37 protein-coding genes and 1 pseudogene (2 of these 38 running past the window's edge) are annotated in these 57,671 nt (G+C 32.5%); all 38 read left to right on the top strand.

The genetic code is table 11. The annotated features are described in order from the left end of the window. Positions 1 to 1,696 carry the 3' portion of a VirD4-like conjugal transfer protein, CD1115 family gene (locus ACU68U_RS01610; protein WP_340412727.1) on the top strand. The gene continues 92 nt to the left of window position 1, outside the view, so only the last 1,696 of its 1,788 coding nucleotides appear in the window; its start codon lies off the left edge, out of view; its stop codon occupies positions 1,694 to 1,696. Positions 1,697 to 2,044: 348 nt separating this feature from the next. Then, positions 2,045 to 2,392, top strand: a complete 348-nt coding sequence (locus tag ACU68U_RS01615) for a type II toxin-antitoxin system RnlB family antitoxin (protein WP_019035353.1) — start codon at positions 2,045 to 2,047, stop codon at positions 2,390 to 2,392. A 193-nt stretch (positions 2,393 to 2,585) separates the two neighbouring features. After that, positions 2,586 to 2,906 (top strand): hypothetical protein, encoded by a 321-nt coding sequence (locus ACU68U_RS01620; RefSeq protein ID WP_026302338.1) that lies wholly within the window; start codon positions 2,586 to 2,588, stop codon positions 2,904 to 2,906. Position 2,907: 1 nt separating this feature from the next. Continuing rightward, positions 2,908 to 3,123 (top strand): Maff2 family mobile element protein, encoded by a 216-nt coding sequence (locus ACU68U_RS01625; protein WP_002838961.1) that lies wholly within the window; start codon positions 2,908 to 2,910, stop codon positions 3,121 to 3,123. A gap of 1 nt (position 3,124) precedes the next feature. Beyond that, complete coding sequence (locus tag ACU68U_RS01630; RefSeq protein WP_101540990.1) at positions 3,125 to 3,991, top strand: VirB6/TrbL-like conjugal transfer protein, CD1112 family; 867 nt, start codon at positions 3,125 to 3,127, stop codon at positions 3,989 to 3,991. 32 nt (positions 3,992 to 4,023) lie between these two features. Beyond that, positions 4,024 to 4,293: a hypothetical protein gene (locus ACU68U_RS01635; RefSeq protein ID WP_446762583.1), complete on the top strand. Its 270-nt coding sequence runs from the start codon at positions 4,024 to 4,026 to the stop codon at positions 4,291 to 4,293. Continuing rightward, complete coding sequence (locus ACU68U_RS01640; RefSeq protein ID WP_101540992.1) at positions 4,293 to 4,667, top strand: PrgI family protein; 375 nt, start codon at positions 4,293 to 4,295, stop codon at positions 4,665 to 4,667. Before ACU68U_RS01635 ends, ACU68U_RS01640 begins: the two co-directional genes overlap by 1 nt. Continuing rightward, a complete protein-coding gene (locus tag ACU68U_RS01645) occupies positions 4,621 to 7,110 on the top strand; it encodes a VirB4-like conjugal transfer ATPase, CD1110 family (protein WP_446762584.1) in 2,490 nt (829 codons plus the stop codon). Before ACU68U_RS01640 ends, ACU68U_RS01645 begins: the two co-directional genes overlap by 47 nt. Before the next feature lie 30 nt (positions 7,111 to 7,140). Continuing rightward, positions 7,141 to 8,037: a DNA-methyltransferase gene (locus ACU68U_RS01650; protein ID WP_446762585.1), complete on the top strand. Its 897-nt coding sequence runs from the start codon at positions 7,141 to 7,143 to the stop codon at positions 8,035 to 8,037. A 6-nt stretch (positions 8,038 to 8,043) separates the two neighbouring features. Continuing rightward, on the top strand, positions 8,044 to 11,163 hold the full coding sequence (locus tag ACU68U_RS01655; protein WP_446762586.1) for a CD1108 family mobile element protein: 3,120 nt from the start codon (positions 8,044 to 8,046) through the stop codon (positions 11,161 to 11,163). Positions 11,164 to 11,177: 14 nt separating this feature from the next. Then, on the top strand, positions 11,178 to 11,465 hold the full coding sequence (locus ACU68U_RS01660) for a hypothetical protein (protein ID WP_446762587.1): 288 nt from the start codon (positions 11,178 to 11,180) through the stop codon (positions 11,463 to 11,465). Then, positions 11,462 to 13,807, top strand: a complete 2,346-nt coding sequence (locus ACU68U_RS01665) for a leucine-rich repeat protein (protein ID WP_446762588.1) — start codon at positions 11,462 to 11,464, stop codon at positions 13,805 to 13,807. The genes ACU68U_RS01660 and ACU68U_RS01665 overlap by 4 nt, the downstream gene beginning before the upstream one ends. Positions 13,808 to 13,817: 10 nt before the next feature. Further along, on the top strand, positions 13,818 to 14,735 hold the full coding sequence (locus tag ACU68U_RS01670) for a CD1107 family mobile element protein (RefSeq protein WP_446762589.1): 918 nt from the start codon (positions 13,818 to 13,820) through the stop codon (positions 14,733 to 14,735). Positions 14,736 to 14,818: 83 nt separating this feature from the next. Further along, positions 14,819 to 15,418: a type IV toxin-antitoxin system AbiEi family antitoxin domain-containing protein gene (locus tag ACU68U_RS01675; RefSeq protein WP_446762590.1), complete on the top strand. Its 600-nt coding sequence runs from the start codon at positions 14,819 to 14,821 to the stop codon at positions 15,416 to 15,418. Then, entirely contained in the window at positions 15,415 to 16,257 is an 843-nt protein-coding gene (locus ACU68U_RS01680; protein WP_446762591.1) for a nucleotidyl transferase AbiEii/AbiGii toxin family protein, read from the top strand. The genes ACU68U_RS01675 and ACU68U_RS01680 overlap by 4 nt, the downstream gene beginning before the upstream one ends. 200 nt (positions 16,258 to 16,457) lie before the next feature. Next, a pseudogene (locus ACU68U_RS01685) lies at positions 16,458 to 16,631 on the top strand (DeoR family transcriptional regulator); the annotation flags it as partial. 162 nt (positions 16,632 to 16,793) lie between these two features. Beyond that, positions 16,794 to 18,512 carry a DNA topoisomerase 3 gene (locus ACU68U_RS01690; RefSeq protein WP_446762592.1) on the top strand — a complete coding sequence of 573 codons (1,719 nt, stop codon included), beginning with the start codon at positions 16,794 to 16,796 and terminating at the stop codon, positions 18,510 to 18,512. Between the two features lie 1,027 nt (positions 18,513 to 19,539). Beyond that, complete coding sequence (locus ACU68U_RS01695; protein WP_350338366.1) at positions 19,540 to 19,842, top strand: TnpV protein; 303 nt, start codon at positions 19,540 to 19,542, stop codon at positions 19,840 to 19,842. A 1,214-nt stretch (positions 19,843 to 21,056) separates the two neighbouring features. Then, on the top strand, positions 21,057 to 28,136 hold the full coding sequence (locus tag ACU68U_RS01700) for a helicase-related protein (protein ID WP_446762598.1): 7,080 nt from the start codon (positions 21,057 to 21,059) through the stop codon (positions 28,134 to 28,136). Then, positions 28,123 to 28,380, top strand: coding sequence for a hypothetical protein (locus ACU68U_RS01705; RefSeq protein WP_282924724.1), 258 nt, complete (start codon positions 28,123 to 28,125; stop codon positions 28,378 to 28,380). The genes ACU68U_RS01700 and ACU68U_RS01705 overlap by 14 nt, the downstream gene beginning before the upstream one ends. 23 nt (positions 28,381 to 28,403) lie before the next feature. Next, the gene (locus tag ACU68U_RS01710) at positions 28,404 to 29,321 is read left to right on the top strand and encodes a single-stranded DNA-binding protein (protein WP_446762593.1); all 918 of its coding nucleotides are present in this window, start codon (positions 28,404 to 28,406) and stop codon (positions 29,319 to 29,321) included. Between the two features lie 94 nt (positions 29,322 to 29,415). Next, complete coding sequence (locus tag ACU68U_RS01715; RefSeq protein ID WP_282924736.1) at positions 29,416 to 29,787, top strand: metal-dependent transcriptional regulator; 372 nt, start codon at positions 29,416 to 29,418, stop codon at positions 29,785 to 29,787. A gap of 409 nt (positions 29,788 to 30,196) precedes the next feature. After that, positions 30,197 to 30,952 carry a thioesterase II family protein gene (locus ACU68U_RS01720; RefSeq protein ID WP_282924722.1) on the top strand — a complete coding sequence of 252 codons (756 nt, stop codon included), beginning with the start codon at positions 30,197 to 30,199 and terminating at the stop codon, positions 30,950 to 30,952. After that, positions 30,939 to 31,634, top strand: coding sequence for a 4'-phosphopantetheinyl transferase family protein (locus ACU68U_RS01725; RefSeq protein ID WP_282924721.1), 696 nt, complete (start codon positions 30,939 to 30,941; stop codon positions 31,632 to 31,634). The genes ACU68U_RS01720 and ACU68U_RS01725 overlap by 14 nt, the downstream gene beginning before the upstream one ends. Next, on the top strand, positions 31,631 to 33,226 hold the full coding sequence (locus ACU68U_RS01730) for an AMP-binding protein (protein WP_282924720.1): 1,596 nt from the start codon (positions 31,631 to 31,633) through the stop codon (positions 33,224 to 33,226). The genes ACU68U_RS01725 and ACU68U_RS01730 overlap by 4 nt, the downstream gene beginning before the upstream one ends. A gap of 16 nt (positions 33,227 to 33,242) precedes the next feature. Beyond that, positions 33,243 to 39,398, top strand: coding sequence for an amino acid adenylation domain-containing protein (locus tag ACU68U_RS01735; protein WP_446762594.1), 6,156 nt, complete (start codon positions 33,243 to 33,245; stop codon positions 39,396 to 39,398). After that, positions 39,398 to 40,465: a Gfo/Idh/MocA family oxidoreductase gene (locus ACU68U_RS01740; protein ID WP_282924718.1), complete on the top strand. Its 1,068-nt coding sequence runs from the start codon at positions 39,398 to 39,400 to the stop codon at positions 40,463 to 40,465. Before ACU68U_RS01735 ends, ACU68U_RS01740 begins: the two co-directional genes overlap by 1 nt. 3 nt (positions 40,466 to 40,468) lie before the next feature. Further along, positions 40,469 to 41,917: a condensation domain-containing protein gene (locus ACU68U_RS01745; protein WP_282924717.1), complete on the top strand. Its 1,449-nt coding sequence runs from the start codon at positions 40,469 to 40,471 to the stop codon at positions 41,915 to 41,917. A gap of 13 nt (positions 41,918 to 41,930) precedes the next feature. Then, positions 41,931 to 43,361: an acyl carrier protein gene (locus tag ACU68U_RS01750; RefSeq protein ID WP_446762595.1), complete on the top strand. Its 1,431-nt coding sequence runs from the start codon at positions 41,931 to 41,933 to the stop codon at positions 43,359 to 43,361. After that, a complete protein-coding gene (locus ACU68U_RS01755; RefSeq protein WP_282924715.1) occupies positions 43,358 to 44,428 on the top strand; it encodes a hypothetical protein in 1,071 nt (356 codons plus the stop codon). Before ACU68U_RS01750 ends, ACU68U_RS01755 begins: the two co-directional genes overlap by 4 nt. Beyond that, positions 44,429 to 45,496, top strand: a complete 1,068-nt coding sequence (locus ACU68U_RS01760) for a Gfo/Idh/MocA family oxidoreductase (RefSeq protein WP_282924714.1) — start codon at positions 44,429 to 44,431, stop codon at positions 45,494 to 45,496. A 6-nt stretch (positions 45,497 to 45,502) separates the two neighbouring features. Beyond that, positions 45,503 to 50,821, top strand: a complete 5,319-nt coding sequence (locus ACU68U_RS01765) for a condensation domain-containing protein (RefSeq protein ID WP_446762596.1) — start codon at positions 45,503 to 45,505, stop codon at positions 50,819 to 50,821. Positions 50,822 to 51,227: 406 nt separating this feature from the next. Further along, positions 51,228 to 51,827, top strand: a complete 600-nt coding sequence (locus ACU68U_RS01770; RefSeq protein WP_282924712.1) for a TetR/AcrR family transcriptional regulator — start codon at positions 51,228 to 51,230, stop codon at positions 51,825 to 51,827. A gap of 4 nt (positions 51,828 to 51,831) precedes the next feature. Then, positions 51,832 to 53,550: an ABC transporter ATP-binding protein gene (locus tag ACU68U_RS01775; protein ID WP_282924735.1), complete on the top strand. Its 1,719-nt coding sequence runs from the start codon at positions 51,832 to 51,834 to the stop codon at positions 53,548 to 53,550. Beyond that, positions 53,551 to 55,335 (top strand): ABC transporter ATP-binding protein, encoded by a 1,785-nt coding sequence (locus ACU68U_RS01780; protein WP_446762597.1) that lies wholly within the window; start codon positions 53,551 to 53,553, stop codon positions 55,333 to 55,335. Further along, positions 55,301 to 55,882, top strand: a complete 582-nt coding sequence (locus ACU68U_RS01785) for an MptD family putative ECF transporter S component (RefSeq protein ID WP_058989966.1) — start codon at positions 55,301 to 55,303, stop codon at positions 55,880 to 55,882. The genes ACU68U_RS01780 and ACU68U_RS01785 overlap by 35 nt, the downstream gene beginning before the upstream one ends. Next, entirely contained in the window at positions 55,882 to 56,607 is a 726-nt protein-coding gene (locus tag ACU68U_RS01790; protein ID WP_282924710.1) for an energy-coupling factor transporter transmembrane component T, read from the top strand. The genes ACU68U_RS01785 and ACU68U_RS01790 overlap by 1 nt, the downstream gene beginning before the upstream one ends. A gap of 11 nt (positions 56,608 to 56,618) precedes the next feature. Next, on the top strand, positions 56,619 to 57,671 hold the 5' portion of the coding sequence (locus ACU68U_RS01795) for an ABC transporter ATP-binding protein (protein ID WP_282924709.1). It continues 402 nt past the right edge of the window; only the first 1,053 of its 1,455 coding nucleotides appear in the window; its start codon is at positions 56,619 to 56,621; the stop codon falls past the right edge of the window.

Below are 57,671 nucleotides of genomic sequence, written 5' to 3' on the forward strand. Positions count from 1 at the left end.
CTTCTATTTTGGCAATATTTTTTCACATCATATTAACTCCTACATTGGAGGAGACGTTCTAGATAGAATAATGATGGCTATTTCTGAAATAGATACGATAAGCTTATTGCCTTCACTTAAATTAAGGGACTTAACAGTCGGTTTAGGGTTAAGTTTGACTATTAAGCTTATCCTATGGCAAAAGAAAAAGAATGTCAAAAAGTTTAGAGAAGGAAAAGAATATGGATCTGCAAGATGGGGAACGGCAAAGGACATAGAACCCTATATAGATAAAGACTTTAAAAATAATATAATATTGACACAGACAGAAACTTTGACTATGAATAGCAGACCAAAAAATCCAAAATATGCTAGAAATAAAAACGTCCTTGTTATAGGAGGGTCAGGTTCTGGTAAGACGAGGTTTTTTATCAAACCAAACTTAATGCAGATGCATAGTAGCTATGTTGTTACTGATCCAAAGGGAACCTTAATCATAGAATGTGGTAAGATGCTAGAGCGAAATAACTATTCAATAAAAGTTCTTAACACCATAAACTTCAAAAAGTCCATGAAATATAATCCCTTTGCCTATCTAAGGTCTGAAAAAGATATATTAAAATTAGTTCAGACAATCATTGCAAATACTAAGGGAGAAGGGGAAAAGTCTACTGAGGATTTTTGGGTGAAAGCCGAGAAACTCTATTATACAGCCCTTATTGGCTATATTTATTACGAAGCGCCTAAGGAAGAACAAAACTTTACTACCCTTCTTGCCATGATTGATGCCAGTGAAGTTAGGGAAGAGGATGAAAATTTTAAAAATGCTGTAGACTATATGTTTGAAGCCTTGGAAAAAGAGAAGCCCAACCACTTTGCAGTTAAGCAATATAAGAAATATAAGCTAGCAGCTGGAAAAACTGCAAAATCCATCCTTATTAGCTGTGGTGCAAGACTTGCTCCCTTTGATATAGAGGAATTAAGAAACCTAATGAGTGAAGATGAATTAGAGTTAGATATGCTAGGAGATCGAAAAACAGCACTCTTTGTTATCATATCCGACACCGATGACACTTTTAACTTTGTCGTAGCCATGATGTATTCTCAGTTATTTAACCTTCTATGCGATAGAGCAGATGATGTATATGGTGGCAGACTACCCATTCATGTCAGGTGCCTGTTGGACGAATTTTCCAATATAGGTCAAATACCAAAATTTGAAAAGCTCATAGCCACCATCAGAAGTAGGGAAATCTCAGCTTGTATTGTACTTCAAGCCCAATCTCAGCTTAAAGCGAATTATAGAGACCATGCGGATACCATATCAGGCAATTGTGATTCCACCTTATTTCTTGGAGGAAAAGAAAAGACTACCTTAAAGGAACTCTCTGAAACCCTAGGAAAAGAGACCATAGACTTATACAACACATCAGAAACAAGATCTAACCAAAACTCCTATGGATTAAACTATCAGAAGACAGGCAAAGATTTAATGAGTCAAGATGAAATAACAGTAATGGATGGTGGAAAATGTATATTACAATTAAGAGGAGTAAGGCCTTTTCTTTCAGACAAGTTTGATATTACAAAACATAAAAACTATAAGTTGTTAGAAGACCATGACAAAAGAAATGCATTTGACGTAGAAAAATATCTTAAGAGAAAAGACGAGGTAAGACTTAGAAGCGATATGGTTGTTGAACTTTTAGAGGCTTAAACTATAATAGTATCAGAACTAATAAAATAACAAAAAACTAAAGGATAAGCCTTGACAAAAAATGCTCTATCCTGTCGATAATATCGACAGCACCCGACACGCCTCTTAACAATGCGGACCAAGTCGGGTCATTTGATTTTTAGTAGTAAAAGTGAAAAAATTATAAAGAATCAAGAAGTGTGTAAGAAATATTTAAAATTTAAATTTAAAATACATGTTGCTAAATAAAAAAATAGGATAGTTAATCTAAAATAAGGCATGATAAATGTATGTTTTAGATTAACTTTACATCCTAATAGAGAATGAATAATGGATTGAAACTACAAATAATTTGGAGAGGAGGTTTTTATGGAAAAATATTTAATAAATGACTTAAATATTTCAGGCTATAAAAAAATCATAACTTTATTAGATTATAGAGAAAAAATTTCTGCCTGCTTAAAAGAAATAAAACTTCTTTCTACATTTAGAGGCAAAATTTTAGTTGACACTGCCTTAGTTTCAGGAATAAATAGCTACAGATTTATAGAGATAGAGGTTAATAAAGATGGAAGCTTAAATTTAAATAATTATTCCTACTCTGAGGTTAATAAAGATATATTAAAAATTGCAAACTCTATAATAAAAAAAGAACCAGTATGGTTAAAAAATTCAATTTTGGCAAACTCTCAAAAAGAATTATTAGCAACATATTAAATAACAAGAAGTACACCTAAAGAAAATAAAAATTTTAGGTGAATTTTTTTGCCCAAAATAGGAGGATCGTATGAAAATATACCACGAACGAGACTCTCCTTAAAAAAGTAAATAGTTATAGTATCAGGACATCTAATAAATAGGTGTCCTTTTTTCATTGTCAAAAGAAGAAAAAATAGAAAAAGGAGAAGTTATGGAAAAAGAAATGCTCAATATTAATGGAAATGTAGTTGGAGAAATTAAATTTGGTGTCATTGAAAGCAAAGAAGGAGAAGTTCCCTTTGCCAATTTCACCATTGTACGTAAGAACAAAGATAAGAAAAAGGAATATATTTATTGCAATTTATATGGAGATAAGACAGATCTTGTTAGAGATTTTGAAAGCGGAGAGTATATTCATGTCTTTGGCTATTTTAAAGAAGTGAAAAAAGAAGAAAAGATTTTCAAAAACTTTATTGTAAAGCATGTTAACAAAATTGAAAAAGAAAAAATAGAAGATAATCAGGAGGAATAATATGGAATTTTTTACACAGGCAGTTAATGTTTTAAAAATATTAGTTACCGCCATCGGTGCGGGATTAGGAGCTTGGGGCGTTATCAACTTGATGGAGGGGTATGGTAATGACAACCCTGGTGCAAAATCTCAAGGTATCAAACAACTTATGGCAGGCGGAGGGATTGTGCTAATTGGTCTTAAACTCATTCCACTGTTAGCTAACGTCTTGAAATAAAATGTTTAATATCTTTGATAAAATCAAAGAGTTTTTCTCCGAAATGCTCATTGATGTGATAAAAGAAAATTTAAGTGGAATGCTTTTAGACATCAATGATAAAGTAGCAACCATTGGAGCTGAAGTAGGTAAAACTCCGAGTGCTTGGAACTCGGAAGTTTTTACCTTTATAAAGTCCATTTCAGAAAATGTCATACTTCCCATAGCCGCCCTTATTATAACGGCGGTTTTATGCATAGAACTGATTCAAACGGTAATGAACAAGAACAACTTGCATGAAGTAGATACCTTTGATTTTTTTAAGTATGTAATTAAGATGTGGATTGCAGTTTGGTTAGTATCTCATGCTTTTGATTTTTCTATGGCTGTTTTTGATGTGGCCCAGAGCTTAATAGGAAAAGCGGCAGGAGTAGTCAATATAACAGCTAAAGTATCACCAGGAGATATAAATAAAATGGTGGAAGTTTTAAAGGAAAGTCAGAACATAGGACAATTGCTAGTGATTGCCATTGAAACTGCTATTGTTAAATTAGTCATCCAAGCCATATCTATTTTAATTACCGTTATACTTTACGGCAGAATGATAGAAATCTATATCTACTCCTCCGTATGCGCTATTCCCTTTGCAACTATGGGAAACAAGGAATGGGGTAGTATTGGGACTAATTATATAAAGGGACTTTTTGCCTTAGGACTCCAAGGCCTATTTCTTTTAATATGTGTAGGCATATATGCGGTTTTAGTAAAAACTCTTAATATAACAGATATTCACAAAAGTATTTTTGAACTCTTAGGCTATACCCTCATTTTAGGTATCACTATGATGAAGTCAGGCTCTATGGCTAAGAGTATTTTAAACGCCCATTAAAAAGCGTACCAACAAATAAGAAAGGAAAATTTATGATTAAGTTAAAAAACAAAAGAAAGAAGTACCCATGTAAACAAAACAATATTTCAAAAGTTATTGCTTGCCTTAGCTTACCCTTAGCCTACGCAGGCTATCTTTATACTGAAAGAAAGAAACACAAGGAATTGAAAAGACTAGCAGATAGCAAAGAAAAGGAAGTCTCCTACTTAAAACCCTTATTTGAAGATTTGGAAGACTCTACAGCTGAAGAGCTGGCTTTTGCTGTATGTTTTAATTTGGAAGAGGAAGAAGGAGAGATCTAATGGCTTATGTATCCGTTCCTAAAGATCTAACAAAGGTAAAAACTAAGATTGCCCTAAACCTGACAAAAAGACAGCTTATCGGCTTTGCCTTAGCGGGAGCTATAGGGTTTCCTGTGTATTTACTGTCGAGAAAATTCCTTCCTAATGATTTTTCTATGTTACTCATGATAACAGTAGCTTTTCCTATCATCTTTTCCACTCTTTATGAAAAAGATGGACTCTATTTAGAAAAGTACATTAAATATTATTTAGAGAAAAAAAGACATGCCAGTATCCGCATCTATCAGACAGACTGCATCTATGACCTTAGAACGAAAGGAGGAAAAATTGAACAAAAACGAAAAAAAGCAAAGGAAAAAACTCTTACAAAATAAAGAGTCTTTAAAAAAACAAAAAGAAGATTTAAGAAATATACGCAAGACACAAAACAAAATCAATAGAGAAAAATCAAAAACCAAGTTAAAACATGGAGCAAGGGAAAAGGGAGACGAAAAAAAGAAGTTCTCCCTTTTTTCGTACAGGAAAAAAAGAAAAAAGACAGTACAGGAATCATTACCCTACCTGAGAATGTTAAAAGATGGAATCTGTCAAATTGATGTCAACAAATTTAATAAGACCATTCGTTTCTATGATATTAACTACCAGCTTTCAACGGAAGAGGATAAGGAAGCCATCTTCAACCAATTCTCAGACTTTTTAAACTATTTTGATCCCAATGTGGACATTCAGTTTTCCTATATTAATCACATAGGAAAAAATGAAGAGGTAGAAAAGAATATTTTTATTCCTCAAAGAAAAGATGGCTTTAATGAAATCAGACAGGAATATAGCCAAATGCTTAGACAACAAAGTCAGAAGGGCAATCGTGGACTTAGTAAGAATATGTATCTTACCTTTACGCTAGAAGCTGGAGATTTAAGAGAGGGAAAATTAAGACTTGAAAGAATGGAAATAGACCTTCTAAATAATTTCAAAAAGTTTGGGGTCAAGGCCTATGTATTAAACGGTTATGAAAGATTAAAGCTTATACACGACCTTTTAAATAGTGAGGAAAAATTTGTTTTTAGCTTTGATGACTTAAAACATTCCGGTCTTTCTACCAAGGACTATATAGCCCCTTCTTCCTTCAATTTTTCTAAGATCAACGAATTTAACATTGGCCCTTATACGGGAGAAGTTAATTTTCTTCAAATCTTAGCCCCTGAATTATCCGACCGAATGCTGGCGGAGTTTTTAAGCGTTGAAGAAAACATGGTCGTTAGTTTTCACATTAACTCCATTGACCAAACGGAAGCCATTAAGATGATTAAAAGAAAAATTACAGACTTAGACAAAATGAAAATAGAAGAAAACAAGAAGGCGATCCGTGCAGGATATGATATGGATATATTACCATCAGACCTTGTAACTTACGGGAACGATGCAAAAAAGCTCTTGGTGGAACTGCAAAACCATAATGAAAGGATGTTTGTGGTCAGTATATTATTTTTGAATATGGAAAAGAGTAAAAAGAAATTGAAAAATATTCTTTTTCAACTGAATTCCGTAGCAGGAAGACACAATTGCGTTCTTAAGAATCTAAATTATAGGCAAGAGCAGGGACTAATGAGTAGTTTGCCTTTGGGGCATAATTTGATTGAGATAAATAGAGGTCTGACAACTAGCTCTACCGCTGTTTTTATTCCCTTTACCACAGAAGAGCTCTGTTTAGGTGGGGAAAGCCTATATTATGGCTTAAATGCCTTAAGTAGAAATATTATTATGGCGGACAGGAAGCTGTTAAAAAACCCCAATGGCCTTATCCTGGGAACGCCGGGTTCAGGAAAGTCTTTTTCTGCCAAGCGAGAAATAACCAATGCATTTCTCATTACAGGAGATGACATTATTATCTGTGATCCGGAGTCAGAGTATGGAAATTTAACCAAGGCATTAGGGGGAGAAGTAATAAAGATATCTCCTACCAGTAAAGACTATATTAATCCCCTAGATATTAACGCAGACTATGCCGATGAAGATAATCCCTTATCCCTAAAGTCGGACTTTATACTATCTCTTTTTGAGTTGGTTGTTGGAAAAGAGGGCTTAAGTGCAGAGGAAACATCGGTTATAGATAGGTGTCTACCCATTCTCTATGAGAAATACTTTAAAGACCCTGTTCCCGAAAACATGCCAATTTTAGAAGACCTTTACAATCTATTAAAAGAGCAAAAGGAAAAGGTAGGGGCAAAGTTAGCGGTAGAAATGGAAATCTATGTAAAAGGAAGTTTAAATGTTTTTAACCATAGAACCAATGTAGACACCTCAAACCGTATCCTTTGTTATGACATTAAGGAATTAGGAAAGCAACTTAGAAAAATAGGGATGCTGATAGTTCAGGACCAAGTTTGGAACAGGGTGACTATCAATAGAAATAAGAAGGAAACCAGGTACTACTGCGATGAATTCCATTTGCTTTTACGTGAAGAACAAACAGCCAGCTACTCTGTTGAAATTTGGAAGCGATTCCGTAAATGGGGAGGAATGCCAACAGGCTTAACTCAAAACGTTAAGGATCTTCTGGCTAGTGCGGAAATTGAAAATATATTTGACAATACAGACTTTATTTTAATGCTAAATCAGGCAGGAGGGGATAGGGAAATACTAGCAGACAAGTTAAATATCTCCCTTCATCAACTATCCTATGTGACCAACTCTAATGAAGGGGAAGGCTTACTTTTCTATGGTAATACCATTGTTCCCTTTGTAGACAGGTTTCCAAAAGATACAAAACTTTACCGCTTAATGACCACAAAGCCAGAAGAACTAAAAGAAGATTAGGAAGGAGGAAATTTTTATAAAAGAAAAACTATGAATCAATCAATAAAAACCAATTATATTATTAACCTAGATGCAATATCAGCCTTAAAAGAGTTTCCTGAAAACCTCTTTGATAGCTGTATTACTTCACCTCCCTATTATGGCTTAAGAGATTATCACCATGAAAGCCAAATAGGAAGAGAAGACAGTCCTGAAGCATATCTAAACAATTTGGTAGAGGTTTTTAGACAGGTTAGACGAGTTTTGAAAGAAGATGGGAGTCTATGGCTTGTCATCGGTGATTTATATGCAAGTACAAAAAGTAAAGAAGAAAGGCCAGCCTATAAGCCTAAAGATTTAATGGGACTACCCTGGCAATTAGCCTTGAAACTTAGGGAAGATGGTTGGTATTTACGAAGCGATATTATATGGCATAAGGAAAATGCCATGCCTGAATCCTGTAGAGATAGACCGACTAGGTCTTATGAGCATATCTTTCTTCTGACCAAGGCAAAGACATATTATTATAATTATGATGCCCTAGCTAAACCCTTAGCGGAGTCCAGTAAGCGAAGATATTTATCAGCGGTAGGAAAAGATAATAAGTATATGAATCAAAAAAGCGGTATGAAAAGGCAGAGTTTAAATGAACCAAGGAATAGAAATGACTATACAGAATATACTATTCCTAAAAAGAGAAATGCCAGAGATATTTGGACCATAAACACCTCTGCTTTTCGAGGAAAACACTATGCCTGCTTTCCACCAAAGCTAGTAAAAACCTGTATATTAGCAGGCTGTCCTGAGAACGGACTTATTCTTGATCCCTTTATGGGAAGCGGAACGGTAGGCATGGTAGCTAAGAAAATGAATAGGCAATATATAGGGATTGAAATTAACAGGGACTATTGCCAACTTGCTAAAAAAAGAATCGAGGAAGGAAGGTAAGGACCAATGAAAAAAAGAAATTCTATAAACCCAAGGGATATGCCGGCAAAGGTAAGGGGCAAAAATAGCAAATTAAAGAATGAGAATAGAGTTAAAGTTACTGGAGAATTACTAAAAGCAACAAGGTTTAAAGATAATAGCCAAGCCTTAGATAATCAAGGAGTAAAAGAAGATAATCTACAAAAAGATTCTTTTAAAGATCCCTTAAAAAAGGAAAACTATAGAAAGATTAAGGAAGAAAACAAGACATCAGACCCTTTTAATATTAAAGAGAAGACTCCAAAAGAAAAAAGACAGAAGAAGATGGCGGAGAGGATCTTTGAAGAGAACCGAATTAATGAAAATCAAAATATTGAAAGCAATGAAGAAAAGACTTATGTGGAAGAAGAAGACCCTCTTTCCAATAAGGAAGATTTGGTTGAAGAATATATAGAAAGTTCCACTCAAGCCTATATACCACAAGTTCAGCAGGAAGACAGTCTTCCTGTTTTTTCTTTGCCAAAATTAGGGCTTGGTATGAGACCGAGTAAAAAGAAAAAAGAAGATCAAAGGATAGAAGGCAAAAATACTTTTAAAAGGGGTACAAATCAACAAACTCAGGAGCCTAGCATAAGGGATAAAAAGAATTTTCTTCATATTGAAAAGATGAGCAAGAGCCAAAGGCAGAAAAAGCAAGCAGAAAGAACTTTTAGGAGCTATGAAGAAGAAAACAAAGAAGCCATTCAAGAAAAAAATTATCCCATCAAACCGGTAAACAACTTTGATGGAGCGAAAAGCTTTCAAGGGAAAAATTTTAAACAGCCAAATGAAAGTAAAGAGAATAAAGAGGTTTTAGAAGATGGCTCAATAGGAAGTAGCTATGGAAACTTTAGAGAGAAATCTTCAAGGCAAAGAGTAGGTAATGTAAAAGAGAATACTCTAAAGACGGACTCGATAAAAAAGAAAAGAACAACAAAGTTTCAAAAGGAAGTAAGGAGCCCACAAGAGGGCAACAGCCAAAGCTCTAGCGAGATATATGATCCTTTAGGAAAGGATATGGACAACGATGGTGTTATAGACCGCTATGATGTGGATTTTAGAGATAGTGATGTATCTTATAGACATAAAGAAAGAGTAGATGTTAAAGAAAATCAAGCGATCAATCTCCAGTCTATAAAAGAAAAAAGGAATTATAGAAATAAACCCCTTGGAAAAGAAAACATCTTAGCTAATGAGAAAATAAAGAACAAAAAATTAAAAAAGACTTTAGTGGAGAAGCAAAGCCCAAAGCTTAGAAAAACTAAAGGAAAAGAAGTTTTTTTAAAAGGGGAAAGTCAAAACTTTTATAGGAAAGAAAACCAAGACAAACTAAAAAATAAAATGGACTTTATTAGGAAACTGCCTATAGGAAAAGAGAAAAAAGAGGACATAGAGAAAACAAGGTCAAACTTTATAGGTGAGGAAGAACTCACCCGTAAGAAAAAGACAAGTGTGAAAGAAATAGAAACTTCAAAGGAGAGCAAAAAATCTAAAGTAGAAGAAAAAGGTCAAAAGGACATAAATAAGGATTTAGCAAAAAATAAAAAGTCTAAAAAGTTCCAACTTGAAAAAGAAGTGAGAGAGTCTAAATTTCACAATAAAGAAAAGAAAATTTCCAAACTATATAAGAAAAAAGAAAAAGCAGAAAAGAAGCTGTTAAAAGACGAGAAAAAGGCAGATTCTAAACTGGATAGCCCAGCTATTTTAGCCACAAGTTTAACAGCAAATTATCTTTATAGTGGAAAAGAGGATAATGCAGGGATAAATGCTGCCTATAAACTAACCCGAGGAAGTGAATTAAGTCTTAGAAAAATGAGAAGGGATAGGAGAAAAAAGCCTTTCAAAACAAGAAAAATACTTGGAAAGCTGGATAAAAAAATCCACAAAAGAGAAGAGAAACTTCTTTTTCAAAAAAACTTTGAAGATTTAAAAAAGACAAGCGCCTATCAAAAGACCAATTCTTTAAACCGCTTTTTTATGAAGAAAAGATTTCAAAGAAGCTTTAGGAACAAAACAAAGGAAAGTTTGTCCAAGAGAATAAAGAAGTCTTTCTCTAGTGGAGCAAAAAAAGTAACGGATTTTATAAAAAACGGAGGGTATAAAAAAGTCTTTCTGGCTCTAGGGATAATAGGCCTATTCTTTGTCCTCTTTCAAATGGGAAGCAACATGGCAACAATGACAGCAGGTTTTGCTAGCAATATCACCACGACGACTTACTTGTCTGATGAGGGTGTTCTAAGCGATGTGAATAATGAATTTTTAAGCTATGAAAATGCCCTCCAAGATGAAATAGATAGTCTATCTTCTTATCACCCAGGCTATGACGAATATAGGGTAAAAGGAGATACCGTAGGTCATGATGTCCACGAGTTATTTTCCTATTTAACAGCTAGATTTGGAGAAATAAAATCGGTAGATAAGATTAAGGGAGAACTTAAAACGCTCTTTAATCAGATGTATAAAAGAGATTATTCCGTAAAGACTATAACTAAATATGATAGTGAGGGAAAGCCCTATAGTTATAGGATCTTTACCTTAACTCTTTCTAAAAAGACGATTGATGAAGTGGCAAGGGAAGCTTTTAAGGATTACGAAACCAATCTTGCCCATTACGAAGCCTTGTTATCTGCTCAAGGAAATATGACTGCAATATTTGGGTCTGGTAATGGGGACCTATCAGAAATACTGGACAATCCAAACTTTGGAAATCCAGGCATTGCCTTTGATGATGCAAGCGTAAAAGCCTTATTTAATGAAGCAGAGAAACATATAGGAAAAAAATATGTTTTTGGGGCAAGTGGACCAAAGAACTTTGATTGCTCAGGGTTTGTTTGCTGGTCTTTTAGTAAATCTGGCGTAAAGAATATGCCAAGAACCACAGCCTGGTTAATCTATAAAAATTATTGCAATCCCATAAGTCCATCTGAAGCAAAGGCAGGAGATATTATTTTCTTCCAAGGAACTTATAAAAGCGGGACCCCTATATCCCATGTCGGCATTTATGCGGGAAACGGCATGATGATTCACGCAGGAGACCCGATTCAATACACAAGTATAAATAGCAAGTATTGGAAAAACCATTTTTATGCTTTTGGTAGACCACGTTAAGGAGGGATAAGAATTTGAATAGAAAATTAGTAAGAAATATAGAAAAACAAAATAAACTTAGAGCTAAAAAAGAAGAGATAGAAATAGAATTGCAAGTTCTTGAAGAAGAACAAATAGAAATGGAAAACATGGAGGTCATCAAAGAATTTAGGTCTAGGGAAATCTCCTTAGATGAATTTTTAGATATTGTGAGAAAAAACAAGGAGGAAGAAAAAAGAGAAAAAGAAGAGATAAAGAACTTAAAAGAAGGAAGGACTTTAGTAGAAAATATAGAAAATAGCGAAGGAGAGATTATAGAATGAAAAAGTTAATAAGTATGTCATTGGCGCTTCTCATATTATTTGGAAGCGTCTTTAGCTTTGTAGGGACAAATATTGTTTATGCACAAGAGGAAGCCTGGACAGAGGAAGATTTTTTATATAGTTCACCAGGGAACATCATTGCCTATAGTGATCAAGGGATGGCCAAGCAAAAGAAAACCAAGACCTTAGTGTTTCCTGAAGGAACAAAATCAGTAAGAGGAAATTATTCCTTAGACCACATGGGAGACAAGGATAGATTTAATCGAGAATTTGGACGAGGAAAGGTTTATGATCTGGTTGTTTTTCCAGACTCCGTTACTTCTCTTGGCTACGCTAGCTTCTATACTGGGAAAATAGGAAAGGTTAAACTATCTCAAAACCTAAAAACTATCGGCGGTCTTGCTTTTTTCTCCTGTGAACTTAGTGAAGTGGATTTACCTGATACTTTGGTAAATATTGAACATAATGCTTTTGAAAGAAATAACCTCCAAGAAATAACTATACCGAAGTCTGTGAAGACAATTGAACAGTATGCTTTTTCAAGAAATAAACTGCACACTGTAAAAGTTTTAGGTAATCCAAATATTAACAGTAAGAGAGTATTCCATAATCAAGATGTTGAATATAGACCAAAACAAAATCCATTTTACGAAAATCATTTTGGTTTTAACGGAAATCAAGGATTTAAATTTATTCCTAATGGATTAAGGTATGAAAACGGAGAGTTTATCTTTGATAAGAGTGTAGATAGTGTAGAACTTGAATTTGATTATAACAATGATATGTATCAAGGAAAGATGACTATTTACAATCCAAATAAATATTCCATTGATACTCAAACAGATTTAACAGGGCAAGATATTGATGAAAAGGACAATAAGATTGATGATTTAACTAAAAACATTAAGGATTTAGAAAATCAAATCAAAGATTTAAATGATAAGAAACAAGAAGACCAATCAAAGATAGATGAATTAAAGGAAAAGTTAGAATCTTGCAAAGATAATGGAGAGAAACTAAAACAAGAAAAGGCTAAGTTAGAAGAAGAAATTAGAGATAAAGATAATAAGATTGATCAATTGAATAAAGAAATTGGGAATCTTAAAAATTCTAACAATGATGAACTAATAGCAGAAATTACTCAGCTTAAAGATGAATTAAAAAGATTACAAGATGAAAATGCAAAACTAAAAGAAGATTATTCATCTACAAAATGGGAGTTAGAAGCTGAGAAAGAAAAGACCGACAAAAACGAAAATAAAATCAAAGAAATGCAAGAAAAGCTTGAGTCTTTAGAAGGGGAACTTGCAAAGAAGACTAAAGAAATTGAGGATAAAGATAATAAAATCAAGGACTTAGAAAAAGCTATTGATGAAAAAGATACTAAGATAAAAGACCTAGAGTCTAAAAAGAAAGAAACAGAAAATTCTAAGTCAGAATGTTATAAGAAAATTGAAGAGCTTCAAAAGACTATTGATAGTTTAAAAGAAACTTCTGAAAATACAAAAAAAGAATTAGAAGATAAGATTAAAGAACTAGAAGAAAAACAAAAAGCTTCTGAAGAAGAAATTAAAAAGCTAAAAGAAGAATTAGATAAGAAAATCGAAGAAGCAAAGAAGTTAATCGAGGAAGCAAATAAAAAAGCGAAAGAAGAACTTGAAAAACAAGGTAAAGATGAAAAAGAGAAAAATCTAAACCAAGACTTATCTAAGAAATTAGATGAACTTCTAAAACTCCAAAAAGAAAACAAAGAGAATAAAGAAGATAAGAAATCTCAAGATAAGAAGTGGGACGAACTATTGAAAGCTGATGATAAGAACATCCTAAATCAATTTGATCTTAACAAGATGAAAGATCAAGATAAACAACAAGACAAAAAACAAGTTAAAGATGAAAAAGAATTTGCAGTTTTCCAAGTAGACAAAAACTTTTATAACATTATCACCAAAGATGGTAAGACAACAGTATATATGGATGTAAAAACTTATGTGGATCAAGGAAGAACTATGATTCCAGTAAGATATATTGCTTATACTCTAGGTTTTAATGTTGAGTATGATAACTCTACTCGTGAAGCTATTTTCTCAAATAAAGAGAATAATAACTTAGCCAAAAAGACATTAAGACTAAATATTGATACTGGTGTCATGAAAGATTCAGATGGAAAGGTCTACAATTCAGATGTTAAGCCCGTGATTATAAATGGAAGAATTCATGCTTCAATTTCAAATATTGCTAAAGCCTTTGGAGCAAGTCATGGAGATATTAAAGATGGAAAAGATCAAACCATTGAATGGGACAAAGACAAACAAGCTGTCTATGTCTTTAAACACGTAAAGTAAGGAGATATTTATGAGAAGAATAAAAAAGGGAGCAAGTCTAGTCTTGCTCCTTACCCTATTAATACTACCAATGAATGTTTTTGCTGGAACAGAGGGAGTAGTTAAAGAAAAAGGGCAAGAAATCTATGAACCTGAAAATCAAAAGGAAGGCTTAGACCAGCTTTTACAAAAAGAAGATCTTTACAGCCCTTCAAATGAAGAAATACCCTATCAAGATGTACCTAAAGTTCCGGAAAGGAAGGAAGAAAAAGTAAAACCAGTAAATGGAGGCAATGAAAAAGCCATTAATCCCCTTGCCACAAAAGAAAACAAGGCAAGGGGGACAGTTATTGAAAATGTTGACAGACAAGATAAAGACATTACCCCTAAAAAAGAAGATATTGCAGAAGAACAAAAGGAAGCAACATCCGTCAATCCTGAGCAGACAAATGAAAGTTCAAATCAGAAGCCTATAGATATGAGACAGTTTTTAACCTTTCAAACAAAGAGTGGAAAAACCTTTCACTTAATTGTAGACCATGGAGAACACGAGGAAAATGTTCAGCTATTGACAGAGGTGGGAGAACAGGATCTTCTGAACATGATAGAAGGAGAGTCGGATTTTAAGCCTAAAAAGGAAGAGGTAAAAAAAGTTGAACCTGAAAAAGTAGAAGAAGCTAAAGAAGAAGTCAAGGAGGAGAAAAAGTCAGGAGCAGGACTATACTTATTTGTAGGTTTGATTGTAGCAGGAGTTCTTGGAGCTGGCTACTACTTTAAGGTTTATAAGAAAGAGGAAGATGAAGAAGACGACACCATCTATGATGAATGGGAAGATGAATATGAACACGATGGGACAGAAAAAGATGAGGATTTCATCGACGAAGATCTTTTAGATGAAGACGAGCAAGATACCGAAATATTAGTTCCAGATGAAGATGACTTTGAATAAAACACAGCACAGTTGTCTTTTAATCTCGCATAGGATATAATATATACGATAAATCAAGACTATTATTTATAAGGCGGTGAAAAATGTCAGCTTTAAGTGAGAGTATTTTAGAAACTATAAAAAGTAATGGTGGAACCATTACCATAAAAGAAGCAGAGGAAAAGAATATTAGTCCAAAAAAATTACAGAGGATGGTAAAGCAAGGTAGCTTAGAGAGGGTTGCCAGAGGTCTTTATCTACATCCGGACTTTTTAGAAGATTCCTATTATATTTTTCAACATCGAGCACCTAAAGCTATTTTTTCTCATGAGACCGCCCTTTATCTTCACAAATTAAGTGACGAAAATCCCCATAAGATTATAGCAACGATTCCATCAGGATATAATACATCTATGATTAAGGAAAGAGACAAGTATCTTTTCTACTATTTGAAAGAAGATTTATGGGAAAAAGGACAAGAAAAAATCAAAAGTCCCTTTGGAAATTTGGTTTACGTATATACAAAAGAAATGACTTTAGTGCAAATGATTAGTAAGATTAACAGCTTAGATAAAGATCTCGTTCTTACAGCATTAAAAAGAGGATTAAAGAACGCAGAACTAGATAAACTTGAACTATTAAGATATTCTAAATACTTTAAGTGTGAAGAACAAATGAGAAACTATTTGGAGGTTCTTATATGATATTTACAAGTCCCAAACAATTAAAAGATAAAATTAGAAATGCAGAACAGAAATATAATCTTCCGGCAAATACACTTTTAAATTATTATATGATGGAACGCTTTCTTTGCAGACTCTCTAATAGCGAATATAGTGATAACTTTATTATTAAAGGGGGATTTCTAATCTCTTCCCTTATTGGGATAGACATGAGATCTACCATGGATATAGACACGACAATAAAAGGAATTCCTGTAAATGAAGAGTCAATTAGGAAGATAATTGAAGGAGTTATAAAAATAGATTTAGAAGATAATATTATCTGGGAAATTGAAAAAATACGCTCCATTCATGAGGCTGGAGAATATGACGATTTTCGAATAACTCTTATTGCAACATTTTTTAATATGCAAACACCCATAAAAATTGATATTACAACGGGAGATCGTATCATTCCTAAAGAGGTGGATTATAATTATCAACTTCTTTTTACAGATAAAAGTATCGACATTAAAGCTTACCCCTTGACCACAATTTTGGCTGAAAAGATAGAAACTATTTTATCAAGAAATGTTTTAAACACTAGAGCGAGAGATTACTATGATATATATATTTTAACAAAACTAAATCCTCAGTTAGACTATGAGGGGTTAAAGAAAGCTCTTACAATTAAGGCTGAGGAAAGGAATAGTTTGGAATATATACAAAATTCACAAAAATACCTGAAGGAGATTAAGGCAAGTAAAGAGCTTAAGGATGTATGGGATAATTATAGTAGAAAAAATCAGTACTCTAAAGAGATAGATTGGAATGACATATTAGCCACAATAAATGAAGTTCTTACCAAACTAAGTCTTTAAAGCTCGTATCAAAGAACAATAATACGAATATAAAGGACGAAAATGGAACTTTAATTTTATCCGTTTAAGGTATAAGAAATAGAGAATTCGTTTTTACAGTTTTGAAAAACTTAAATTATGAGGGTAAAAGTGAGGGTTAATGTGAAGGTCAAAATGAGGGATAAAATGTCGGTCAAAAATTAAAGCCTGACGATAGGCGTAAACAAATTATTAAGATTATCAAAGATAAGTCACAAATCACGGCTCAAGATTTATCAGAAATATTCTTCGTTTCAGAACTTACCATAAAGAGAGATTTAAAAATCTTAACAGATAAAAAAGTAATTGAATATATCGGAAGTGCAAAAGATGGCTATTGGATAGTTAAAAAATAGTATAGAAATAAAAAAATGATAATGATATATTAATAGAGGATCACGCCCTAACCATCCGTGCTGGGGCTTTTCTGTATACTTACAAGTTAAAAACATAATACGATAATTTAGGTGGTAGAGAGAAATTTCATCTATCGCCTTTTTTAATGCAAAGGAGGCAATATGCAACTAGTAATAACAGAGAAACCGAGTGTAGCAATGAGCATAGCTAAGGTTCTCGGTGTAAAGAATAGACAAAACGGATATATAGAAGGTAATAGTTACATCATAAGTTGGTGTGTAGGCCATTTAGTAGGATTAGTTTCTCCAGAAATTTACGATGAAAAATATAAGAAATGGGATATGGAAGATTTGCCCATATTTCCTAAAGAATTCAAACACTATGTACTTCCCAAGGTAAAAAAACAATTCTCCATCTTAAAAACACTAATGAACAGAAAAGACATTAATGAAGTCATAAATGCTTGCGATGCTGGAAGAGAAGGGGAACTCATTTTTCGACTTGTCTATAAGCAAGCAAAGTGTAAAAAAGACATAAAGAGACTATGGATTTCATCCATGGAAGACAGAGCAATTAAAGAAGGCTTCGAAAACCTAAAAGAGGGTCAGGATTACGATAATTTATTTGCCTCCGCTTACGTTAGGGCGAAGGCAGATTGGCTGGTAGGAATGAATTTAAGTAGGCTTTACTCCCTTTTATATAAACAAAATTATTCAGTTGGAAGAGTACAAACGCCGACCCTTGATTTAATGGTAAAAAGAGAGGGGGCAATTCAAAGCTTTAAAAAAGAGAAATACTATACAGTAGAACTTGATATAGATGACTTTTCTTTAACAACAGAAAGAATAGATAATCCCGATATCGCTGAACAGTTAAAAAACTTAGTTCCAGAGACCATAAAAATAGATCATGTAGAAGAAAAAGGAAAAATCACAAAACCAGATCTGCCCTTTGACCTAACTACACTACAAAGAGAATGTAACAGATATTTTGGCTATTCTGCCAAACAAAGCCTTGACTATGCCCAGAGTCTTTATGAGAAAAAACTGATTACTTATCCAAGGACGGATAGCAGGTATTTAACGGAGGATATGATTACAAGCCTTGTAAATAATATATTAGGAAAAAATGACTTTGATACGGATAGAATCAATGTCATTTTTAATTCCAAGAAAGTAACAGACCACCATGCCATTATCCCCACTGTAAGTGCAAACCTTGAAGAGATAGAGAACTTACCGGAAAGCGAAAAAAGAGTCTTTAAACTCATTAAAAATAAATTACATGCCAGCTTTTCCTATCCACTTAAAGAAAAACTCACCAAAATAATAGCTGAATTTGATGGATTTGAATTTACAACTAAAGGAAAGACAGTTATAGATGGAGGATTTACAAAATATCTAGAAGATTACAAGCCTAAAGATAAGAAAGACAATCCCCTCCCTATAGTCAATCCAGGAGATGAGTTTAGCATAAAAGAAAAAACCATAAAAGAAAAATACACCCAGCCTCCTAAGCCCTATACAGAAGAAAGCCTTTTAAAAGCCATGGAAATAGCAGGAAAAGGGGAGATAGACAAAGGTATTGAAGTGGAAAGAGTGGGACTTGGAACACCAGCCACTAGAGCAGGGATTATAGAGAACTTAATCTATAAGAAATACATCAAAAGAGAAGGTAAAAACCTTATTCCCACCCATTTAGGCTTGGCTGTTATCAGTATAGTGGCTAAGGAACTAAAAAATGCAAAACTAACCTCTGATTGGGAAACCAGCCTTTACTATATTTCGAAAGGCAAAAGCAGGGAGGAAGATTTCTTACAAGAGATTGAAGCATTTATTGCTAAGCAGATAGATCTCTATAAATGCGTAAATGAGCAATAAGCTAGCATAAAAGACACACAGGAAAGGAGAAAAATGGCAAGATACAATTTCAAGGAAGTAGCAGAGATATTAAACGCCACAAGAAAAGAGATAGCTAATCCAAGTTATTACACGGATTTTCTAAAAACCTTGGGCAATAACTATAAATATACTTACGCCCATCAACTAAGTATTTACTCTATAAGTCCCAATGCTACAGCTTGTGCAGAGTACGACTATTGGAAAAGCATTGGAAGAAGTGTAAAAAGAGGAGAAAAGGGCATCCCAATTCTAGACTTTGAAACAGGCAAGGTAAAATACCTTTTCGATGTACTACAGACGGTAAACTATCAAAACCATATTGCCGAAGTTAAGGTATGGGAATATAAAAGGAAAGACCACCTAAAAGCCTTAGATTATCTAATAGACGATACGGTTGGACTTAATAGCCTAAACTATTTATCGGAAGAGGAAAAAGTTTCTGCTCTAGCGGAAACTTATGTTAAAGGAAGCTATTATCAGATTTTAGATAGTCTATCAGAAGAAAGCTTGACCTATTACTCAAAAGTAAATCTAATAAATTTTTTAACAGAGTCTGTAAAAGTGGCAACGAGTGCCAGGATGGGCATAGGCTATATCCCTAATATGGAGAATCTAGAACTAATAGGCAGCTTATCCAACAAGGAAGATATGGACATCCTTTTAGGAAGCATTTCCCAAACCAACAAAAGTCTGCTCATAGATATAGGTAGAGCCATTACAAGAGAGGAATTTATTAAAAGAAACTTACAAAATGAAAATAGGGAGCAGACAAAAGGGCTTAAGGAGCGTTATAATACAATTACTAAAAATGAAACAGACCCAAATAAGGTTAAAAATATAGGAGGTAGTGAAGATGGCAGAGATGCTAACCATAGCGGGCAAAAAATATCAGAAACAAGGAGAGGAATACATTCCAACATTGAAAGAGACACCTTTCGAGAAAGAGGGAGGGACCTACCGACTGGAGATGGTAGACCAACACGAGATGATGATTCCCAATATCCAAATGCCGATAAAGCTAGACCTAGGAAAACTGAACAGCTTTGGCAGGGCAAGACTGAAATTTCTCAAGGAAAACAAGGAGAACAGCTATCAGATTATGATGATGGAAGAAAGACTAATGGACCATCTGATAGATATAGAGAATCAAGTGGAGGAATTTCTGAGACAGGAAGAAGGAAAAATGATGGAAAGCTGGGGACTGACCTTAGAAATGAAGAGTCAGGATCTGGAGAAATATCTGAAACTGAAGAAGAACATGGATATGGAACTACAGGAGATAGCGATGAAGGAAATCGTCCTAGTATAGAAGATGAACGACAAAAAAGGGAAGCTCAGGCTTCCTTTTTTAGTGAGAAAAATTCAGCAAGTCAAATTCGATTTACCAGTCCCATAAGTCAAGAAGAGATTGACCAATTTCTTATCCATGGAGGAAACATTGAAGGAGGCAGACTCCCTGTAATCGCTGAGTTTTCCAAGGGAAAGGATACTGAAAGTCAAATAGAATTTTTAAAGGAAAATTACCAAGGAGGAAATGGTCTTCTCATAGATGGCAGAGAGCTTTCAGCCTACTTTACAGATAGAGGAATGGCCCTTTCGGAAGGAAGAGAAATTGGAGACCCTCCTGATAAAGTTCTTTCTTGGGAAGAGATGGCTACAAGGATAAATGAACTCTTAGACAGGGGATACTTTGCAACAAATGTAGAAATAGACGAAAGCCAATCTTATGAAAGAAACCGTCTATCAGAGGCTATTCTCTTTATGTATAGGGATATAGCTGAAGATCATGAGGGCCAATACTTCACTTCTCTTTCAGCTTTGGTTACTGGAAGTTTTCCAGATAGTATGGAAGCTCTAAGTAAAGAATTAGAGGATAAGGATTTTAGGAATACACTTGTCCAAGAATATGAGGACTTTTTAATTGCTTATAAGCAAAATCCACAAATTCTAAGATTTCACTATCATAAGACGGAAGACTTATTAGAAAAACTTAAAGACCTTGATATTACAAGAAAAGATTATGTAAGCCTATTAAGAGATATTCAAAATCCTAATGCCTTTATCACTCAAGATGAAATTGATGATGTTTTAAGGGGAGGAAGTGGTTTCGTCCAAGGCAGGGAAAGAATATATAACTATTTTATAGAAGACCACAGTCTAAAGGAAAAGGCCGACTTTCTAAAGTCTGAATATGGGATAGGAGGCAGTTCTCCCGGGATTTCAGGAGATAGAAATAGTAACCAGTGGCATGATGGGAAAGGTATTAGATTAGAAAAAGAGTTCGCTCCTTCTATTGGTCTTAATTGGAACGAAGCAGCAAAAAGGATTACTAATTTAATAACAAAAGGCCAATACCTAGAAGCGAAAAAAGAAATTGGTATAGAAAGTCAAAACCAAGAACAAAAAGTAGAGACAAAGGTTAAAAGTGAAGAAGATCTACCTGCTACAGACGACCGTTTATATATTGAACAGGGCTTTGATGGAAGCAAGACCTACTATGTAGATGGAATATCCCTAGCCTATATGGAAGAAAACGGACGACTGGTTTTCTATGATGATCAAATAGACGACGAGTTTAAGGAAGAGTTAATAAGAATCGCTCACGAGATTCAACAGGCCTATCCTTTAGATTATATAGAGGACGGCATCGTCCTAGAAGGAATAAATGATACCTTCTATATCAAAGATAGAGAAACAATAAATGGTATCGAATACTATCTTCTAGAAAGTCAAAAGGAATACGAGGACGTTCCTAATCTTATTGTCAATAAGGCAAGGGAAATTATAGATGATGATATTGTAAATGGTTTTGATGAATTTAGAGAATTTCTTGAAGATAAGAGTCACGAGCAAGGGGAAGAAACCCAGTTAGACACCATAGCTGTAAAGGTCGGCCAATATTATGGACTTGTAGATAGGGAAGAGCTTAAAGATATTAAGCTTATCGCTGATGACAGAAGGGTCTATCCAGAGGACAATCTTAAAGGCCAAGTTTACCCACTATATAAGGGAGAGACTTTTGAAGATAGCCAAAAGATTGATGCCCTATTTGATCGTCTTGCCGTAGAAATGAAAGATACAAATCTTATGGATTTAAATGATCTTTTTTATATTGAAAACCAAGGTCTAAGGGAAATAGAGACGGATACAGTAACAAAAGAAATAGAGGGGATAGATTTTTATATCTCATCATTTGGCCAGCAGTTTCCAGACTATTCCAATGATATTTATGTTTCCAATAAAAACCTTGAAATAAACGGAGCCTATCAGTCTCTTGCTTATATTAATAAGGACAATGAAGTAAACTATAGATTTGAGCTTACAGGGGATATTAAAGAAGCTATTGAAGGCATAAGGGATAAAAAAGAAATCATCTCAAGGCTTATTCAAAAAGAGATAGAAGATCATCAGGTCTATTCCTTTGACCCACAAGGAGAAATCTTTACTTTAGACCATGTGGATGTGGAAGAAAACTTACTCAATCCACCGAAAAGTCTTCCCCAAGAAGAACAAAAGGGAGCTTATACAGAAGATCTTGCCCTAGATATGAAAGAATTGAAGTTAAAGCAGGTCCTTAAATGGAAGGACTATATTATTTCTGAAAACACAGCTATTTCTTATGACTCCTACAAGGAGATCCTTGATAATCTGCCCTATTTATTAGATGATGATCACAGGCAAGTCCTTCTTCAAGGCTACTTAAATGAACAAGTAGAGAAGGCTAAAGAAATGGAAGAAGATCTAGAGCCTATTTATAAGCTAGGCATGGAAGTTAGCTATGACGGCAAAGAATACACCATTACAGATATTAAAAAATATGAAGACTACAATACGATGACCTTAAAGGATAATGAAGAATATCTTGGTGGTTTTATTAAAAATAATGTTATTTTGCCTTATGGCAGAGAAAAAGATTTAAAGCTTAAAATCTTAAAAGAGCCAGAAAAGGAAATAAGTCAGTTAGATTTTAAGGACCTAATCGGACCTGGTGGACAAGAAGTTCAAGCTAAAAGCCTTGATTCTATAGAACGAATAAAAAACGTAGAGAAAGAGGAAACTAGGGAAGAAAAGTCGGATAAAAATCGAGATTCTGAAAGTATTGAAGAAGTAACCGATAAAGAAAACTACAAGATCGTTACCAGTAAAGATGAAATCTCTTTAACACCGTCAAAAAGGTTAGAAAACAACATTCAAGCCATAGGCTTATTAAAGACGATGGAAAAAGAAGGTCGAACAGCTAGTGATGAAGAAAAAGACATCTTGGCAGGCTATGTAGGTTGGGGTGGCTTGGCAGATGTCTTTGACGAAGAAAAAGAAGGACAGTGGCTAGAGGCAAGGAACTTCTTAAAGGAAAATCTCACAGAAAAAGAATACGAAGATGCCAGAGCTTCCACTCTTACCGCTTTTTATACACCAAATTTTGTTATAGAAAGTATTTATTCCACCCTATCCAAGATGGGCTTTAAAGAAGGAAATATATTAGAGCCATCCCTGGGCACAGGTAGATTTATAGGTAATCTTCCAGAAAGTATGGAAAAATCAAAAATCTATGGCACAGAGTTAGACCCCATCTCAGGAAATATTGCCAAGATTCTATATCCAAAAGCTAATATAGAAATTAAAGGCTTTGAAGAAACTAATTATTCCAATAATCTATTTGATCTTGCCCTAGGCAATGTTCCCTTTGGTGAATATAAGATAAATGATCGTGACTATGAGAAAAACAACTTCTTCATCCACGATTATTTTTTTGCCAAAACTTTAGACAAGGTAAGAGATGGAGGTATAATCGCCTTTATCACTTCTTCAGGCACCATGGATAAAAAGAATGAAGATGTAAGAAGGTACATCTCAGAAAGGGCGGAATTTCTAGGGGCTATAAGACTTTCCAACACCACCTTTAAAGGAGAAGCAGGAACAGAGGTTACTTCAGACATTATCTTTTTGAAGAAAAGGGATAGGCTCTTAAAGATAGACGAAGACTGGCAGAGTTTAGAAACAGATAACCAAGGCCTTACCTATAACAAGTATTTTGTAGAACACCCTGAAATGATTATGGGAAAAATGGAGGAAGTATCGGGACCTTTTGGCAAGACACTAACCTGTATTGATACAGAAGACAACTTAAAAGAAAAGCTAAAAGAAGCCATTTTAAACATTGAAGGGACCTATGAGGAAATGGAAAGGGAAGAAGTATTCCAAGAGGCAAAAACCCTACCGGCAGATGATAGGGTCAAGAATTTTTCCTATACCCTAATTGATGACAAGGTATATTTTCGAGAGCAATCCTTGATGTTTGAAAAAACCTTAAGTGAGAAGGATAAAAATAAGGTTAAGGCTTATATAACTGTAAATGATGCTCTAAGAGAGTTAATTGACCGCCAAAAATATGACTTCACAGATGAAGAAATAAAAAAATCTCAAGCTAAGTTAAATAGGGTTTATGATGAGTTTAATAAGGACTACGGAAGATTAAACAGTAGGGAAAACTCAAGGCTATTTAGGGAAGACAGCAATTACTCCCTCCTATCTTCCATTGAGAACCTAGATAAAGAGGGAAACTTTATCGGCAAGTCCGACATCTTTACAAAGAGGACGATAAAAAAGCAACAAGTTATTGACCATGTGGACAATAGTCAAGATGCTCTAATCCTATCTGTAAGCAATATGGGAAATATTAACTTCCCCTATATGGGAGATTTGACAGGTAAAGATCGAAAGACCCTTATAAATGATTTAAGAGGGGAAATCTTTTTAAACCTTGACAGCTACAATCCAAAAGATCTAGACCCCTTTAAAACCGCCTTGGAAGATGATGACTTTGCTAGAGCCTATGTAACGGCAGATGAATATTTGAGTGGCAATATTAGAAAAAAGATAGACGTCTTAAATTCCTATATAGAAAATATCGAAAAAGAACTCTCTCAAGAAGAAAGAAACAAGGTTGCCATAAGTTCGGACTACACTATTTACAGTCTAGAGGAAAAAGAAGCCTTAAGAGAGGAACTCAACCAGCTAAACTATCAAAAAGAAAAACTAAAAGAAGTTATGCCTAAGGCCTTGGAAGCGGGGGAAATTTCTGTTCGTTTAGGGGCTACTTGGATAGAGCCTGAAGTTTATGAAGAGTTTATGTTTCATCTTTTAAAGACACCAGGTTACGAAAGATATAATATCCACTTGAGATATACAGAAGTAACGGGAGAATGGAGAGTTGAGGGTAAAAGTTCGGATAAATCCAACGACCTTGCCAATCTAACCTATGGAACAAGTAGGGCTAATGCCTATCGACTGATAGAAGATACGTTAAATCTAAAAGAGACAAAGATCTATGATCGCTTTGAAGAAGATGGGAAAAAGGTATCTGTTCTAAACAAGGAAGAAACCATGTTAGCCGGACAGAAGCAAGAAATCATAAAGGACGAATTTAAGGATTGGATTTTTGAAGAACCAAATAGGCGTAATCGACTGGTTAATAAATACAATGAACTTTTTAATTCCACAAGACTTAGGGAATACGATGGAAGCAATTTAATCATGGAGGGAATGAATCCTGAAATTGAGTTAAGAGTTCATCAGAAAAATGCTATTGCCAGAAGTCTTTACGGAGGTAATACCCTACTAGCCCACGAAGTGGGAGCAGGAAAGACCTTTGAAATGATAGGTATTGCCATGGAAGGAAAAAGACTGGGGCTTCATAATAAGTCTCTATTCGTAGTTCCCAACCATATTACAGAGCAGTTTGGCAGGGAGTTTATGCAACTTTACCCAACGGCAAATATCCTTGTAGCTACTCAGGAAGATTTTCAACCAGCTAAGAGAAAGAGATTTTGTGCTCGTATAGCGACTGGCGGTTATGACGCCATCATCATTGGCCATTCCCAATTTGAGAAAATTCCCATGTCTAAGGAAAGACAGGAATATGAAATCCAAAGTCAAATTGATGAAATATTGGACTATATAGAAGAATATAAAAGGGATAGAGACCAAAGATTTACCGTTAAGCAATTAGAAAAGACCAAGAAAAAATTAGAAACCCGACTTAAGAAATTAAATGATGACTACAAAAAAGATAGTGTAGTTACCTTTGAAGAATTAGGTGTTGATAAGCTCTTTGTAGATGAAGCCCATGCTTATAAAAATCTCTATTTATTTTCAAAAATGCAAAATGTAGCGGGCATATCTAATACCGATGCTAAGAAGTCTTCAGATATGTTGATGAAATGTCGCTATATGGATGAAATCACCGACAATAAGGGGATTGTCTTTGCTACAGGAACGCCAGTTAGTAATAGTATGGCAGAACTCTATACCATGCAGAGATATTTGCAATATGACAGGCTTAAGGAAATGGGTTTAAATCATTTTGACTCTTGGGCCTCTACTTTTGGGGAAACTATAACCGCCATAGAACTTGCTCCTGAGGGCAACGGCTACCGAGCAAAAACTCGTTTCGCCAAGTTCTACAACCTTCCAGAACTTATGAATACGGTAAAGGAATTTGCAGATATTAAGACTTCAGATGTTTTAAATTTACCAGTACCAGAAGCCCACTATGAAACCATTAAGACGGAGCCAAGCCAAGAACAAATGCTTATATTGGAAAGCCTTTCTGAAAGGGCTGACAAGGTAAGAAACAAGCAGGTGGATTCAACTGTTGACAATATGTTAAAAATAACGGGAGATGGGAAAAAACTAGCCTTAGACCAAAGGCTTATGAATCCATTGCTACCAGACGATGAACATTCAAAAGTAAATACCTGTGTGAAAAACACATTTAGCATCTGGGATAAATATAAGAATCAAAGATCAACTCAGCTTATCTTTTGCGATATGTCCACACCAAGGTCTGATGAGTTTAATGTTTATGATGATATTAAGAAAAAGCTAATGGATATGGGTGTACCTGAAAGAGAGATAGAATATATACACTCTGCAAAAAACAACAAAGAAAAGGACGCTATTTTTGACAAGGTAAGAAAGGGAGAAATAAGAGTCCTTCTTGGCTCAACTCAAAAAATGGGTTCAGGAACCAATGCTCAAAACAAGCTTATCGCCATTCATGACCTTGATATACCATGGAGACCCGCTGATTTACAGCAAAGGGCGGGAAGAATAGTAAGGCAGGGCAATGAAAATAAAGAAGTGCATATCTTTCGTTATGTTACAGAAAATACTTTTGATGCCTATCTATTCCAAACTCTAGAAAATAAACAAAAATATATTTCTCAAATCATGACCAGTAAAACCCCTGTTAGAGTGGCAGAAGATGTAGATGAGGCAACCCTAAATTACGCTGAAATCAAAGCCCTTGCTACAGGCAATCCTCTAATTAGGGAAAAGATGGATTTAGATAATGAAGTATCTAAGTTAAAAATTTTGGAATCCAATTTTAAAACCAATAGATACAAGCTTGAAGATAAGGTCTATAAAGACTATCCCAAGGAGATAGAAAAACTAAAAATTCAAATAGAACATATTAACAAGGACATCTCAAACACAGAGAAATTAAATGAAAGCGAAAATAAGTTTACTTCTATTATGGTAGATGGGGTCAAAGAAAGTGACAAGAAACGAGCTGGGGAGTTACTTTTACAGAAAATAAAATCTCTAAAAGTGGGAGAAGACAAGGAAGAAAAGTTAGCGGATTATCGAAACTTTGAGATCTATGGTAAGTATAATTCCTTCTTTAATTCCTATACAGCGATTGTTAAAGGACAAGGAAAGTATTATGGAGAATTTGGTACGGATACCCTGGGAAATATAACCAGACTAGACAATATCTTGGATAAGCTTCCTGAAAGACTGGAAGACACAAAGACCAAGCTAGATACTGTTGAAAAGCAACTTGAAACGGCGAAACTTGAAATCCAGAAAGACTTTCCACAAAAAGATTTGCTCATGGAGAAAAACCTTAGACTCTTGGAAGTTAATAAATTATTAGACCTAGGTCAAAGGGAGGCAGAGGTACAGGCAGATCCTTTGCTTGATGAAGTAAAGGGAGAAATAATAAACTTTCTTAATAGAGAATATGAAGAGGAAAACACAGTAGAAGATTTTGATAGGCTCTTTCCTGACATAGAAAATATTGGCCTAGCCTATACGACTACACCAGATGAAAACCATGAGATACAAACCACGCTTGACCTTAAAAACTACAAATTAAATCAATATGTAGACAACACTTTAGTTTACAGCCAAGCCTTTACTTTTGACCCAGAAGATGCCAGTAGCACTAAGGAATTAGCCCAAATAGCTGCTCATATAGGTCTATGGGATTTTCAAGAACTTGTCTATGTAGATGAGGAGAATCTTAAAAGTGTTTTAGGTCTTGAAATAGATGATAATGGCAATTTCTATGACCCCCTTTCTAAGGACATGGATTTAGATGGAGTAATAGACCGATATGATGCTGATTTTCGAGATAATCAGGTACAGGAAATCGGAGACTTGAATGAAAAAGATAGGAATAAGAACTCAATACTAGAAAAAATTAATGAGTATAATGAGTATAAAGAACAAATTGAGCACAGAGATAATAAGAAAGAAAAATCACAAAATTTAGAATCCCAACTCAGAGAGGAGGGCGTTCGTGGAGCCTTGTAAAGAAGATGTAGGAATTAATAAAGGAGAAAAAGAATTTCTAAAATTCAAACAAGAAATTAAAAAATTAGATAGGAGCAATGAGAAGGTTTTTAAAGATATGGACATTAAGCTAGTAATAGCTAAGGTCTTAAATGAAGAGAGTTTTAAAATAATACAGGATATTTGGATTGAATTAGAAAATAAAAACCTTATTCATGAAATTTGCAAGGATATAGAAATAAGGATTAATGAAATCAACCAGTAAAGAAATCAAAAGAGGAGGAAATAATGAACTTACAGAAAGGCGATACGATAAGGACCAGTTTATCTGATAACACTATTGTTTTAGATATTGAAGACAATCGAGCCACACTATTTACAGGCAATCAGTTTGTAGTGGTAGGAGGTATAGACTTTAATGAAAAGAAAGGTATCTTTGAATGGCAGGGAGGAAGATCTGCCGATTCAATAGATAAAGTACCTTTAGTCAAGATTGACGACTTTAGAAAAATGAAAGACTTGCTTTCTGATTTAATGGACAATAGCTATGAGAACTTTGTAAAGGCCATGGTTTCAATTGAAAGCGGGATTGAAAACAAAGAAGCCCTACAAAACGCTTATGACAATTATATGAACGATGACATTATGGGATTAATTGACGATAATTTTGCAAAATATCTTGATGATTATTCATTAGAAAATGAGCAAAGTCAAGAGATAGAAAAAGAAGAAAGGGTTAGTAGTCCTATAAACAAAGAGGATAATAAAGTTTCAAAGGAGAAAGAAAATATGCCAGAGGAAAAAAAAGAAAAAGAAAGCCAAAGTATTACAGGGAATTTGACGGATGATCCCAAAATTTCAGAACATACTAGTAAAGACGGGAGAAACTTTAAAGTGGCCTCCTTTTCTATAGCCAGTAATGACAAAGATGGGAATGTAAAATTTACTAACTGCTATGCTTATGATAATAAAATTGAAAAAGTTGAAAATCTTAAGAAGGGAGACTTTGTTTCTCTTTTAGGAAAGATGCAAGTGTCACAATCTAAAGAAGGAAAAAGCTATGAAAACTTTAAAGTTTATGGAGTGAAAATTTTAAAAGAAAAGAAGAAAGAATCGGTGATTGGAAATATGAATAAATTTAAAGAAAAATCCAAGGTAAATAATAAAGGGGAAAGAAAAAATAAGGTAAAAGAAAATGAAATCTGATAAAATATATCTTATGGCTTAGATATATAATCATAATAATTGAAATAAAACTATAATATCATGTATATTTGAATTTTGAGAGGAGGGGTTCTCAATAGTACACAGGGAATTTGCAGAAGAAAATTATCTAGAGGCAATTTACATTTTATATAAAAACCATAGAGAAGTTAGAAGCATTGATATTGCAAACTATCTAGAGGTTGCCAGATCAACTGTTCATCAGATGTTAAGAAAGCTGGTAGACAAGGGCTATATCCTTTATGAAGAAGATAAAATAGTACGATTTACAGAAGAAGGAGAAAAGATAGCTAAGGGCATATACGAAAAGCATCTTTATTTGACAAAACTATTAATTGAAATTGGAATCGAGCAAAAACGAGCGGAGGAAGAAGCGTGCCAAATCGAACATATAATCTCTGAAGATAGCTTTCAAAAAATTAAAAAATATTTTGTCAATAAAATTTAAGATTTTAAAACAAGGTACATGTGAGGGAATCTTCACGTGTGCCTTGTTTTTTTATTGAAAGAAAATAAAAAATATAAAAAATTAATAAAAGCATAAAAAAGCGAAAGCTATTGATGCAAGTTACTGTATGCAAACTTACTCATAACTACTACACATAATGAAAGTAGAAAAAACCTCTGTACCTAATCAAAAGATTATTTATCCAATAATCTTTCAATATAAATCTGAAACATGAGATATTCTACTTGTAAATTTTAGAAAATGAAAAAGTTTTAGTGAGAGTACAACAAAACAAAGTATTGATATTAAGTATCAATTATAGTATAATGTGATTGAGTTAGGTGTGGCTAACACAAAATAAACAAAAACTCCTTTTAACAGAGAGTTAATTTTTGCAAAGAGGTGTGATATGTCAAAGTGGTTTGAATGCATTAATAAAGATACATATAAGGAAAACAAAAAAGCTAATCTTTTTATCTTTCCTTTTGCCGGAGGTGGTGTCTCTGTCTTTAGAAAATGGGGAGATCAATTTAACAATATAGGAGTTTATGTTGCTCAATACCCTGGAAGAGAATCTAGATTCGGAGAAAGAGCAATAGACAATATAGAGGAGTTAGTGTATGAGCTATTTTACAGTTTAAGAGAAAACCTGGATACCCAAACACCATACTATCTATTTGGTCATAGCATGGGTACAAAGATTGTTTATGAACTGACATTAAGGATAAAAGAAAGCGACTTACCAAACCCCAAAGGAATAATTATATCTGCTGGTCGTGCGCCTTGTTACAAGGAGCCAAACCCTATATATCACCTTGATGATGAAGGATTTATAGAAGGATTAAGAAGATATGACGGAACACCAGATGAAATTTTAGATAACAAAGATCTAATTAGCATATTTCTTCCGACTCTAAGAGCAGATTTTATTATAGATGAGGATTATCAAGATAAAAAATATGAAAAAGTTGATAGCAACATCCTTGGTTTGATGGGGGACATTGACGAAGAAATGAAGTTGGATGAGTTATTGAAATGGTCGGAATATACAACTAAAAGCTTTTCGTATAAATATATTCCAGGTAAGCATATGTTTGTTAATACTTCTGAGAATAACGTAATAGAAGCTATAAAAGAATTTGTTGGCTTAGATGAAAGTTTATAAGATTGAACTTTTAACGAAAGATGACTTTTATAAGTTTGGAAAATTAGATGAAAGATTCTATTTTTATGACGTCATGTTAGTTGTGGCTAACACAAATGAAATTAAAATTAGAGATCTTGAGAGATGGCTAAGTAAGAGCGAAATAAAAAGATCGAAATCTTACGTATCTGAAATTGCAAAGATAAATTTTGTGATATCCAGAGTCATTGTAAACATCGCCTTTAAAGAAATTCTTAAAGCCGACATTGAAAATCTTAACTTTCAAAGAGACAGTAACAACAAGCCTTTCATAGAAAATCCGCAAGGGATTAAATTTAATATATCTCATACAGATGGATGTGTGATAGCGGGATTTTCAAAAAGAGAAATAGGTGTAGATGTAGAAAAAATCAATAAAAGATTTAGCTTTCAAGATATTTTAAAAGAGTGTTTTGTAGAAAAAGAAATAAATCTAATTAGAAATAAACATACACTGTTTTTTAAGTATTGGACTGCAAAAGAAGCATACTTAAAATGGGAAGGCAGCGGTCTATTAAGAGACCCAAAAGAAATAGAAATACTTTATGCGGATGAGAGTTTGATAAAAATCAGAGATAAAAAGATTAAAAAAGTCAAAACGTTAAAACCCATTGAATTATTTAAAGATTATGTAGGTGCGCTTTGTACATCGGAGGAAATATGAATATAGAGTTAAAAGAAAAGTTAGAAAAATTCTATGATGAAAATGTCTGGGAGCATATAACAATAGGTGAGTTTATAAGTGAGTGTGCAAACAAATATGGAGACAAAATAGCTGTAGTAGATGATGAAAAGGAATACTCGTACAAAGATCTGGAGGCATCGTCCATTAGATGTGCAAATGGACTTTTGAAGGTGGGTTTTAAGCCTGGAGATAAAATCGTATTGCAACTTCCTAACTGCTATGAGTTTATTGTAATAATGTTTGCCATGTTCAAAATAGGTGTGATACCAGTATTGAGTCTACCAGCTCATAGAAAAAATGAAATAAAGGGAATTATCGAAAAATCAGAAGCAAAAGCTTATATATCGATGGATAAGTATTTGGGGTTTTCATATGTGGACATGATTCGTGACATAAGAAGAGAATTACATCATAGCATTGAGGTTTATATTCTTGGCGATAGTCAAGAGTATAAAAATTTTTTAATATTAAACGATAATATAGATCAATTAAAGCAGAAAAAATTAGATTACAAAACTCTTTGCCTGCTACTACTGTCAAGTGGAACTACCGATACTCCTAAGTTAATTCCAATCAGAGACTGTGAATTGCTTTGTGCGGCAAGGGACATAGGTAATAGACTGTGCTTTTCATCAAAAACAAAATATCTTGTATCTCTAAGCATATCTCACAAATTTGCTTTAGCATATCCAGGAATCATAGGTACATTTTACTATGGAGGAGAAATAATTTTGTGTAAAACCTCTAGTCCTGATGAAATATTGTCAAAAATAGAATATACAAAACCAACAGTTACAGCTTTAGTTCCTACTTTGGCTAATTTATGCATTGAATACCTCGCACATGGAAATTTTGAAAATTCAACATTAGAAGTATTACAAATTGGAGGTTCAGTCTTAAATGGGAGAAATGCAAAGGAAATTGAAAATAAGTTTCGTTGTCCAATTTCCCAGCTATATGGCATGACGGAAGGGCTTGTTACTTGCACTCAAGCAGATGATGAGGTAGAAATAAGGCATTATACGCAAGGAAAACCCGCTTCGATTTACGATGATGCTAAAATCGTTAACGAGGAAGGTAAATGTGTTGCTGACGGAGAATTTGGAGAACTATGCATAAGAGGACCCTATACTATCTATGAATATTACAAGCTAAATGAATTCGAGAATAATAAGCTCATTGATTCAGAGTTATATTTTAAAACTGGGGACAGGGCTCGAAGATTGCCAGACGGAAATTATCAAATAACTGGAAGATTGGATCAGATTATAAATAAAGGCGGAGAGAAAATCAATCCTTCAGAATTGGAGAATTTATTACTTGAACGAGAAGACATTGCTGAAGTGCGAATTATAGGCGTACCCGATAAGATTTTAGGGCAAAAAATTTGTGTTTTCATACTTAAAAAAAACGAAGACATAGATTTAATTGATTTAATTTCATTTCTTAAGAAAAAGAATTTAGCTGAATTCAAAATGCCTGATATGCTAAAAAAATTACAAGAGTGGCCATTGACGGGGACAGGAAAAATTAATAAGAAAGAACTATTGAAGCTGGCTATGTATGATTAATAAGAGGTGCTAAATTATGTGTAAGAATAATTCTATTGTTGAGAAATTAAAAAGTGATATTTGTTCATTATTGTCTATTAAAGAGATTAATGAGTTTGAAAATTTGGTCAAATTAGGAATATCTTCTATAAATGTAATGAGTATTGCGAATAAGTTAAGAAGACAAGGTTTGGCCGTATCTTTTGGACAACTGATGCAAAATCCATCATTATCTAACTGGAAATTAATTATCGAAAGTGCAGAAAAAACGGAAATTGATTTAAATCTAATGGATATAAATCAAAGAGCTATGAAGAAGCAAAGATCTGAATTGACGGACACTCAGTACGCATATTTAATTGGACGAGATTCTCAAGGAGTTAGTTGCCATCTATATTTTGAGATTGATGGTGAAGGAATTAATCCTAAAAAGTTGAATAAAGCTTGGAACATTCTGCAATACAGACATCCAATGCTTAGAGCTAGATTTACAGACGATGGACATCAAGAAATTTTAGAAGAGTTATATAGTAAAAGCATAGAGGTTTTTAACCTGTCTGAAAATAATGAAGAAGAAGTAAAGGCTGAACTCAAAAATATAAGAAACAATATGTCTCACAGAAAACTAAAAGTCAAAGAAGGACAGGTTGCTGATATCAAACTCGCTTTGCTTCCTATGGGCAAACACAGGATATTTTTTGATATAGATTTGCTTGTTGCTGATGTAATGAGCGTGAGCATATTACTTAGAGAATTATCGAAGATTTATTCAGGTTTGAACCTTGAGATATTAAATGAGCTAACTTTTGTTGATTATATTAATAGCGTTGAAAAATCAAATAAGAAAAATAAGGAGGACAAAGAGTTTTGGGAAGCTAAAATTAATTCCTTTGAAATAGAGAGACCAAATCTTCCTATCAAAACACAACCTGAACAAATTAAAGAAACAAGATTTACAAGAAGAAAAAGAATTATTGATAGAGAAGATTGGGAGAAAATTAAAGAAATAGCAGCCACATATAAAACCACTCCATCAATGGTACTTTTAACCTGTTACACATTAGTCTTAGAAAGATGGTGTAATCAAGATAAATTTTTTATAAACATTCCTCTATTCAATAGAGACCTTGAAAACGAAAACCTTAAAAACATGGTTGCGGATTTCACAACATTATTATTGGTTGAGCATGAAACATTAAAGGATGATTCTTTCGTAGAAACATTAAAAAGAACTAACAAAACATTTTTAGAAAATGCTTCCCATAGTTTATATAATGGCGTTCAGGTTCAAAGAGATATATCAAAAATCCAAGGATCAAGTGTCAATGTGGCACCTGTTGTTTTTGCGTGCAATATTGACTATCCCCTTGAAACAGAAATATTGAGAAACAATTTAGGCAGGATAGAGTACATGATTTCTCAAACGCCAGGAGTATGGCTGGATTTTCAAAGCTACATAAATGATGGTAATTTGATTCTTTGTTGGGATTCAGTAGATGAGCTTTTCCCAGAAGGAGTACTTGATGATATGTTTGAGTCATTGAATGCTCTTCTGAAATCTTTAACAGATGAATCAAGTTGGAGCAATAAGGTAGATGTACTTCCTGATAATCAGAAAAAAATAAGAAAGCAGGATGTAGAAAGCATTTTACCTCTAAAGTTTCCTGATGAAACTCTATATGACGGTTTTGTAAAAAATGTAAATAGAAATCCTGATAAACTCGCTGTTATAGATTCTGAAACCGGAGAGGAGCTAACATACAAACATCTTTACGAGATGTCTTTAAAAATAGCGCATTATTTGATTAAAAATGGAGTAAAAAAAGGGGACTATATAGGAATAACACTTCCAAGGGGAAGCAGACAAATTGTAGCTATATTTGGGATTCTTTTTGCTGGGGCGGCTTATGTCCCTATTGGAATTACACAGCCAAACGAAAGAAGAAGTAAAATCTACTCTCAAATTGGAATTAAACATATTATTAGTGATTTAAGAACTAGCGAAGAATGCTCCTTAAAAGAAGAAGACGTAACAGTTTTAGATTTTGACCAAGGAATATCTAATGAAGGAATGTTAGAAAAGATAATAACTATAAGTCCTTATGATAGTGCTTATATTATCATGACATCAGGAACGACAGGAGTCCCTAAAGGCGTTGAGATAATGCACACCAGTGCCATAAATACATGTGTAGATTTGAATGAAAAATATAAAATAAATGACAAAGATACAGTGCTTATGGTATCAGCCATTGATTTCGATCTTTCAGTTTATGATATTTTCGGCATACTCCATGCAGGTGGCACTATAGTAACAACAAGTGAAGATAATTATAGAAATCCAGACGAATGGATAAAATTGATTAATGATTATAAGGTAACGATATGGGACTCTGTACCCATACTATTTGACATGCTAGTAACTATGGCTGAAGGCAAAAATATAAACTTGCCATTTAGAGTTGTCATGCTTTCAGGCGATTGGATTGCCATAAATCTACCTGAAAGGTTTTACAAAATAAGTGATTATAAAAATTCTGTTGTTGTAGCCATGGGCGGTGCAACAGAAGCTTCTATTTGGTCAAATTATCTTAATTTACCAAGACAAATACCTGAGAAATGGATTTCTATACCATATGGGAAAGCACTTAAAAACCAAGTTTATAAGGTAGTAGATGAGATGGGCAGAATTTGCCCCAACTATGTGAAAGGTGAACTCTTAATTGGCGGAGTTGGAGTAGCTAAATGCTACCATGGCGATGAAGAGCTAACTAAGAAAAAATATTTTGAAGAAGACGGGATTAGATGGTATAGAACTGGGGACAATGGAAGAACTTGGAACGATGGTACAATTGAATTTTTAGGCAGAAAAGATACACAAGTCAAGATTAAAGGGCATCGTATAGAACTGGGAGAAATTGAGGATGCTATTAGAAAATATGATGGGGTTGACAAGGCAATTGTTGATTTTGTTGAAAGAGGTGGAAGTAAGCATCTAGTTGCTTTTGTAAAAAGTAATTTAAGTGTAAATAAGGTGGTTGATTGTTCGGATTTAATAAATAACGATTTGTCTTTTATAGTAAAGCCGGAAACAACTTCAATAGACGAGACAGAATTACAAAACAAGGAAATAGACAAAATTGTCATTAAGACCATCATAGATATTTTTAGAGATTATGATATTGACTTCTCAAAGAGAAGTTATTCAATTGAGGAAATATTTCGAATAGTGGATTGTTCAGATTCAAACAAGGTTATAATCGAAAAATGGGTTAAAGAACTTGAAGAATTTAATTATTTAATGAGCAACAACGGAAGATACAAAAAGAATGATTCTGTTTCAGAATGGACTGTAAACTCAGAACACGTACAATCGTTTGAACGATTTGCAAAGGAGTTAGAACCTGAGTTTTTGGATATTTTAAAAGGCAATAAAGACCCTATAGAGGTTTTTTATAGAGAAGATGATAAGTTTTCTTTAACAAAGTTACTTAGAAACCTTACAGGTTACGAGGAGTCCATAAAAAGTATAATAGAAACTTTAAAAAACTATATAGATAAGAATCCTAATGAGAAATTAAGAGTTCTAGAGTATTCCACAAGGAACGAAGAAACAACAGAAGAATTATTTAATGAGTGTAAAGATTTTGTTGATGAATATGTTTATGTTGACAATTCTATCTATTTCGAGAAAGGGCTGTCAAATCTTAAAGAAAGCAGCAAGTTTAAGTATGTGGTTTTTAAAAATGATTTAAAGAGTTCTTTAGAAGAAGATTATTTTGATGTGGTAATTACGTTAAATTCAATTCATAGAAGTAACAATCCTCAGAAAAGATTGAAAGAGCTAATAAGTTTGGTAAAGCCAAAAGGATTATTGCTTGGAAATGAGATTAACATATTAAATTCACTTCCCTTAATAACTGCAAATATACTAGATAAAGAAAACTTTAAATGTAATAAAAAGTTTAATATAGACGTAGGTAATAATGAGACATTGTATGAAAGTAATGCAGAAAAATTAACCAAGGCAAATTTTAATACATTTATTATCCAAAAAACAAAATATAGTAAGGTTTCTTTTGACAATCTTAAGAGATATTTATTTGAAGAGATTCCGAATTATATGGTTCCAACTTATTTTTATAATGTAGACGAAATTCCATTAAATAAAAACGGTAAAGCGGATCGAAAAAGATTGAAAAAGAATTCATATAACGATCAGGGAAGCTTGAAGACAAGCGCAGAAGTAAGAACAAAAGTCAGAAGCGATAGAGAAGAATTGCTTTTAAACATTTGGAAAGAATCTTTAAACAAAGAAGATATAAGCATAAATGATAATTATTTTTCTTTGGGTGGAGATTCATTAACTGCAACAACCATCGTTGGAAAGGTTAGAAATAAACTTGGAATAGAAATTTCCATTAAAGATATTTTTAAAAACTCATCAGTAGCTTCTCTATCAAAATACATTGATGAAAATCAAACAGATAGAAACAGTAACAACTTTAAAAGTATAGTTCCAGACAAAGAAAATCTATATAAACCATTCCCGTTAACAGATATTCAAATGGCTTATTGGATTGGAAGGCAAGGGGCATATGATTTAGGAGATGTATCCACTCATTGTTATTTTGAGTTTGATTGTCTAAATTTAAATATAAATAAAATTCAAAAATTGCTAAATGAATCCATAGCTTTTAACCCTGCTCTCAGAACAATAATATTAAGGGGTGGCGAACAACAAATTTTGAAAGAAGTACCATATTTTTTAATAGATATCAACGATTTAAGTGGGCTTGATTATGAAGAGTGTAAAGATGCTTTGTTAAATATTAGAGAAAGTCTATCGCATAGAGTTATAGATTTAAGTAAATTCCCGACGATAGACTTTAAAATTGCAAAACTAACAGAGAGTAGATTCCGTATGTTTATAGGGATTGACAATACAATTCTTGATGGAATCAGTATGATTCAATTTCTTAAAGAGATAAAATCAAGATATGATGGGTCCTTTGCTCAAGAAAACATAGACGTAACATTCAGAGACTATGTTTTGTATAAAAGAGAGAACGACAGAGTTAATTATGAACGCGATAAATCTTATTGGATAAATAGAATAGACTCATTTCCTGATGCCCCCAAGCTAACTTTTATGAACAAAGAAAATAAAAATTCTCTTCAAAAATTTGCTAGAGAAAAAGATGTAATTGAAGGAGAAACTTGGTTAAAGATTAAAAACATTTCAAGAAAGAATGAGATTACACCGACAGCATTATTACTTTCTATGTTTTCAATTATATTAAGCGAGTATAGCAATAAAGAGAGTTTTCTTATAAATATGACTCAATTTATAAAGGAAGACGTCCACCCACAAATTCATAATATAATGGGGGATTTTACAGATCTAAATTTACTTGAAATAAAATTAGAAAAAGATATCACCGTTATTGAGAATGCAAAACGAATTCAGAAGCAGCTAGTTACAGATATGGGATATTCGTCATATAGCACTATAGATCTCTTAAGAGAAATTAGAAGAAAGAAACAATTAAAAACTATAGCACCGATAGTTTTTACGAGTACCCTAGGTATAAAAAGCAGCCGTAATCAAGACTTTCTGGGCGATCTGAATTTTGGATTAAGCCAAACTCCGCAAATATGGTTAGATCATCAAGTTTTGGAAATTGATGGAAACTTATTATTAGTGTGGGACTATGTTAAGGGGCTATTTGATAGCGCGCAAGTGAATGATTGTTTTAAGAATTACGTAAATATGATTAAAGAGTTTTCCCTTAATGAAACAAAGCGAATTAAAGATTTTACTAAATTGAATAGAAATCTAAAATTAAATAATGAAGACAAAAATGTTGCGGATAAGAAAAATATTGAGCCTATCTATATAGAAAGAAACCTAGGTGAGAAAAAAGAGATAGATAAAACAAACGAAAAACACCCTTATAACGCCGAGCTGGAAAAGGAAGTAAAAAATTTATGGAGAGAAGTATTAGGACTAGATGAGATAGGGATTGAAGATAACTTTTTTTCCTTAGGTGGAACTTCCCTGAATATGATTCAACTTTCAAATAAAATCTTAGAAAGATATAACTATCAGATTGACTTTGGCGAATTTTTAGAAAACTCAACAATATATAATACCGTATTAAAAATTAGTGATTACTTGGAGAAAGAATAATGAAGGAAAATATGAGATTAAAGGCAATCGTTTGTGGGTCTACTTTTGGACAATTATATATGAGAGCAATAAGCATGAACGATAATCTTGAGCTTGTAGGAATATATGCAAAAGGTAGTATGCGATCCATAGATTGTTCAAAAGTTTATAATGTACCTTTGTTTACTGATTTAGATGCTATTCCTGATAATATTGATATTGTGTTCGTTGTAATAAAATCAGGGGTTCTTGGGGGAGAAGGAACAGAGATTTCTAAATATTTTTTAAAAAAGGGAGTCAATGTAATGCAAGAACATCCAATAAACCATAATGAAATTTCCGAATGTTATAAAATAGCTAGAATAAATAATGTTTTTTATAAAGTTGGTAATTTATATCCATATTTAGAAAACATAAAAAAGTTTTGCGAAGCAAGCCATTACCTTAATGTTCACGATACATTTCTATACGGGAGCGTTTTATCGTCTTCTCAAGGATTATATGGTCTTTCATCCATCTTAACTAAATCGCTTAACAATCCTCGAAACTATACAGTAGAAAAACTTGAAAGTATTCAAAGATATCCATTTAATAGTATCAGAATTTCAAATGGAAGATCAGATGTTCTCATACAAGTTCATAATGAAGTCTCCGATAAAGATCATAATAATCATATGCATTTGTTGCATAGGATTATATACTTCTTTAATTCAGGAAGGCTAGAACTTAATGATACTTTTGGAGCTGTAATTTGGAGAAGTCGAATGAACATTTCAGACGCTATGGCATATCAAATTGGAGATAAGCGAACCGATACATTAATGCAAATGAACTTGATTTTAACTGATGAAAAAGTAGAAAGATATTCTTATCTATTGGAAAAAACATTTCCAGAATCCATAAAAAGAGAGATAGATGAATTTATTGAAGAAATAATAAATCATAAGATGAATATATTAGATTTACAAAGAGAGTTATTAATTTCGGAAAAATGGAGCGATTTAAGCAAGGAAATTAAATTTCCTAAATTAGTTGAATTTGATGTAAAGTATACCAATCACATAAAAGGCTTAAATTCTTTGAGGTGAAGAATGGGAAAAATTAAAAAACTTAACGATTTGCAGGTATTTAATTATTTAAAAAGTTTAAAAGAAAAAGGTATTTGTCTTTACATGGAAGAAAAAAACCTTAAGTATAAAATTAAAAAATCTGTTATATCGCATGACGTTTTAAATGAGATTAAGAACAATAAAGAACAGATTTCTAATTTCCTACTATATATAAAAGATAATTATGTAGATTTAAGTTCGATGCAATTGGCATATATGGCAGGGCAATCAAAAAATCAAATTTTAAATAAAGTAAATGCACATTATTACATTGAATTTTCGAAAGAAAATATTGATGTAGCAAAATTAGAAAATGCTATAAATGTCTTGATACAACAAAATGACGCTCTTAGAATGATAATATTGTCAACAGGCCAAGGAATAATACTTAATAAAATGCCTAAATATAAAGTTCAAACATATAATCTAGCTAGGGAGGAGGACAAATTAAATGCAAGAGAAAATTTATCTCGTAAAATATACGGTTATGATTACTGGCCTATGTTTACTATTATAGTTGGCAAAAGCAATAACTCTGATGATATCTTACACTTTAGCTTTGATTGCTCAATATTGGATGCCTGGTGTGCTGGAAAATTAATCAATCATCTTTTCAATATATATTCGGGGCAAAAGTTGGAAAAGGCTAAATATGACTATAAAGATTATATTCATGATCTTGAAAGTTATAGGATAAAAAACCAAAAAACACTCCAAAAAGCAGAAATGTATTGGGAAAACAGGATCTTGGATATTAGTGACGGTCCGAAATTAGCTTATAAGAAAAATTTTCAAGATCTTGATTCAACGACATTTGTTAGACAAGAATATACTTTTGAAAAAGATATAGTAACCGCACTTGAAAGATACTCTAGGCTTCAAAAAGTTACACTAACATCTGTTGTAATGACTGTATATATGAAAGTTTTATCAGACCTGAGTCGTCAAAAAGACTTATCTATAAATATTACGATATTTGGAAAACTACCTTTAAACAGTAATATTGATGATGTTTTAGGCGAATTTACCAATATTGGATTGATTGAATACATAGATAAGCAAGATAATTTCATAGAAGCAGTAAAAAATACTCAGAATCAAATATTTAAAATACTTGAATTCAGAGCTTATGATGGAGTAAATATTTTAAATAAAGCAAGGAAAACAGGGTTAGGAAAAGAAAGGTTTTTCCCAATTGTTATGACATGTATGATTGGCGAGAACTATACTTCAATTTTAAATGGATTTAAAGAAGAGTGTTCTTTGAGTCAAACACCACAAGTTATATTGGATCATCATGTAAGAATAATAGATAACGAGATGAAAATTTCATTTGATTATATAAAGGAACTATTTGACTATAGTTACATAAATAAAATTATAGAAAATTATAAACAAATCATATTTCAAGTCTGTGGGGGAGATTTTTAAGGAGGAGATTGATATGAAAGAACAGGTCGACTTTATACGTGTGCCATGTGAGAAAAAAGATAGTTTAATATATGCTAGACCTTTAATGATGAAACAAGATGATAACGGCTTGCATTTAGAAACAATAAAAGGGATTGAAGATAAGCATATACAAGATAGAACATATATTGTTAAGAAATTTATAAAAAGTCTACTCTTCAAAGTAAATGAAAAATCCATAAACTTAGATGAAAGAAACAGCAGAATCATTAATTATTGGGAAAAATATATTATGGGATTCAAGGAGACCGAATTATTAAATAAAAAAGTAGAAAGCAATTCTTTAATGAAAACATTAAATGAGAAAGTAAATCTATTTATAGATATTTTAGAAGATAATGATAATAAATACTACTTATTGTTAGATAAAAAAATATCTCCCGAGGCTATTAGTTTTAATAATTCTAATATAAAAGAATACTATAAAGAAGTTGTTGAAGAAATCAACTCAACCATTGCAAAGGGTGCAGGAAAAGTCGGAATAGTAAATCCTGGGCAAGGTGTATTTTTACAATGGTTATTAAAAAACCTTAACGAAGTAGAGCAAGTAGATTTAATAGGTGGGACTTCATTAACTAACTCTTACTTAAAAGAAAAATATAAGAATATTAATTTTTCAAAATGGAAGTTTCTAGGCGATTCTATTTCCGGAGAAATGGTTGGAAAATATGACTATCTATTTATGGCAAATGTAGGTCATCAGTTTAAAGATATTGAATTAACGATTAATTTATTGAGTCTGACTTTAAATGAAAATGGAATTTTGTATTTGACGGATTTTATTAATATGGATCCGATTTCAGTGCTATTAGCTATATTTTTTCAAGAGCAATACTTATGTATAAATAATAAAACACGCAATGAATTTTTTTACAATATAAATTATCTTGAAACAATTTTTAAAAGCATGGATATCATTGCTGCTGAGAGTAATATATCAATTAAAGATGATACATTCTGTGCATCTATAAAAATAAAAAGTGATTTCAAGTCTGGAATACAAAAATTTTTAAAGAATAACAACCTTATGGAAGATAGTATAGTTGTTACATTAAATGATGGCATTGACTTAAACAAAATAAATATAGATCCTCACACAAAAGAAATTGAACTTCAAGAAGTAAACTATAAAAACATAAATAACTATTATAGAAAATTAGAGAAATTAAGTAAATTATGGCAAGATAACTTAGGAATTCAAAAAGGAATAGATGAAAATTCAAATTATTTTAAATTAGGAGGGGATAGTTTACTTGCTACAAAATTAATTTTGAGCATAAAAAAGGAATTTGATTTTGACCTAAGTCTTTCAGATATATTTTCTAATGCTAACTTTAAGGATATGCTAGCCTTAATTGAAGAAAAAGAATATAACAGTGATGAAATTATTGAGGGAGAAATATGATTGGCATAATCGGTGCAAACGGCGATGTAGGAAGCTTATGCTATAAACTATTGTCAAATTATGGCGTTAAAAACATTAAAGTTAGTTTTAGAAATAATAAGCCACTTAACAATAGTTTCAAGAATTCTTGCTATATAGATTTATCTGATAAAAAATCTTGCTTTGAGTTTGTAAAAAATTGTGACTCTATTATAAATTGTTCCTATTCTAATAAGAAAGGTATTAAAAATCTATTGGAGGCAGTAGAATATGTTGGCGGAAAGCTTGTTGATTTAACACATTACGAAGATATTGAATTACCAGAAATAAATAAATCATTAATATGTCACGGAGTAGGAGTTTCTCCTGGTCTATCAGAAGCTCTTCCAGTCATAATTTCCCAAAAATTTGATTACGTGACTGACTTAGCTTTGTACTATGTCGTATGTGACAAATTTTCATATTCATCAGCTAAATCATACTTGAATTATATAAATGGCAAAAACATTTATCCAATGACTGAAATAAAAAACAGAAAATTACAAGTTATAGATAAACAAAAAATTCACCAAAAATTTAATATGTTTGCAATGAATTTAAACATGATATCATATATGGATTTCAGAACATTACGACTTAGCAGAAAATTAGGTTTAAAAAACGCAAGTTTTAGTATCTGCATGCCTGAAGGAGAAACTTATAGATTTTTGATGAATGGAAAATTTAGAAAGGCAGCTTCAGAAAACGATATAAAAAAACTCATTGAAGCGTCTGAAAAAGATACAAGAAACATAGACTCAAATTGTTGCATTTTGCTTGATATAAAAGGAGTACTTAGTAATCACATATTAAAAAAATGCATGATTTTGAAAGGCGATTCCTCTTTAGAAATAACATCTTCTGTAGCTGTTGCAACTGCAATATTGCTACTTAAGGAAAATAATATGCATGGGATATTTGATATGTTGTCGTTTGGAGAGTCTAATAAAATATTAGATATACTATTGAGGGTAAATAAACATCTATACTATGAGATTATTGACGATACATCACTTTCAGAAATTAGAGTATCAGAGGGAGAAATATAAGTGAGAAACAATGTATTAAATGTTATAGTATGTGGATCTACTTTTGGATCATATTATGTAGAGGCAATAAACAGAAATAGCAAAGATTTCAAAATTTCTGGCATTTTTGCAAAGGGAAGTGTCAGGTCTAAGAATTTGGCAGATAAATATAACATACCACTTTATACAAATTTAGAGGATTTACCTGATGATATAGATTTAGCTTGTGTAATATTGAGATCAGAAGGGGTTGGAGGAGAAGGTACGGAGATATGTCACAAACTTTTGAATAAAAAAATCAATGTTATTCAAGAGCAACCAGTATATTATAATCATCAACGAACATGCTTGGAATTAGCTTTAGACAATAGAGTTGTTTATATGACAGCAAACATATTCTCGCACTTTGAGAATATACGAAGTTTTATTGAATATTCTAAAGCTATAAAGAAACTTTCCAAACTATTATATATAAATGCTTCTTTTTCTGTGCAGGTATCGTATACAGCCATTGATATATTAATAATGGCGGGTGCATATGGCAAGCTAGATATTAAAAAAGTCGAATGGGATTCCTGTACCCAGCCATTTGACATATTGTACGGTAAACTTGGGGATATTCCCATAAATATAGAATATAATAACAGATTTAATCCTGAGTATCCAGATTATAATATGCATCTTATGCATAAAATAGATTTTTATTTTACTGATGGGACTCTATCGTTGAATGATACATATGGGTGTGTTTCATGGAGACCGCGATCATATGTTAAGTTCAACAATTATAACAATTATCTAAAGGATGAGCTAGCATATATAAATTTATTTGAAGGGTACCCCTTAAGTATAAATGATATATATAGTCAAATATGGATAGATGCTATTACTAAAGAAATTTTAGAAGCAAAGAATTATATTATCAATGCACGTATGAACAGCAGTAGAGTTAATAGGGAACTAATTGTATCAAAAAACTGGAAAACTTTACAAGATGCAGCAGGATATGCAAAGATTACTGATGAAAATATAAAAACATTTAAACAATTCTGCGATATACACTCTTTATACAATAATGGAAGGAGATAATTAAATATGAGCAATTATTCTAAACAGTTAATTGAAAAATGTAAAAAAATGGGGGTTGATCTATACATTCAAGATACTAAACTAAAATACAGAACTTTAAAAAAAGATTTGCCGGAATCTTTATTAAAAGAATTGAAAGAAAATAAGAGAGATATAATTAATTATTTAAAACAAGAGGAAAATGTCGATTTAAGAATTGAAAATGAAAAATTCCCACTATCCGATATACAGTCAGCTTATTTACTAGGGAGAGGCGATGGCTATGAATATGGAAATACATCTTGTCACATATATCAAGAGTTTTTATATCCTAATTTAGACACTGAAAAAGTAGAACGAGTCTGGAATGCTTTAATTCAAAAACATGATATGTTAAGAGCTATTATTTACAAAGATGGTTTTCAAAAAATACAAGACAGTGTTCCACATTATAAATTGATGAAGGAATCTACTGAAAGCATTAGAAGGAAGTTAGAAAATAAAGTTTACGAGGTTGAACAATGGCCTATGTTTGATATAGGAGTTTCTGAAAAAGAAAAAAACTCTATTCTACATTTTTCGATGGATTTTATGATAGCTGATTGGTCAAGTATTTGGAAATTACTGAAAGAATTTGAGAACATATACTTTGATTTAAACATAGAGAAAGGCATAAATTTCAAGCCAAATATTTCTTTTAGGGATTATAGAAAAAAAGAAGACGAAAAGAAAAATTCTGATAACTATAAAAAATCATATCAATATTGGAAGGAGAAAATAACTGAAATAGATGGTCCACCAGAATTATATATAAATACTACTTACAATCGGGAAAAACCTTCTTTTAAGAGATTTAGTCTTTGTATAGAACCAAATAAATGGGAAAATTTAAGAAAAATGACAAGAGAATATGGTTTAACTCCAACAGCTGTAGTTTTAGCTGCATATGCTGTTATTCTGCAAAATTGGAGCTATTCTAAGGACTTTAGCTTAAATTTAACAATATTTGATAGAAAAGAGGTTGCTGAATCACTTGACAACTTGATTGGCGATTTTACAAGTACATCTATACTATCAGTTAAAGAAACGGATAGAAGTTTTTATGAGTTTGCGAAAAGTATAAATAAGCAATTATTTGAAAATCTTGACAATTCAATTGTTTCTGGTGTTGAAGTTTTGAGGCAAATTTCAAAATTAGATGATGCTAGAAATTTTATTTTACCTTATGTTTTTACAAGTGCAATAGGGTTGATAAAAGATAGGCTGATTGGAGTGTATCAGTATGGCATAACCCAAACTCCTCAAGTGTTTATAGATTGTCAAGTTATGGACACTAACTTAGGCTTGCAAATAAATTGGGATGTAAGAGAAAACGTATTTAATCTAAAAATGATTAAATTAATGTTTAAATGTTTTGAGGAGATTTTAAATAATTTAGCTACAAATAAAGACACTTGGGGAAATTCTGTTTTTAACTTGTTATATGATACGAATATTGATGAAACCTATTATATTGGGAAACACTGCTTAGATAGACAAACTACAATTGAAGAAATATTGAATAGTTTAAAAATTTATAAAAATAAAGCGATAATAGAGAGCCAAGAAAAAGTATTAAGTTATTCAAGCGTATATGACATATATCTTAAAATAAGAAACAATTTAAAACTTGAAAAGTATTCCGAGAACAAAGTTATCATATTCATAGTAAATAGTAAGATAGAGGCTATGATTTCAACCTTATTAAGCACACTATTGAATATTAATTCGATTATAATATTCAATATAACAGCTAAAGAAAGTGAAAAAACATCGATAAATATATGTAATGTCGATGAGAAAAAAGATATACAATGCGTATATGGAGAAAGAATTGAAGCTTGTTTGGTAGAGAAATATATAGATGAAGTTCATTGTAATAAACTGAATTCAGATAAAAATCACATTATTTTATGTTTAAAAGAAAACGAAATATTAAAATCTAAAAAATATATTAACGTTGAGGACTTAATAGAAAAAAATAAAAATCATAGTAAAGTCTATGAATTCTCTGAAGACGATCAATATCTTGATTTTAAAAGTAATTCGCTATATAAAACTATTATTAATTTAATAGGAATTGTTCGTACTGGAAGTACAATGACATTTTTGGACGACAAATCAGAAATGTCTGGAGAAAAGATGCATGATGTCGTAAAAAAGCATAAGATTAATATCTTAGAACTGGATAATGAATCAGCAAAGATGTACATTAATTATTTATTTAAAAATGGTATAAATTCAATTAGTGATTTGAGGACAATAATCATAGCAGATGAGAACGTAGATTTTAATGTAATGGCTCAATTAAAGCAATTTTTTCCTAAAGCTAAAATAGTGAATATTTTTGTTGAAGATAGAATAGATGGCATAGGTTATGCATATTTTAATTATGAAATGTTTATAAAAGATAGTACTATATATCCATTTGATAAAAATAAAGTCTTTATACTTGACAGAAATCAAAATTTATGCTTGCCTTATTCTTTTGGAATACTATCTGCATTAAAAGAGAATTATCCTCAAGATGAGACGCTATCAAATTATATATATAACTCAAATTACTGTGCATATTATGACGAAAATAACCGTATTAAATTAAAAGGAAGTATAGATGAAAAAGTGAAAATTAAAAGGAGGACATTTAATCTTCAAGAAGTGAGAAGACAATTGATCAATGAGGATGGAATAGGTTCCGTTTATTTACATTTAACGAAGAAAAAAGATGCCAGTGATCTTAATGCTATCGTTACTCTAAAAGAAGATTATGAGTATAAAAACAAGAATAATAAAAAGATGGATTTAATTCATATTTTAGATGAAACAAGTAGAAAATATAAGCATGTTTTTAATGACGACAATTATAGTAAGATGTGCAAAAAAAGAGACATTATAGTAATGAATAAAATATTGAACATGCTAATCAAATTAAATATATTACAAGACCAAAGAGGAAGTTTTTTTGTCAACCATGCCAACTATTCTAACATAGATTCTAAATATGTATGGATGATTGATCGTTGGCTTTTTGAATTAGAAAATATTGGGTTAATTCGAAAAATAGACGATACTTATATAATAAATGAACATTTAAAGATGAATAATTTAGAAATAGAATGGGAAAAATTGTTTGATATGTGGAAGAATGAGTATGGAAACATAAATTTATTAAAATATATAAAAATTAATTCGGACAATATTTTAGACATTGCGAAGGGGAATATTGATCCTGTTAAACTCTTATATCCAGATTCCTCAAATAGGTATACTGAAGCACTATATAGATTCAATTCTTCATCTAAACTTATTAACGATTACTTTATTAATGTGTTGAGATGGTATATGAAAAACTTTAGCAAAGACAAAATTAGAATATTAGAAATTGGAGCAGGAACAGGTTCTACAACTAGAAAACTACTAGAAACTTTAAAAGGTGAGTCATACGAGTATCATTTCACTGATAGTTTAAAATACTTTTTCCCAGATGCTAAAAAAAGGTTTGGAGGAAAAGAAAATGTATATATATATAAATATGATATTGACGAAGACCCTATTGAGCAAGGGCTAAAGGAAAACTATTTTGACTTGGTAATAGGTGCTTATGTAATTGAAAATGCTAGAAACATAAAAGAAACTCTTATAAATTTGCGAAAAATCATATCTCCTAAAGGTTTTTTAGTATTCTCTGAACCAGCTGAGAATGAACCGTGGATTTTAACTTCTCAAGCATTCATGATGGAGAAACCCCAAAACGATGATTTAAGAAAAGATGTATTTTTCATGAGCGCTGATAAATGGATATATGCGCTTGACAATATAGATCATTATTCGCAAACATTTAGATTCCCAAATACTAAACTTATAAAAAACAATACAGGCGTTTATTTCTTTGTAAAACAATTTAAAAAAAATAAACAAGAAGTAAATACAGACGAGATAAAGAAACATCTTAAAGGAAGCTTACCGAGCCATATGATGCCAAACAATATTATTCCGATTGAATTGGAACACTTTTCAAATAATCAAAGCAATCAAGATATACAAAAGATAATAAAATTTTTTGAGTTAAGAAAACCAATGGAAGAAAATTTGTTGGTTAACATAGAAAATAGACATATTAATACGATGCAAGCTGAAATAGCTAAAATTTGTTCTAAAGTTTTACATCAAAAAGAAATTGACATTTATAGTAATTTTTATGATTTAGGAGCAGACTCTCTTTTGATTGCAAGGATTACAACGAAGATAATAAATCACATAGATTCTTCTATTCCGTTTGAAAAATTATTAAGGGAGATTATTAAAAATCCAACAGTCTATGAAATATCTAAACAACTCGAGCTTTTAAAAAGACCGATTATTAAGAACGATGAGAGAACGAATTTAAACAAGAAGCCTCTTTTAAAAAGTGAAAGATATAAATGTGCAAATTCATCTGGCATTATGAGGATAATAGTATCTGGGGTTTCCGATTTTGGAACAAATCTTGATATCTTAGCATCGAAGCTAGCTGAACAAAGTCTGGGAGATATTGTATTATTAGAAATCCTAGATAAAGAACAGTTTTTGGAAATGACTGACAAAACAATGATAGAGAAGCTATCATATTTGTATTTTGATGAAATTGCAAAATACAACCCTAATGTAGTACAGATAATAGGTCATAGTTTTGGAGGAATGATTGCTTTAGAATTGGCTAAGCGTTGCTTAGAATCAGGGATAGATGTTGTTAATCTATCCATGATAGAAAGCGGGATTATACCTAAAAATGACTATAATGACATATATTTGGAAATGATTTTTATGCAATCGTACGGGTTACATGCAGAAGGCATTAATAGTCAAATGAACAATATAAATGAAAAAACAACCATTGGGAAAATATTTAAGATTGAAAATCTTACAACACTCGAAGGATTCAATTGTAAAGATATATTGCTTTTGGATTTTATGAAGATGAAATATCAAGAACGATTCAAACTGTATTCGGATATAGTATATCTAACTACAGGTAAATCAATAGAAAAGGAATTCTTAATGTTTTCATATAGAATTTTTAAACATACATTTGAAGCTCAAAAGTATGTTCCTGACATATACTATGGAGATATAGACTATTACATTACAAAAAACAATTTGGGAGAATATAAGCATTTGGATTTGTTACTAAAAAACTTAAAAAATATCATCTTAGGTACTATTAATATTTTTCACATTGATGGAAATCATTTTTCAATAATTAAAGATGAAGAATGCATTAATAAACTATCTTTGGCACTTCAATCTAATTTCAAGAAGTGTTTGTGATTATAAGCCTAAAATTTAAGCAAAGTTTAGTTTATCATTTACATTAGTAAAATATGAGAAAATTGAAAATAATAAAAATTATGAAAAATTGTAGATATAACAATAACAAAAGATACAGTGTTTTCAATCAACAAACAGTTTTTAAGTTTGGTATAAAACAATTTTTATTATTAGCTTATAGGAACTTCATAAAAGGTTATGGTACTAAAAGACTTTAATAGCGAATGAATTTCATATAAGAGTCGACTTAAGTGAGGAGTTGTGATCTCTTGGAAGCGTATATGACAGCAACTGATACTAATAATTGTTATTGACAAAATAGTTAGTTAAGTGTAACATATATACAGAGAAAGCTCTCGGTATATAAAAGTGAAGAAGGAGAGATGGTGCCATGTCCAGGGTTAGGATGAACAAGGAAGAAAGAAAAAAGCAAATTCAGAATTATGCCCTAGATTTGTTCTTATCGCAAGGTTTTAAGAACACAACGATGGATGAAATTAGAGAAGCAAGTGGTTTATCGGCAGGCGGATTATATCATCATTATTCTTCCACCTATGAAATTCTATATGACATTATGAAAGATGGAAGTGTCTTAAGAGGGAAAAGTATTCAAAAGGCTGTTGAAAGCTTTGGAAATACAATCAATCCACAGATTATGGCAGAAATATGTGTAGATAAAATGATAGCAGATAATAAATATATTCCTGTATATGTCATGTTTTTGTGCGAAATAAAAAATGATGTAAAACTTAATAAGCTATATAAAAAATTAAAAGCAATGACGATAAAAGAATTTAGTCAACTTTTAAGGAAGTTAAACTATATACCACCAACGGAGGAAGAATTTGATTTTCTGACGAACATTATTAATTCAAGCTTATTGGGATGTGAAATTTTAAATGCAAGAGAGAATTATCTAAAAAATAGAGAGTATTTGCTTCTTATGTTAGAAAGTTATTTTGCAAAAATTGAGAAAAAAGGAAAGGAGGTTTCCATTGAAAAATAATTATATGAAACGCCTATGGCAGCTGGCAGAAGAAGAACATAAAGGTCTCAAGCTTTCCATTTTCTTGGCGGTTATTGGGGTTCTTTTAGGTATGTTGCCTTATTTTGGCGTAAGCAAAATTGTTTATGGTTTGTTTGTTGGAAATAAAGATTTTTCCTTCTACCTACCTTGGTGTTTTCTAATCTTGATTGGCTATTGCTTAAAACCAATTTTTTACGCCAAGGCCTTGGCAGAGTCCCATAAAGCAACCTTCTCTGTTCTAAGAAATGTACGAATCATGCTCTTGGAAAAGCTGCCTAAAATGCCTCTTGGTACGATTATTGACACCCATAGTGGTGATTTAAAGACAATCATTGTTGATCAAGTAGAAAAAATGGAACGACCTTTGGCTCACTTATTGCCTGAGATGACGGCGAATATTTTAGGGCCTGTATCCATCTTCATCTATCTATTAATTTTAGATTGGAGAATGGCTTTATTGTCACTCGTTTCAATTCCGGTAGGTATGTTTTTTATGTCATTAATTATGAAAGGTTATGCAGAAGATTATAGTAAGTCGGTTGCGACCAATACCGAAATGAATAAAACAATTGTTGAGTATGTTGGCGGAATTGAAGTGATTAAAACTTTTAATCAAGGCGAAAAATCCTATGGGAAATTCACCGATAAAGTGATAGCTAATGCTTCATTTTATTATCATTGGATGAAAAAATGTCAAATGCCAGTGTCCTTATCCAAGAACATTTCACCAACAACTTTGATTACGGTATTACCTGTTGGTTGGATCATGTTTATTAATGGAAGTTTAGAGATGTCAACCTTTATTACGACCATCATCCTTTCTCTTGGTATAGCTGGTCCCTTACTAGCTGCTATTAACTTTGTCGATGCCTTAGCTCAAACAGGGACAACTGTCGGACGAATTGATGAAATCTTAAATGGGACAGAACAAGTTCATCGTAGAGAAAGAGTTCATTTAAAAAATCATGACATTGCTATCAAGAATCTACATTTCTCCTATGAACCAGGAGAAGAAGTTATTAAAGGAATCGATATGGTGATTCAAGAGCGAAGTTTAAATGCCTTTGTTGGGCCAAGTGGTTCAGGAAAGTCAACCATTGCCAAGTTAATTGCTGGTTTCTGGGACGTAGAACAGGGAGAAATATCGATTGGCGGAATTAATTTATTCAATATTCCACTTGAACAACTCTATGATTTAGTTGCTTTTGTTTCGCAGGATGTTTTCCTTTTTAACGATACCATCATGGAAAATATTCGAATGGGCAAGCCTTCGGCTAGCGATGAAGAAGTGATTGAAATTGCCAAAGCTTCCGGTTGTCATGATTTTATTATGTCTTTAGAGCATGGATATCAGACCAAAGTAGGGAGTGGAGGAAATCATTTATCAGGCGGTGAAAAACAGAGAATCACCATTGCTAGAGCCATGATAAAAGATGCTCCAATTATCATATTAGACGAAGCGACGGCTTATATTGATCCTGAAAATGAGCAAGTTTTACAAAAAGCAATTAATAAGCTTATTCAGGGAAAAACTATCATTATGATTGCTCATAGGTTATCAACAATAACCAATGCAGACCAGATTTATCTCATCGATCATGGCAAACTTGTAGCAAGTGGCAATCATGAAGAACTTCTTAAAGAAAATAAACTTTATCAAGCCATGTGGGAAGCACATATCGGTGGAAAGGAGGTGGCTTAGATGTTAAGTGGACTTCGAAAGATATGGGCATTTGCAGATAAGGAACGAATAAATTTAAACAAGTCTGTTATTTTTGAATTTGTGTATGCCATCTTCAATATGTTGCAAATAGGAGCCATTTACTTTGTGCTTCAAGCCTTGGTGACAAAAGATTTTAATTCCTTTATAGCACTGAAGGTTTTTCTTATGCTGTTGGTAAGTATTGTCGGAAGGTCTTCTGCCAACTATTTTGCTCAATTAGATCAAACTCATGCTGGGTATTTTATGGTAGCTAATCGAAGAATAAGTATAGGAAAAATGCTGAAGACGGTTCCAATGGGATTCTTTAATGAAAATAATATTGGAAAAGTGACTGGTGTTTTAACAACTGTTCTAGATGACGTTGAGAATACAGCTCCTATGGTTTTAGTTGTTATGATGAGTGGCTTCATTAACTCATTTGTGTTCACCCTGATGATTTTATTTTTCGAGTGGAGAAATGGGCTGATTGTTATAGCAGGAACGGTTTTATATCTATATATTACTTCTGTCATGGAAAAAAAGTCGAGGACACTTGCTCCAAAAAGGCAAGAGGCACAATCTCTTTTAGTAGAAACGATTTTGGAATATATCCAGGGAATGCCGATCATTAAATCCTTTAATTTAACAGGAAAAGGGGACCAAACCGTACGCTCGGCACTAGAAGAAAGTCGCTCAGCCAATCTAGCCTTGGAGAAATTATTTACACCCTATACCATCGGGCAAGAGCTCGTTTTAAGAATTTCCAGTGTTGCCATGATTGTCCTTTCACTTTATTTTTATATCAATGGCACCATGGATTTATTGAAAGCAATTATGTGTATCATCATGTCATTCCTGGTGTTTGCAAGTATTCAATCCGCAGGATCCGCCATGGCGACATTAAGAGTTGCAACAAGTTCTATAGAACAAGTAGAAACAACAGAAAATATGCCTCAGATGGATATTGAGGGCCAGAAGATTACGCCTCATCATACAGATATTGAATTCAATAATGTTAGCTTTTCTTATGATAAAATACCTATTTTAAGGGAGGTTTCCGTTCATATTCCGGAAAAGGCTATGACAGCCATTATTGGACCAAGTGGATCTGGTAAGAGCACCATGTGTTCGCTTATTTCTAGATTTTGGGACGTGGATCAAGGCAGCATATCGATTGGAGATGTCAATATTAAAAACTACACGCTTGAATCCTTAATGGATTTAATTAGCACCGTATTCCAAAATGTTTATCTTTTCCAAGATACCATCGAAAATAATATAAAATTTGGCAAACCACAAGCTAATAAGGAAGAAGTCATAGAAGTGGCAAAAAAAGCCCAATGCCATGACTTTATTATGAATTTGCCAGAAGGCTATCAAACCATCATAGGCGAAGGTGGCACCTCTCTTTCAGGCGGAGAAAAACAAAGAATATCTATTGCCAGAGCCATGATAAAAGATGCACCCATCATTATTTTTGATGAAGCAACGGCCAATGTAGATCCTGAAAATGAGGATAAGCTTCAGAACGCCATGGAAAGTTTAACGAAGGACAAAACCGTGATTATGATCGCCCATCGATTAAAAACGATTCGAAATGCAGATCAAATTATTGTTTTGCGAGACGGGATAATTGAGGAGAAGGGAAAGCATGAATATTTAATTAGAAAAGAAGGCACTTATAAAAAATTTATAGAAGCAAGAGAAGGAACAGAAAGCTGGAAGATTAAACAAAATAAGGAGGATTTTAATGAAGAATCGATTAACAGCAAAGGATTTAATTAACGTAGGAATTTATACGGCTATTTACTTAGTCATATTTTTCGTAACAGGAATGATAGGGGCTGTGCCAATACTTTATCCTACCATATTTATATTGATCCCAATATTAACAGGTATTCCATTTATGCTATTTCTAACCAAGGTAGAAAAGTTTGGAATGGTATCTCTAATGGGAATCATTTTAGGAGTATTTTGGTATTTTATGGGTTACACTTGGCTAGCACCAGCCGTGTATATTCCAATGGCAATTATTGCTGATGTAGTTATGAATACTAAAAAGTATAAAAGTTTTAAAGTTAATACAATAGGATTCTGGTTGTTTTCATGTGCCGAGTTAGGCTGTCAGATGCCAATGTGGGTTATGGCAGATACCTATATGGAAGGAGTAAAACAACAAATGGGAGAGCAATTTGCGACCGATTTAGCGAAATATATGCCGCCATGGATGGGAATTGCTGCAATTGGCATCATGTTTGTTGGAGCAGTGATAGGTGCTAATATAGGAAAGAAAATGTTGAAAAAACATTTTGAAAGAGCTGGAATTGCTTAATGGAGGCTTACAAAGCTTATGTTCCCCCAGTAAAGAAAGGATTTTATTTAGATCCGAGAACAAAAATATTATTTATGGTATTCATTAGCACTATAATGTTTTTTGTCTATGACAATATAGGTATAGATATAGCGATAGTTTCTATCGCTATATTCTTGCTTGTATCTAATAAAAATTACAAAACTGCAACCATATATGGAATTTTATTTGTTTTGGCTGTTATTTCAAGCAAAACTAAAAATATGTATGAATTACCATCCATATTAAACATGATTAATGTATTGCTCAACTCATTAGTCATAAGGCTTTTTCCTATTTTCATGATGGGATACTATACGATTAGTTCCACCAAACCAAATGAATTTATATCAGCTCTCGAAAAATGGAAGATACCAGAGGCGTTTATTATTCCTGTTTCTGTAGTATTTCGTTTCATACCTACTCTAAAGGAAGAAAATCAGGCAATATCAAATGCTATGCGAATGAGGGGGATACGATTTAATAGTAAAAAAACAAAAGCCAATCCATCACTATTTTTAGAGTACAGAATTATCCCGCTACTGTTTTCTGTTGTCAAAATAGGTGATGAACTTTCCGCATCAGCATTAACAAGAGGATTAGATAATGTTCAAGGCAGAACGAGCCTTGTTGAGGTTAAATTTAGCAAATATGATTTTTTGATTTTTCTATTGATGATAGGATTGCTAGTTTGGGCTTTAGTATGAGGGGGAAAGAGATGATAAAATTTAACAATGCTAGCTTTACCTATAAAAGCAAAGAAAGACAAGTTGGCGTTTTTAATATATGTTTATCCATTGAAGAAGGAGAATTTGTACTACTAACAGGTGAGTCTGGATGTGGAAAAACTACTATAACGAGACTAATTAATGGCCTTTCCCCTGAATATTATACGGGAGATTTACAAGGTGAAGTGGAGATCAATGGAGAAAAAGTAGGACAAACTAGTATTCAATCACTTTCAAAGGTTGTCGGCTCTGTATTTCAAAACCCAAAATCACAATTTTTTAATGTGGATTCTACAAGTGAAATAGCTTTTGGACTTGAGAATATGGGTGTTGATAGAATGGAGATGCGTGACAGGATAGGAAAGGTAGCTTATGCATTAAACATTCATGAACTGTTAGATAGGAATCTATTTAATTTATCAGGTGGTGAAAAGCAAAAAATTGCTTGTGCATCTACAGCTGTGATGGAAGCTCCTATTTTAGTTTTAGATGAACCTTCATCAAATTTAGACATTGAAAGCATTTATGATTTAAAAAATATACTTAAATATTGGAAACAACAAGGCAAAACAATTATCATAGCTGAACATAGGTTGTTTTATTTAATGGACTTGGTCGACCGAGTTATTTATATGAAAGATGGTCGAATTAGCAAGGATTATAGCATTGAGGAATTTAAAGATATTTCAGACAAGAAGTTGCACGAGATGGGATTAAGATCTTCTAATATTCCTAAGTTTGAGAGTAAAGACATTGAGTATACCAATGAAATAGCACTTGATAATTTTTGTGCATATTACAATAAAGTGGTTGGATTAGAAATTAATCGTCTAGATCTTCCTAGAAAACATATAATAGGAATTCTTGGGAAAAATGGTGCTGGAAAATCTACCTTTGCCAATTGTCTGTGTGGTATTGCAGAAGAATCAACAGGGATAATGACCTTGGAAGGAAAAAGCTACGATAGCAAAGAAAGGCTTGAGATTTCTTATATGGTCATGCAAGATGTGAATCACCAACTCTTTACAGAAAGTGTCAAAGAG

The sequence above is a fragment of the Finegoldia sp. P3-F-LR genome, assembly GCF_052932165.1.

Bases quoted from the DNA above. Each gene is read 5' to 3' on its own strand.
- ACU68U_RS01615 (WP_019035353.1), top strand. From the start codon at position 2,045: ATGGAAAAATATTTAATAAATGACTTAAATATTTCAGGCTATAAAAAA.
- ACU68U_RS01785 (WP_058989966.1), top strand. From the start codon at position 55,301: ATGAAGAATCGATTAACAGCAAAGGATTTAATTAACGTAGGAATTTAT.
- ACU68U_RS01675 (WP_446762590.1), top strand. From the start codon at position 14,819: ATGTCAGCTTTAAGTGAGAGTATTTTAGAAACTATAAAAAGTAATGGT.
- ACU68U_RS01740 (WP_282924718.1), top strand. From the start codon at position 39,398: ATGAAGGAAAATATGAGATTAAAGGCAATCGTTTGTGGGTCTACTTTT.
- ACU68U_RS01630 (WP_101540990.1), top strand. From the start codon at position 3,125: ATGTTTAATATCTTTGATAAAATCAAAGAGTTTTTCTCCGAAATGCTC.
- ACU68U_RS01640 (WP_101540992.1), top strand. From the start codon at position 4,293: ATGGCTTATGTATCCGTTCCTAAAGATCTAACAAAGGTAAAAACTAAG.
- ACU68U_RS01695 (WP_350338366.1), top strand. From the start codon at position 19,540: ATGCCGATAAAGCTAGACCTAGGAAAACTGAACAGCTTTGGCAGGGCA.
- ACU68U_RS01735 (WP_446762594.1), top strand. From the start codon at position 33,243: ATGTGTAAGAATAATTCTATTGTTGAGAAATTAAAAAGTGATATTTGT.
- ACU68U_RS01655 (WP_446762586.1), top strand. From the start codon at position 8,044: ATGAAAAAAAGAAATTCTATAAACCCAAGGGATATGCCGGCAAAGGTA.
- ACU68U_RS01730 (WP_282924720.1), top strand. From the start codon at position 31,631: ATGAATATAGAGTTAAAAGAAAAGTTAGAAAAATTCTATGATGAAAAT.
- ACU68U_RS01765 (WP_446762596.1), top strand. From the start codon at position 45,503: ATGAGCAATTATTCTAAACAGTTAATTGAAAAATGTAAAAAAATGGGG.
- ACU68U_RS01710 (WP_446762593.1), top strand. From the start codon at position 28,404: ATGAACTTACAGAAAGGCGATACGATAAGGACCAGTTTATCTGATAAC.
- ACU68U_RS01625 (WP_002838961.1), top strand. From the start codon at position 2,908: ATGGAATTTTTTACACAGGCAGTTAATGTTTTAAAAATATTAGTTACC.
- ACU68U_RS01780 (WP_446762597.1), top strand. From the start codon at position 53,551: ATGTTAAGTGGACTTCGAAAGATATGGGCATTTGCAGATAAGGAACGA.
- ACU68U_RS01750 (WP_446762595.1), top strand. From the start codon at position 41,931: ATGAAAGAACAGGTCGACTTTATACGTGTGCCATGTGAGAAAAAAGAT.
- ACU68U_RS01720 (WP_282924722.1), top strand. From the start codon at position 30,197: ATGTCAAAGTGGTTTGAATGCATTAATAAAGATACATATAAGGAAAAC.
- ACU68U_RS01635 (WP_446762583.1), top strand. From the start codon at position 4,024: ATGATTAAGTTAAAAAACAAAAGAAAGAAGTACCCATGTAAACAAAAC.
- ACU68U_RS01620 (WP_026302338.1), top strand. From the start codon at position 2,586: ATGGAAAAAGAAATGCTCAATATTAATGGAAATGTAGTTGGAGAAATT.
- ACU68U_RS01770 (WP_282924712.1), top strand. From the start codon at position 51,228: ATGAACAAGGAAGAAAGAAAAAAGCAAATTCAGAATTATGCCCTAGAT.
- ACU68U_RS01755 (WP_282924715.1), top strand. From the start codon at position 43,358: ATGATTGGCATAATCGGTGCAAACGGCGATGTAGGAAGCTTATGCTAT.
- ACU68U_RS01665 (WP_446762588.1), top strand. From the start codon at position 11,462: ATGAAAAAGTTAATAAGTATGTCATTGGCGCTTCTCATATTATTTGGA.
- ACU68U_RS01700 (WP_446762598.1), top strand. From the start codon at position 21,057: ATGGAAGAAAACGGACGACTGGTTTTCTATGATGATCAAATAGACGAC.
- ACU68U_RS01690 (WP_446762592.1), top strand. From the start codon at position 16,794: ATGCAACTAGTAATAACAGAGAAACCGAGTGTAGCAATGAGCATAGCT.
- ACU68U_RS01790 (WP_282924710.1), top strand. From the start codon at position 55,882: ATGGAGGCTTACAAAGCTTATGTTCCCCCAGTAAAGAAAGGATTTTAT.
- ACU68U_RS01670 (WP_446762589.1), top strand. From the start codon at position 13,818: ATGAGAAGAATAAAAAAGGGAGCAAGTCTAGTCTTGCTCCTTACCCTA.
- ACU68U_RS01680 (WP_446762591.1), top strand. From the start codon at position 15,415: ATGATATTTACAAGTCCCAAACAATTAAAAGATAAAATTAGAAATGCA.
- ACU68U_RS01745 (WP_282924717.1), top strand. From the start codon at position 40,469: ATGGGAAAAATTAAAAAACTTAACGATTTGCAGGTATTTAATTATTTA.
- ACU68U_RS01650 (WP_446762585.1), top strand. From the start codon at position 7,141: ATGAATCAATCAATAAAAACCAATTATATTATTAACCTAGATGCAATA.
- ACU68U_RS01775 (WP_282924735.1), top strand. From the start codon at position 51,832: ATGAAACGCCTATGGCAGCTGGCAGAAGAAGAACATAAAGGTCTCAAG.
- ACU68U_RS01725 (WP_282924721.1), top strand. From the start codon at position 30,939: ATGAAAGTTTATAAGATTGAACTTTTAACGAAAGATGACTTTTATAAG.